Consider the following 56,569-nt stretch of genomic DNA (forward strand, 5'->3'; position numbering starts at 1 on the left):
GCGGCGGGGACGGTGGGAGGCATGAGCACTTCGCATGCTTCGAGCACGTCTCTGCCCTCTGTGCCCTCGGACACTTCTCTGCCCGGCGGCACCTGGACCCTGGGTGATCTGACCGTCACCCGCTTCGGATACGGGGCCATGCAGCTGGCCGGCCCCGGCGTGATGGGGCCGCCGGCCGATCACGACGGCGCACTCGCGGTGCTGCGCGAGGCCGTGCGCCTCGGCATCACGCACATCGACACGGCCGACGCGTACGGGCCGCACGTCACCAACCGGCTGATCCGCGAGGCGCTGCACCCGTACCCCGACGCGCTGCACATCGTGACCAAAGTGGGCGCGGTCCGCGACGACCAGGGCGGCTGGCCCCCGGCCCGGGAGCCGGACGAGCTGCGCCGGGCCGTCCACGACAACCTCGAGAACCTCGGGGTGGACGCGCTGGACCTGGTCAACCTGCGGCTCGGCAACGCCGAGGGGCCGCAGCCGGGGTCGTTGGCCAAGGCCTACGAGACCCTCGTCGAACTGCAGCAGGAGGGCCTGATCCGGCACCTCGGACTGAGCAACGCCACCGCCGAGCAGGTCGCCGAGGCGCAGAGCATCGCCCCGTTCGTCTGCGTGCAGAACCTCTACAACCTCGCCAACCGCTGGGACGACGAGCTCATCGACCGGCTCGCCGAGCAGGGCATCGCCTACGTGCCCTTCTTCCCGCTGGGCGGTTTCACCCCGCTGCAGTCCTCGGCGCTCTCCGCCGTGGCCGACCGGCTCGGGACCCGTCCGATGTCGGTCGCCCTCGCCTGGCTGCTGCGGCGGTCGCCCAACATCCTGCTGATTCCCGGTACGTCGTCGGTGGCGCACCTGCGGGAGAACGTCGCGGGCGCGGGGATCACGCTGTCCGAGCAGGATCTTGCCGAGCTCGACGCGATCGGGCGCTGAGCTGTGGGGTGAGGGGTGAGGGGTGAGGGGTTAGGGGTTAGGGGTGAGGCGCCTCCTCCGTCGTGCCGGAGGAGGAGGCGTCGTCCCCGAGGCGTATCCGCAAGGTGGGCCCTCTGACCGATGTCCGCGCGGGGGGTGGAGCGCAACCATGGAGACATGAGCGCAGCAACCATCAACCACACCACACCGCCGGTGCGGCCGGCCGGTGCGACGGCTCTTCGGGGCAGTCATGCGCACCGGATCGGTGATGCCCTGCGGGCCGTGAAGGTGTTCCTTGCCGCCGCCTTCGATGTGATCGTTCTCGGGGAGTACGACGCGGAGGCGCGGGTCCGTCGAGTGTGACTTCCCGGCACAGCCCTGCTCTGCCGCTGCCCGCCGGGCGGTGGAGCGGGGCTGTGCCTTTGCTGGGCCGGGGGTGGTGCGCGGCCCGGCGCTTCTGGGGGTACCTCCCCCCCATGAGCGGGAGGTGCCCCCATCGCCCACCCGTGCCGCCCTGGGGGCACCTCCCAGGCCCTTCAGGCACTGGGGGAGACACGACCGCCCGCAGCCTGCGGGGTACGACCCCGCAGGCTGCGCGGCGCGGTTGTCCGGAGGCAGCCCGCGGGCGTGGGTGCCCGCGGGCTGCGTCAGTCTCGGGCGGCTGTGTAGGCCGTGGGGGGTTCTTGGGGGTTTTGGAGCAGGGCGGTGGGGAGTTCCGCCCGGCGGCGTATGCGTAGTTTGCGGTAGGTGCTGGTCAGGTGGGTTTCGACGGTGCGCCGGGCCAGGTGGAGGAGGGCCGCGATCTCCGAGTTGGTCCGGCCGGCGGCCGCCAGTTCGGCGATGCGGCGCTCGCTCGCGGTGAGGGCGTCGGAACCGGTGAGGGCGGAGCCGGAGCGGCGGGCGCCGCCCTCGCGCAACGCCTGCCCGGCCAGGTCCCGCAGCCGGAGCGAGCCCGTGCGCTCGGCGCGTTCCGCCGCCTCCCGGAGCAGGTCGCGGGCCTGGGACCGCTCCCCCGAGGCCAGCAGCTGGCGGCCCTGCGCGAGCAGCGCCGGGATCAGCTCCGTGTCGGTGTCGACGGGGGCCTCCCGAAGGATCCGTACCGCCTCTTCGGCCAGTTCAAGGCCGCGTCGTCCGCCCGTCGCGGTGGCCAGTACCCGCAGGGAGCGGCCCACCGTGCGCGGGGTGTCCCACACCTTGGCCAGCCGCAGTTCCTCCGCCGCCAGGTCCAGCGCCTCCTGGTGGTGGCCGAGCGCCAGCCGGCACTCCGCGACCGCCGTGCGCCACGGGGTGACGACCGGACTGACCATGTCCCGGGCGCTCTGCCGGCGCCCGCACTCCAGGAAGTCGTGGAGCGCGCCCGCCTGATCGCCGGCCGCTGAGCGCAGGACGCCCCGCGCGTACAAGAAACGGTTCAGCGCCCAGGAGTCCGGTGCCCGGCCCAGGTCGAACCCGTCCGCGAACCGTTGCGCCTCCCCGAGGCGGCCGGTGTGGACGAGCGCCATCAGCACATGGCCGTCCCGGATGGAGGGGCGGGTGCGGGCAGCCGGACCGGGGGTGCCGGCGTGGTGCCGGCCGGGGCCCGCGCCCGTGTGGTCGCCGCCCGAGTAGTACTCGGTGAGGAGGCCCGCGTGGTCGCCGCGGGCCGCGGAGATGTCGGCCCGGGTGTTGAGCAGCGCGCTGCGCACCGGGTGCAGCAGCGCGGGGTGCTGCCCGGCCAGACCGCGTTCGACGAGACGGTCCGCCTCATCGAGCTCGTCGGCCCACTCGGCGACCGCCGCGGCCGTGCTCAGCAGGAAGGGCTCGGACAGCGGGTCGGTGGGCTCGGTGAGCAGGCGGCGCACGCGGGTCATCGCCTCGTCGGCGGACATCAGTCCGGCCGTCGCCGAGTACCGCAGGAGCAGGGCCTGCGCGGCCGTGTCCACCAGCTCCGGGGAGTCCTTGTCGCGCTCACGCAGCCACCGGTACACCTCCTGCCGGGTCGTCAGATCATGGTCGGACAGGAGCACGTAGGCGGCCCGTACGACATGGGCCAGGCCCGGATGGTCCGCGAGCCGCATCTCCGTACGGCGCAGCACCTCCATCGCCGTGCGCATCTCGTCGAGGCCGGCCAGCGCGGTGCCCAGGGCGACGGCCGTGCGCACCCGGTCACGGGGCTCGGCCGCCAGGTCCTGCGCCTCGGCGAGGCGGGCGACGGCCGAGGGGGCGTCGTCCGTGGCGTACTCCAGGGAACCCAGGGTGGTCAGCAGCCGTTGCCGCAGATCGTCGGTGAGGGGTTCGGCCAGCGCCCGGCGCAGATAGCGCACGGCGTCGTCGACCCGGCAGCCGTCCACGGCGACCGTCACCGCGTCCCGCAGCACACGCAGCGCCCAGGCCTCCCCCACGGGCGGGGCGTGCAGCAGGTGCCGGGCGACCACCTCGACCCGGCCGCCCCGGTGCAGCAGCACTTCCGCCGCCGCCCGGTGCGCCGCCTCCCGGCGGGGCGTGGGCCAGCCGGTGAGCACGGCGTCCCGCAGCAGCGGGTGCGCGTAGCGGGGGCGGCCAACGTTGTCGGGGCGCAGCAGGCCGAGCCGGGTCATCGCGGCGAGCCAGCCGGTGACCCGGGCGGGGTCGGCGCCGGACGCGGCGGCGAGGAGGTCCACCGGGTCGCCGCCGACGGCCTCGGGGAGGGCGGCACCGGTGTCCGCGCCGGGCCACGCCTGTTCCAGTGTCGCGAGGCACCGGGCGACGTCGGCCGTCGCGGTCCCGGCGCTGTTGAGCCACCAGGAGACGGCCGCGGGGTAGGTGCCGGGGTACAGGGCGGCGCACGTCTCCGGCAGCGGCGGGGCACCGTCCGGCGCGGGGCCGTCGTGCCACGCGGTGCCGCCCAGATCGTCCAGCAGGGCGTGCAGCAGCAGCGGGCTGCCGGCGCCGGCCCGTACGCACTCGGCGGTCCACCGCGGCCCGGCCGAGGGAAAGGCGGCCCGCACGATCGCGGCCGCCGCCGGGTCGGTGAGCGGGGCGAGGGTGTGGGCGTGGACCAGGGAGGGGGAGAGGGCGTGGGCGAGTCCGGGTGGCCGGGTGTCGATGTCGTACTGGCTGCGCTCGGTGGCCACCACCAGCACCGGCAGACGGTCGACGCGGCGGGCCGTCTCCGCGAGCCAGCGCCGTGAGTGGTCGTCGAGCAGATGGGCGTCGTCCACGGCGAGAAGTAACGGGTACTCGGCCGCGTAGGAGAGCAGCAGCCGCCACAGCCGTTCGGCGGCGCCGCGGGTGCCGTCGGGGTTCGGGCCGGCGTCCTCGGGTGCGTCCAGGAGGTGGAGGAGGGTGCCGAACGGCACGCTGCTGTACTCGGGGGAGCAGCGGGCGTGCAGCACGCGCAGGCCGAGCCCCTCGGCGTGCCGCGCGGCACGTTCCAGCACGGCGGTGCGTCCCGTGCCGGTGGCGCCGCGCAGCAGGACGAGGCCGCCCGTGCCGGCACGGGCGCGCTCGGCGGCGGACGCGAGCAGCGCGAGGGCGCCGTCGCGTTCGCGGAGCGGTGCGGTCATCGCTGTCTCCTGTGGTGGGGGGAACTCCTGAGGGCCGTAACCCCTACGGGGCAACGTGTGACCCCTAAGGGGTATGACGCACGGATACGTGCCGTGGTGGCATTGGGTGTGACACGGGTCATGCACGAGAAGCGGGGCATCCCGGGTCCGGACGGCACCGTGACGAGGGTCACGATGCCGCCGCCGCACCCGGTCCACGAGCCCGTACACCGTTGTGCAAACCGCTGCTGACCTGCTGTTCTTCGTGCGGTGCCCGGGGTCTCGTGGTGGCCCGCCGTCGTGGTCTCGTGGTGCACCTCGTGGTGCTCCACGATTGCCTGGGCCACCGGGACCACCGCAGCGTGGAACGTGCCCATCCGCCACCGGCCCACCCCGAGCGGCGGGTTATTGAACAAGGGGGCACAGTTGCTCAGCTCACCCCGGACCACCATCAGCACCAACGGCACCACGCGTACGGTCGGCCTCCCCGGCACCGGCGCCCCGGGTGCCGGAAGACAGCGGGTTCCCGTGTCGGTGACCGCCGCGGACCCCATCAGCCGCGAGGGCGTGATCAGCCAGCTGCGCCGGCACCCGGAGATCGACCTGCGCGACGACACCGGGCCCGGCGCGGTGGCCCTGCTCGTGGCGGACGTACTCGACGAGGCGGTGCTCACCCGGCTGCGGCGCATCGTACGCAGCGACGGCGCGCGCGCCGTGCTGGTGATCGGTGTGATCCGGGAGAGCGAGCTGCTGGACGTCGTCGAATGCGGTGTCGGCGCCATCGTCTGGCGGCACGAGGCCACCGCCCACCGGCTGGTGCAGGCCGTACTCACCGCGTCACGCGGCGACGGCGATCTGCCCGCCGACCTGCTCGGGCGGCTCATCAGCCAAGTGGGCACGCTGCATCGCGGCGCGGGGGGCCGGTCGGGAGTCCACTCCATGGGGCTCGCACCCCGCGAAGTGGACGTCCTGCGGCTGGTCGCCGAGGGGCTCGACACCGGAGAGATCGCCGGCAAGCTGTCCTACTCCGAACGCACGGTCAAAAACGTCATACACGGCATCACCACACGACTTCACTTGCGGAACCGAGCGCACGCCGTGGCTTACGCCTTGAGGGAAGGCTACATCTGACCGAAAGGGCAATCCATGGCGGCCCATTGAGGCCGGGAGGGCAAGGCGGTCTGCCCGTCCGCCGTCCCCGGCGCGCCTGCGGCCCGAGGTCCCCCCGGTGCACGATCGGGGACGGGTGGATACGACGAGGTGAGCGGGCCGGTGGCACGGCGGTACGGACACGGCGGGGCGGAGGCGAACGGGTGATCCACGTAGTGGACGACACCGTCAAGGAGCTCATCAAGGGCGGGGCGCTCTCCGGCTCCGACATCGACGTCTCCTTCGAGGCCCCGACCCGTGACTGGGCGGCGCGGCGCAACGCTCCCGTGATCAACGTCTACCTGTACGACATCCGGGAGGACGTGAAGCGGCGGCAGCGCGGCTTGGCGCCTGTCCTCGGCGAGGAGAACTACGAGGTGAGCCGGCGTCGGCCGCCGCGGTGGTTCCGGCTGTCGTACCTGGTCACGGCGTGGACGAAGACCCCGCAGGACGAACACCGGCTGCTGGCCGCCGTGCTGACGACGCTGCTGCCCCGCGAGCTCCTCCCGCCGTCCCAACTTCCGCCCGCGCTCGGTGAACTGGGTCTGTCGATGCCGGTCACGGTGGCGGGCATCCAGACGGAGTCCCGCTCCCTCGCCGAGATCTGGACGGCGCTGGGCGGCGAGCTGAAACCGTCCCTGGACCTTGTGGTGACCGCGCCCTTCCCGGTCCTGCCGGATGTGGAGTCCGGGCCGCTGGTCACCGAGGGCGCGACGGTCCGGCTCCACGACACCAAGGGGGAGCAGCCCGTTCCCGCCGGCCGCTCCCACCGGCCCCATCAGGTCGCGAAAGCCCGCGCCGCCCGGGAGAGGACGGCGTCCAACCGGCCGGACGCGCGATGACGAACCCGCACGACGAAGCGGCCACCCCGCACGCCGACGCCCCCGACCTGCGCGCCACGCCGTCGGCGCCCGGCCGCGCCGGCGCCCGTGGCGCCGGGCCGGACGGCGGCTCTCCCGCCGAACCGGTCGCCGCGCCGCCGGAGGAAGGGGCCGCAGCCCTGGGCGCTGCCCCGGACCTGCGCGTTGCGCCGTCGGCACCCGGCCGTTCCGGTGCGCGGGGCGTGGGGGCGGACGGGGCTTCTCCTGCTGAACGGGTTGCCGGGTCGGGTGCCGGTGCGTCCGCCGCGCCGTCGAAGGAAGCGCCTGTGGCCTCGGGCGGTGGCGGGCCCGCGGGTCTGCGTGACGCGCCGCTTGCGCCCGGCCGCTCCGGTGCGCGGGGCGCGGGGCGGGATGGCGGTTCTCTCGCCGGACCGGCTGTCGCGCCGGGTGTCGGTCCGTCTGCTGCGCCGTTGAGGGAGGCGCCCGCGGCTTTGAGCGGTGCTCCGGATCTGCGTGACGCGCCGTCGGCGCTCGGCCGCTCCGGTGCGCGGGTGGCTTCTCCTGCTGAACCGGTCGCCGGGTCGGGGGCCGGTTCGTCTGTCTCGGCGTCGGAGGAAGCGGCCGCGGCTGCGGGCGGAGTCCGGGGTGCGGGGCCGGACGGCGCCTATGACTTCGTGTCGGCTGACGGTGCGTCCGCCGGACCGCCCGCCGCTCGTGCGCGGGGTCCGGTGTCGGCCGTGCCGGGGGAATCCTCGTTCGACGGCGCGTGGAAGGGAGTGGGTGACGGCATGGGCGTCCGGGGTAGGGGCGGGGCCGAGGGCGCTGATCCCGCGGGGATGCTGGCCGGCCGGCTCGCCGTGTTGCGCGAGCGGGGCGCCGCGTTGGTCGACGCGCGTTCCGCCGGGGACCCCTCGGCCGGGGATCCGCTGCGCGGCCTGTACCTCTCCGAGGACGCGGTACGTCACCTGCTGCGCCCCCGGCCCACCGCCGACCCGCCCGCGCCCGGGGAGACCCTGGCCCCCAGGGGCACCGGTGACCGGCTGGCGGAGCTCGCCGCGCGCGGGGAGCTGACCGAGCTCGACGCCGCCGTGCTGCTCATCGCCCTCGCCCCCGACATCGACCGCTCCTTCGAGGCGCTCTACGGCTACCTCAACGACGACGTCAGCCGCCGCCGTGCCACCACGGCCCTCGCCCTGGACCTCTGCGGAATACCGGCGCACAGCCCCGAGGCCCGCGCCCGCTTCTCCGCCGCGGCACCCCTGCGCGCCCTCGGACTGCTGGAGGTCGAGGAGCCCGAACGCCCCTTCCTCAGCCGCTCGCTGCGCGTCCCCGACCGGCTGATCGCCCATCTGCTCGGCGACGACACCCCGGACGCCGCCCTCCTCGGCCGGCTGCACCCGGTGCCGGAGCCGCTGCCCGGCGTCGGCCCCGACGAGTTCACGCACCGCCTCGCGACCCTGCTGAAGACCGGCCCGCTCACCGTCTACCTGCGGGAGCACCGCGAGGGCGACGGCCTGACCGTCTTCTCCGCTGCCCTGCGCGCCGCGGGCGTCGACGCGCTGTGGACCTCGGACGTCGCGGACCGCGTCCCCGAACTGCTGCGGGAGGCACGCCTGACCGGCCGGGCCGCCGTCGTGACCGGCCTGGGCGAGCAGCCGGGCCCCCTGGTGCGGGCGCTGACCGAGGCGCCGGACGTGACCGTGCTGGTCACGGACCCCCGCCCGTACGACCCCCAGTGGTCGCCCCACGACCCGCTGGTGCTGGAGGCCCCGCAGCAGGGGGCCGGGACGGCCGCCGCGGCGGCCTGGCGGGCGGCGCTGGGCCCCGACGCGGACGCCGCCGGGTTCGACCTGGCCGCCACCGTCGCCCCCTACCGCCTCGGCGGGGACCGCGTGCGGCGCGCCGCGCAGGCGGCCCGCGCCCTCGCCGCCTTCGAAGGCGGCCCGCTCACCGCCGGCCACGTCCGGCTCGCCGCCCGCCGCCAGTCGGCCTCGGGCCTGGAACGCCACGCCCGCCGCATCCGCCCCGCCGTGGACTGGCGGGATCTCGTCCTGCCCGACGGCCCCCTCGCCCAGCTGCGGGAACTCGCCCTGCGCGCCCGGCACCGCGAACGGGTCCTCGGCGAGTGGCGGCTCAACGCGGGCGGCGGACGCGGCCGGGGCGTACTCGGCCTGTTCGCGGGCGAGTCCGGCACCGGCAAGACCCTCTCCGCGGAGGTGGTCGCCGCCGACCTGGGCCTCGACCTGTACGTCATCCAGCTGTCGTCGGTCGTGGACAAGTACGTCGGCGAGACCGAGAAGAACCTCGAACGCATCTTCACGGAGGCCGACCGCACGGACGCCGTGCTCCTCTTCGACGAGGCCGACGCGGTCTTCGGCAAGCGCTCCGAGGTCAAGGACTCCCACGACCGCTACGCCAACATGGAGAGTGCCTACCTGCTCCAGCGGCTGGAGTCCTTCGGCGGCATCGCGCTGCTCACCACCAACCTGCGCGCCAACATCGACGAGGCGTTCACCCGGCGCCTGGACCTGGTGGTCGACTTCCCCTTCCCCGACCCCGACCAGCGCCTGGCCCTGTGGCGGCACGGGCTGTCGCACGTGCCGTGCCAGGACGGCATCGACCCGGCGCCCCTGGCGCGGGAGTTCGAGCTGGCCGGCGGATCCATCCGCAGCGCGGTGGTGACCGCCGCCTACCTCGCCGCCGGACGGGACGAAGCGGTCGGCGCGGCCGACCTGCTGGAGGGCGCCCGCCGCGAGTACCGCAAGGCGGGCCGGCTGGTGCCGGGCGAAGGCGGCTGGTGAACGAACGGGCCGCCGGGACACCCGCGGTCCCGGCGGCCCGTCGTACGGACAGCGCGCTCACACGGTGATGCGGACGGCCTCCAGCTGCTTGCGGTTGTCGAAGGGGCTGCCGTAGGTGTCCCACTTGTCGGCCGGAGAGCACTTGTTCTCCAGCCACTCGAATTCCTGCACATACGTCTCGACGCAGACGGAGCCCGCCTTCGTCCCGAGGGTGAACCCGTAGAGCGGGGACACGGCCTCCTTGGTGCTGCCGATGACCATGTCGACCTCGTTCTCGGCCCTCGACCACTCCTCGCCGGTGAGCCAGCCCTCGACGACGTGGGCCCCGTTGCCCTCGACGCCGTTGGTCTCCGACACCGCGATGTTGAGGGCCTTGATGGGCAGGTTCTGGCCGACCGTGCCGGCCTCCGCCCCGTCGCACACCGGATCCTGCCAGCCCTGGTCGGCGACATAGGCGCGGTAGCAGACGTGCCGGCCCTCGCTGCGCGCGGCGACCTCCTTCACCGCCGTGGCCGCGGTGCGCTCCTTCTCTTCCTTCTCCTCCTCCTCGTCATTCCCGCCGCCGCCCCCGCCGTCGTCCTTGGTCTCGGGCGGCGGCTCGGGCGCCGTGGGGGACGCCGGGGCGGGAGGCTGGGACGGCGCCTTCAGCGTGGGTTCGTCGCTGGCCTCGGGGGCGAGCGCGTTGCCGGCCTCCGCCTGGGCCGTCGCCTGGGTGCGGACCTGGGGCTTGTAGGCGATCCAGATCAGGACGAAGGCGATGGCCAGGGCCAGGGTGGTGGCGAGGGCGGTGGCGAGCCAGCGGGGGAGGAAGCCGCGCTGGACGTACGTGCCCTCGACCTCCGTGGGCTCGGCTCCGGAACGGCGCACGGCCAGGGTGTAGGGGCGTTCCACCTTCGACCCGAACCAGATGGTCTCCCGCGGCTTGAGCGTGGTGTCGACGAAGACCGCGCGGCCGGGCTCGATCTGGACGTTGGACGGGCGCAGTTCGTAGGAGAGCTGGTCGCCGTTGTCGCTGCCGCTGAGTGAGGCGGTGACCTTGGTGTTGCCGAGGTTGTCCACGGCGAGCCGGGGCCGGCCCCGGAAACGGCCCTTCACCGTCGGCGGCACCAGTTCGGCCCGTACCTCGGTGAACGGCGTGATGGTGAGATTGCCCTCGGGGACAGTCACCGCGTCCGGGTGTTCGGTCGGGGTGATCCGTACCGCGTAGGGGTTCGGACCGGCCGTCGCGTCCGGTGTGCGCGGTGGGGCGAAGGTCAGCTCCACGCTCCCGGTCGTCCCCGGATAGAGCCGGAGCGTCTGCGGTTCGACGGTCGTCCAGGGCGCCAGACCCCCGACGGGTTCGAACCGGTACTCGTCCACCACGTCACCGGTGTTGCGCACCCGCAGCCGTACGCGCGTACTGCTGCCGGGATCCACGGTCGCGGACGCGGGCTCTAGGGAGGTCCAAAGGCTCACAGCGCGACGCTACGCGCCGTCCGACGCGGCGTCAGGAGACGCGGGGGCAGAGACGGCTGCCCCCGAGGGCAGTCGCGGGTGCCCGGACGCCGGCTGCCCCAAGGGGCAGTACAGGGGGCAGGAGTGCTGCCCCCTGCGGGGGACCGAAGGACGTTTCGGCGGGACGGTCGCGCGCGCGAAGGTCACTGATGTCCTGTCTCGTACCCCGAGGAGAGCAGAGCATGCCGTCCTACCTGTCGCCAGGCGTCTACGTCGAGGAGGTGGCCAGCGGCACGCGCCCGATCGAGGGTGTGGGTACCTCGGTGGCGGCCTTCGTCGGACTCGCGCCGAGCGGACCGCTGAACGAACCCACACTGGTGACCAACTGGTCGCAGTACGTCGCGGCCTTCGGCGACTTCACCGAGGGGTACTACCTCGCCCACTCCGTCTACGGGTTCTTCAACAACGGCGGCTCGGCCGCGTACATCGTCCGGGTCGGCGGTTCCGCCGGCGACGCCGCCGGGGCCGGCGAGCGGACCGCGTCCGGCCCGGCCGCGGTGACGGGGCGGAACGCCCAGGCCGCGCTGCCCGCCGCCGAGCCCCGTCAGCTCGGCACCTTCTCCGTGACGGCCACCGCCCCCGGGCGCAACGGTCCGCTGTCCGTCGAGGTCGCCGACCCCGAGGGCGAGGGTCCCGCCGAGCGGTTCAAGCTCATCGTCAAGGACGGCGACCAGCCGGTCGAGACGTTCGACGTGAGCGCCAAGAAGGGCAACCGGGCCTACGTCGTCACGCAGGTCAAGGAGCGCTCCCAGTTCATCACGGTGACGGAGGCCGCGCCGACCGCGCAACTGGCCCGCCCGGAGAACCAGACGGTGGCGCTGTCCGCGCCGCCGGCCCCCGGGCAGGCCGCGCCCGCCGAGAGCGCGCACCCGGGACCGTCCCAGTACCTCGGCGACTCCGCCGACCGCACGGGCTTCGGCGGTCTGGAGGCCGTCGACGAGATCTCCATGGTCGCCGTGCCCGACCTGATGGCCGCCTACCAGCGCGGCGCGATCGACCTGGAGGCCGTCAAGGCGGTCCAGCTCGGTCTCATCGCCCACTGCGAGCTGATGGGCGACCGCGTCGCGATCATCGACCCGCCTCCGAGCCTGAACGCCCGCGAGGTCCGCGTCTGGCGCCAGGAGACCGCCGGTTACGACTCCAAGTACGCGGCCCTGTACTACCCGTGGATCAAGTCCTTCGACCCGGCCTCCGGCAAGTCCCAGCTGGTCCCGCCCAGCGGACACATCGCCGGCATCTGGGCCCGCAACGACGCCGAGCGCGGCATCCACAAGGCCCCCGCCAACGAGGTCGTGCGCGGCGCCATCGACCTCGAGCTGCAGATCACCCGCGGTGAGCAGGACCTGCTCAACCCCATCGGGGTCAACTGCATCCGGGCCTTCCCCGGCCGCGGCATCCGCGTCTGGGGCGCCCGCACCCTCTCCTCCGACCCGGCGTGGCGGTACCTGAACATCCGCAGGTACTTCAACTACCTGGAGGAGTCGATCCTGATCGGCACCCAGTGGGTGGTGTTCGAGCCGAACGACCAGAGGCTGTGGGCCCGTATCCGGCGCAACGTCTCCGCGTTCCTGGTCAACGAGTGGCGCAGCGGCGCCCTGTTCGGCCAGACCGCCGAGCAGGCCTACTACGTCAAGTGCGACGAGGAGACCAACCCGCCCGAGTCGGTCGATCTGGGCCGGGTCATCTGCGAGATCGGTATCGCGCCGGTCAAGCCCGCCGAGTTCGTGGTCTTCCGGCTGGCGCAATTTTCCTCTGGGAGCAGCGAACTGGAGGAGTAGCCGGGCGCGGGCCCCGAGCCCGCGTCATCTCCTTCCCACCGCGGCCCCCAACTCCTAGAAGGACAGTGAGTACATGGATTTCGGCAAGGGTGACTCCCTTACTTCACATAATTTCGGTCTCCAGATCGACGGAGTGATGATCGCTTACCTCAGCAAGGTGAGCGGTATCACCATCCAGCAGGACACCATCGTCCACAATTCGAACACCGCGGACGGACAACCCACGGTGGCTGTGCTGCCGGGCATCCAGAAGAACGGTCAGTGCACCGTCGAGCGCGGTATGACCGTCTCCGACGAGTTCACCAAGTGGCAGAACGCGTCGATCAACGGCCAGATGGGCGAAGCGCGGAAGAACGCGTCCATCATCATGATGGACACCGAGGGGATGCCGGTGAAGCGGTGGAACCTGCGCAACGCCTGGTGCAGTGAGGTCCAGGTCAGCGATCTGCAGGCCGGTGAAGCGGGGACCGCGACCGAGACCGTCACCATCGTCTTCGAAGAAATGAAAGTCGAGTAATGCGACGCACGGCCGCACGGGCTGCCGGCGCACCCGCCGCCGCGGCGCCGGCCCAGGAACCGGGACTCCAGGCCGGCCGGGAACCGGTGCACACGGGGGCGGAGCCGGCAGTGGAACACCAGGTCCGCACGGAGTTCCCCTTCGAACTGCCGCGCGGGTACGTCGACGACTCGGGCCGGGTGCACAAGGAGGGCGCGATGCGCCTTTCGACGGCCCGGGACGAACTGGTTCCCCTGCGCGACCTGCGCGTGCAGGAGAACCCGGCGTACCTCTCGGTGGTACTGCTCGGCCGGGTCATCACCCGGCTGGGCGACCTGCCGACGGTGCACGACGGGATCGTGGAGAACATGTTCGCCTCGGACCTGGCGTTCCTCCAGGACTTCTACCGTCAGATCAACGCGGAGGGGCACACCCGTGCGGCCGTGCAGTGCCCGCACTGTTCGGAGCCCTTCGAAGTGGAACTCGGCGGGAGCCGCCTGGGGGAATCGTGACGTACGCGACCGACCGGCTGTACGAGGAGATCGCGTACGTCGCCTACCACTTCCACTGGAGCCTGGAGTCGATCCTGGACCTGGAGCACCGGGACCGGCACCTGTACACGGAGCAGATCGCGTCCCTCGTGACGCGCGGCGCGGAGGGCTGAACGGGTGGGATTCCTGGACCGGTTGCGGGGTCGGCGGGGTGACGGCGAGATGCGTCCCGCCGGCCAGGAGGGCAACGGCTCGGTCGCGGACGAGGGTACGACCCCGGCCGCGTCCGCGCCCACCCCTGCCGCGGGATCCGGTCCGGCGGCCGTCGCCGCCTGGTCCGGCCTGCCGCGGATCCAGCGGGCGACGGACGGGGGCACGCGGAGCGTCGCGGACGCCGGATTCGGCGGACGGCTGCCGACATGGCAGAACCCGTCGTTCACGGCGGCGCCGTCCCCGGTCCTCGACCCGGACGCGGGCCGGGGGATGCTCGCGGGGCCCACACAGCCCCTGCGTCCGCTGCCTTCCTCGCCGTCGGTCGGCGGACCCGCGCCGCGGCAGCTGCCGGTCGCGCCCCTGCGGGCGACACCGGCGGCGGCAGAGTCCCCGGAACCCGCGGTGCCTGTGACGTCACCGGTGCGCGTGACGTCCACGGCTCCGGCGGCTCCGAAGGGTCCGGCGCCTCGAGCGGCGGGGACGCCGGCCCCGTCGGCCGGCCCGCCGAGGCCGACGCCGACGACTGCGCCGTCGTCCTCGGCGTCGTCCTCACCCGCCCCGGTCCAGCGGTCGTCCGCCGCCTCGGCCGGGTCCACCCCGGCCACCCCGTCCCCCGGACCGTCGGCCCGGGGTATCCGTGCGACACCGGTGCCGACCGGCGGCCCGGCGCCGTCGCGGCGTCCTCTGCTCCAGGCCCCGCGCGGGACGGCGGCCGTGCAGCGACGGGCCCTGCCCGTGAGCCGCCGGACCCGGGGCACCGCACCGGCCGCCCCCTCGGCGCCCGCTCCGTCGACGGCGGACGGCGACAAGGGGGAGCCGGGCCCGCCGGCTCCGGCCGCCTCCGCCGGCACCGCGGCGGTGACCGACACTTCGGGCCGGGCAGCCGCACGTCCGTCCGGCACCCCGTCGGGCACATCCGCAGCCGCATCCGCACCCGAGCGGCCGGCCGACTCCGCCGGTTCCGCTGCGCGGGGCGCCGGGCCGGCCGGCCTCCCGGTGCAGCGGGCAGCCGCCCCGAACCCGCCGACGCGGGGAACGGCTCCGCAATCCGGCGCGACCAGCGCACCCTCGTCCTCACCGGGTGCGTCCGGCAGCCGGAGAACGCCCGCGCCCAGTACCGGGCCGGGCACTCGGGTGCAGCGGACGGCGGCGGGTGACGCGCCGTCTGCTTCTGCTTCCGCCTCTGTTCCTTCGTCACGTTCGGGTGAGGTGTCCGGTCCGAACACGGGTCCCGTGCGGGGGGCCGGGGGACGGGGCGGCTCCGAGGCGGGCGGTTCTGCCCCTGTTGCGGCTTCGGCTTCGTCTTCGACGCCGGTGCCGCAGCCGGGTTCTCCTTCCGCTCCGGTGCAGCGTGCGCTGTCGCGTGACGCGTCCGGTCCGGCCACCGGATCCGAGGCGGACGGCGGTGCCGTTCGCGGCGGTTCCGCTTCGGCTTCGGCCGGTGAGGGGCCGTCGGCTCCCGCTGCTGCTTCCTCGTCGCGTGCGGGGGCGGGTACGCCGGTGCAGCGTGCGGTCTCGGGTGAGGTGTCCGGTCCGGCCACGGGTCCCGTGCGGGGGGCCGCAGGACGGAGCGGCTCCGATGCGGGGGGGACGGCAGCGAGCGGCGCGGCCCGACGGGCGCCTGCCGACAACGGCCCCCGGCCCGGCCCGGCATCCGGTACTCCCCGGCAGGTCCAGCGCGCCGCGTCCCCGGGCAGCCGTACGCCGGGCGCCCGAAGTGACGCGGCGGAACCCGGCGCTCCGCCGCTGACAGGCGTCGACCGCTCCGCCTCGGATCCCCCTGCTCCTCCCTCCCCATCGCCCGCCCGCCCCGACCGTCCCGTCGGGGCCATCGGTGCGGGTGGGACCGCGTCAGAGCAGTCGGCCTCCCGGCCTCCCGTGCGCCCTGCGCCGGGTACCGGCGACGCGACCCCCGGTACGGCGGCACCCGCGGTGCAGCGCTCCGCGAGCTCCGCGGCGGGCGCACCGGCGAGGAAGGCGTCCACGCCGACCCAACCGTCGAGCCGTGCGGCCGAGACGGGTTCCCGGCCCGGTCTGGGCGCCCCCCTCTCGTCGTCGCCGGACGCGGGACCGCCCGCGCGGGCCGCCGCCCCCGGTCCCGCGCCAAGCACTCGGGCCGGCTCGGGCCTGGGGTACACGTCGGTGCCGATTCAGCGCGCTGGGGCGTCCCGCGCGGGTACGCCGTCCGCTTCTTCGTTGCCGGTGGCGTCTTCGTCGTCTTCGTCGTCCCAGTCGTCCCCGGCGTCGTCCTCGTCGCCTCAGTCGTCCCCGGCGTCGTCCTCGCCGTCCCGGGGGTCCTCGTCGGAGACGGCCGCCCCCGCCACCCCCACCGCTCCTGCTGCTCCCGCTGTCCGGCGCACCGCGCTGGGCGCTCCTGTGGCCCGGCATGCCGACGGTCCCGGTGCCGGGCCGTCGATGCCGGTGCAGCGCGCTGCGGCGTCTCGCGCGGGTGCGCGGTCCGCTTCTTCGTTGCCGGTGGCGTCTTCGTCGTCTTCGTCGTCCCAGTCGTCCCCGGCGTCGTCCTCGTCGCCTCAGTCGTCCCCGGCGTCGTCCTCGCCGTCCCGGGGGTCCTCGTCGGAGACGGCCGCCCCCGCCACCCCCGCTGCTCCTGCCGCGCCTGCTGCTCCCGTCGTCCAGCGCAGGGCGCGCAGTGCGCTGGGGGCTCCCGTGACCGCGAGGGCCGCCGCCCCCGCCCCCGCCCCCGGTCCCGCGCCGTCGGTGCCGGTGCAGCGTGCCGCCGTGACTCCTCCGGTTCCGCCGGCCCTTCCCCCGTTGCCGATGACGCCCCCGGCGCCCGCGCCGTCCCCGTCCCCGGCCTCCCCGGTGTCCCCGTCCGGCACCGCGGCTCCGGCCACCCCCGCCGCTCCCGCGGCCCCGGCCGTCCAGCGGAAGTCCGCCTCCCGCCCCGCGCCCGTCGGCACGGTCCCCCTGCGCCGCTCCGGCACGCTCGGCGCCGGGGCCACCGCGACCCCCCTCCCGGTGGCCCCCCTGACCCCGCCGTCGGTGTCACCGCCCCCGCCTCTGCCGAAGCCCGCCGCACCGGCGGCCCCCGCGCCCCCCGCAGGCGCCGGACCGACCGCGCCCGCCGTGCAGCGCCGCACCGCGGGCACGAGCGGCGTCGCCACGTCGTCCGGCGGTCCACAGAGCGGCCCCCGGACCACGCAGGGCCCCGCCTCCTCCGGACCACGCCCGGCCAACCGGACGTCCGTCCAGCGGAGGCAGTCGTCCGGCAACCCGCCCCCCGAGCCACCTCCGTACGCGGCGGCCTCCTCCGACGACCCGCCGCCTTCGTACCAAGCGGTTCCCGCCGGTGCGTTCGACCCGGAGAAGCTCACCCCCTTCCAGATCGACGAGCTGGTGAACCGGGTGATCGACCCCATCACTCGCCACATCCGCACCGAGTTGCGTCTGGACCGAGAACGGATCGGCAGGCTCCGAGACCCGCGCACCTGAGGGGCCCACCGGTCCACCGCCCGCCTCACGAACGGACGGGCCACCCGGCCACGCCGGACCCACACGACACGAAGAAAGGCACCTCCCCGATGACCCGCAAGGATCCGGCCTCGACAATTTTCTTCAAGCTCAGCATCGACGACGACGACCTGGGCTTCTTCAACGAGTGCGAAGGCCTGGGTTCCCAGGTGGAGATCGAGCAGCGGGTGGACGGCGGGAACAACGGGTTCGTCTGGCAGCTGCCGACCCGCATCACCTTCTCGAACATCCGGCTGACCCGGCCCGTCACCCCCAAGAGCGGCAAGGTCGCCAAGTGGATCTCGTCCATCCAGACGGGCATCGACCGGCCCACCGCCCAGATCGTGGCCATGCGCGCGGACGGCTCGGAGGTCGCCCGGTGGGGGCTGCTCGACGTCCTGCCGGTCAGCTGGCAGGGCCCCAGCCTCAACCCCAACAATCCGGCCGTGGCGATGGAGGTCCTGGAGATCGCCCACCACGGCTTCACGGACACGGAATCCGACGAGGACGACTGACCGGCCGCAGGACACGGACAGGGAGAAGGACGGCCCCCTCATGGCCCTCATCAGCAGCAAAACCGCCGGCAAACTCGCCGAGCTCATGGGCAGCCTCGTGCACGCCACCCTGGCGATCCACGAGCCGCCGGCGTCCAAGACCAGCACCAAGCCCGGTCCCCTCGTCAAGACGTTCGATCTTGAGTTCAACCCCGACCAGCTGTCGATCAACCGGCGCGCGGACTGGAAGTTCACCCCGGCACCGAACGTGCGGAAGACCACGCGGCCGGAGTTCCTGGGCACCCAGCCACGCGCGATGAGCGTGGAGGTCTTCCTGGACCGCTCCGACGATCCCGACAGCAACGACGTGATGAAGGGGGTGGAGGCACTGCTGGCCTGCTGCCAGGTCACCACCCTGAGCTACGCCGCCGACCGGCCGTCACCGCCGTGGGTGGTCTTCCAGTGGGGGTCGTTCTCCACGGCCCGGTTCACCGCGTACGTGGAGTCCGTCAACGCGTCCTACACGCTGTTCGGCACCTCGGGCATGCCCATCCGTGCCACCTGCCAGCTGGAGCTGCGCGAGATCCCCAGCACGTCGCCGGGACAGAACCCGACCTCGGGCGCGCTCAACGCCCAGCGTGTGCACCAGGTCATCGCGGGTGACTCGCTCCAGTCGCTCGCGTTCCAGGAGTACGGCGACTCGAACGCCTGGCGGGCCATCGCCGAGGCCAACGGCATCGACGACCCGTCCAGGCTGCGGACCGGCGACGAACTCGTGCTGCCCGCCGCGGAGCAGGTGCGTCGCTGATGGTGCAGGCCGCGTTCTCCAGCATCATCAAGGCGACCATCAACGGCGCCGAACTGCCCACCGAGCTCGCTCCGATGCTCGTCGACAGCTGGGTCGACCAGGGCGTCGGGGTTCCGGCCGCGTTCCGGCTCACCTTCCGCGACCCCTACCGGGTGATCCTCGGCAAGCTCAACGTGCGCTTCGGCAGCGAGGTGGTCCTCACCCCCGTGTCCGGCGGCGAGGGCGGCTCCGACCCGCTGCTGACCGGCGAGGTCACCGGCATGGAGGCCGACTACGACGGCACCGGAACCTACACCGTCATACGCGGCTACGACCTTGGCCACCGCCTGATGCGGCAGCGCCGCGTCGCCGCGTACCGCAACCAGACCGCCTCCGACATCGTCAGGAAGCTCGCCGCCCTGGACGGTGTGCCCATTGGCCGGATCCAGCAGACGAAGACGGTCTACGAGTTCATCAGCCAGGCCAACGTCACCGACTGGGACTTCCTGTCCCGGCTCGCCGGCGAGAACGAGATGGTCATGTCGGTCGACGCCGACGGGAAGTTCCAGTTCGTCAAGCCGAAGCCGTCCTCCGGCGCGCCCCCGCCCTCGCTGGACGGCGACAAGAGCGCCTTCGTCCTGGAGGGCGGCCGCGACATCCTGCGGCTGCGGGCCGCCGTCACCGCAGCCGACCAGGTCGGCAGGGTCGAGTCACGCGGCTGGGACGTCACCCTCAAGGAAAAGATCAGCCTTCCCTCCCCCGCCGTCTCCCACCCGGGTTTCGACATCGGTTTCACCCCGGGCGATGCCGCGGGGGCGTTCAAGTCCGCCAAGCTCGTCGAGACCGGCACGCCGTACGACAAGCCGGCCGAGGTCCGGTACGCCGCCGAGGCCCTCGCTGACGACGTCACCTCCTCCTTCGCCGAGTTGGAGGTCTCCGTGCACGGTAACCCGGAACTTCGGCCCGGGGTGCCCGTGGCCCTCGCCAATGTCGGGCACCCCTTCGAGGGCAAGTACACCGTCACCTCCGTCCGCCATGTCTTCGCCGCAGGGAAGCACTACGAGTCCTGGGTGACCGTCAGCGGACGGCAGTGGCGCTCCCTGTACGGGCTGGCGTCGGGCGGCAGCGCGGACGCCGGCGCTCCCCGGCTGCCCAGCGTGGCCAACGCGATCGTCACCGACGTCCAGGTCCAGGACCGCCTCAAGCGGGGGTGGGTCAAGCTCCAGTTCCCGTGGCTGGACGACGACTACGTCAGTGACTGGGTGCGGACCGTGCAGCTCGGCGGGAAGAACGGCGGCAGCATCTTCCCCTACGACGTCGGAGACGAGGTGCTGGTCGGCTTCGACCGGGGTGCACTGGACCATCCGTTCGTGATCGGCGGGCTCTACAACGGCCGGGACATTCCCACCGACACCAAGAAGGAGCCCCTGCACGACGGCCTGCGCAAGCGGGCGGTCCGGCACACCCTGTCCGACCGCCAGGGCAACCGCGTCGACCTGCTGAGCCAGCAGACCGGCGGGCGCACGCAGGGCGTACGGATCGCCAGCGGGGACGACAAGCTGACCATCCACCTCGACCGGACCAAGACCGAGATCACCGTCGACAGCAAGGGGACGGTCAGCATCAAGGGCAGCCGCTCGGTGGACATCGAGGCGGGCACCGATCTGACCCTGAGCGCGCGGCGCAACCTCACCATCAAGAGCGGCGGTCTCCTCAACATCGAGGGCCGCAGCCTCGTCAACGTCAAGTCGCCGACCGGCGCCGTCACGCTCGACGCGATGGGAGCGCTCAACTTCAAGGCGCTGGGCGCCACCTCGATCAGTTCCGGCGGCACCCTCCAGATCAACTCCATCGCCAACGTGGGCATCCGCGCCGCCACGCTCATGCTCCAGGGCATGGTCATGGTCAACAACAAGCCCTACCCGATCCCGTGACGGCGACAGCGAGGACGACAGCGACCGTGACGCACACGAGGCGTACGACTCCCGGAAGGAACAGGTGATCGCCTGATGGCCGAACAATTCGTCGGCTCCGGCTGGGCCTTCCCCCTGCGCATCGGACCCACCGGAGGCATCGCCCTGGTCAGCGGCGAGCGGGAGATCGAGGAGGCCATCCGGCTGGTCCTCGCCACCGCGCCGGGGGAGCGGCCGATGCGCCCGGAGTTCGGCTGCGCCATCCACGACCTCGTCTTCGCCCCGGTCAACGACCAGACCGCCGGCCGCATCCAGTACGAGGTCCACGCCAGCCTGGACCGCTGGGAGCCGCGCATCGAGGTGCAGGACGTCTCGGTCACCGCCGGCGCCGACCAGAGCGTCCTCTACATCGACGTGCGCTACTCCATCCGCGGGACCAACAACCCCCGCAGCCTCGTGTTCCCGTTCTACGTCATCCCGTCCCACGACGAGCCGGGCGCGTCAGGCGCCTCCGACGGCTCCGCCGGCCCAGGCCTCCTCCCGGACCGCCCGGGCCTCCCCGGCTCTCCCGAAAGCGACCGCTGATGTCCCTGCCCTCCCCGAACCTCGACGACCGGCGCTTCCAGCAGTTCGTCGACGATGCCAAGCGCTACATCCAGCAGCGCGCCCCGGAGTGGACCGACCACAACGTCTCCGACCCCGGCATCACCCTGATCGAGACGGTCGCCCACATGGCCGACCAGATCGTCTACCGGCTCAACCGGGTTCCCGAGAAGAACCATCTGGCCTTCCTCGATCTGGTGGGCATCTCCCTGTTCCCGCCCTCCGCCGCGCGCACCGACGTCACGTTCTGGCTGTCCGCGCCGCAGGAGGAGCCGATCCACGTCCCGGTCGGCACGGAGGTCGCGACCCTGCGCACCGAACGGGAGGAGGCGGTGATCTTCGCGACCGAACGCGACCTGACCGTCGTCCCGAGCGCGCTGCGCCGCCTGGCGGTGCAGCGCCAGGGCGAGGCCGTCACCGACCAGACCACCGACCTCACCGAGGGCAAGGACCTCATGTGCTTCGCCGAGGCCCCCTCGCCCGGCGACTGCATGCTCGTCGGCCTCAGCGCCGCCGTCCCGCACTGCGCCCTCGCCCTGGAACTCGACAGCCGCGTCGACGGTGTCGGTGTCGACCCGCGCCAGCCCCCGCTGGTCTGGGAGGCGTGGACGGCGGACGGCTGGCAGCCCTGCGAGGTCGACCGCGACGGCACCGGCGGTCTCAACCGGCCCGGCGACATCGTCCTGCACGTTCCGGGCGGCCACATCCTGTCCCGCAACGGCGGCCACGAGGCCGGCTGGCTGCGCTGCCGCGTCACCGACCCGCTGCCCGGCCAGCCCTTCTACACCACCTCGCCCACCGTCCGCCGGGCCGAGGCCTACACCATCGGCGGCACCACGCGGGCGGTGCACGCCGAGACCGTGTACGACGAGACACTCGGCGAGTCCACCGGCCTGCCCGGCCAGCGGCTCCGCCTCACCCACACCCCGGTCGTGGGCGACGACCCGCCGGTCCTGCTGCAGACCGCCGGCTTCGACGGCTGGGAGGACTGGACGGTCGTCACCGACTTCGCCGCCTCCGCCCCGGACGACCGGCACATCGTCCTGGACGCCACCACCGGCGAGATCAGCTTCGGCCCCTCCGTGCGTGAACCCGACGGGAGTCTGCGCCAGTACGGTGCCGTGCCCCCCAAGGGCGCCGTCATCCGCGCAAGCCGCTACCGCACCGGCGGGGGCAGGGCCGGCAACGTGGCCCGCGGTGCGATCCAGGTGATGCGCAGCTCCATCCCGTTCGTGGCCGAGGTCGTCAACCGCGAGGCCGCCCGCGGCGGGGTCGACGGCGAGACCGTCGAGGAGGCCAAGGTCCGGGCGCCCGTCTCCCTGCGCGCGCAGGAACGCGCCGTGACCCTGCGCGACTACGAGGAACTCGCCCGCCGGGCCGCGCCGGAGACCGCCCGCATCACCTGCCTGGAAGGGGAGGAGGGTGAGCACGGCGCCTACGCGGTGCGTGTCCTGGTCGTCCCCCAGGCCGTCCCCGACCCCGGTGGCCGGCTCCGCTTCGAGCAACTCGTCCCCGGCGACGACCTGCTGGCGCGCATCACCCGGTACCTCGACGAGCGCCGCCTCATCGGCACCCGGCTCGCCGTCGGCCCGCCCTACTACCAGGGCGTCACCGTCGTCGCCACCCTGCACGCCTTCCGCGGCGTCGAGACCGACCGGGTCCGGCGCCAGGCCCATGACGCGCTCTACGAGTATCTCGACCCGCTGACCGGCGGCGCGGACGGCAAGGGCTGGCCCTTCGGCCGCCCGGTCCAGTCCGGCGAGATGTTCGCGGTGCTGCAACGCGTCCCGGGCGTGGAACTCGTCGACGAGGTGATCCTGCACGCGGCCGACCCGCTGACCGGCAAGCGCGGTGAGGCGACCGACCGGATCGACCTCGCGGCGCCGTCGCTGATCTTCTCCTTCGACCACCGGGTCCGCGTGATCGGGGACGCGACATGACCGGCGCGCGCGGTTCCGTCGACGGCCTCGGCTCCTCCGCCCCCATCGGAGCGATGCTCCCGTCCGTCTTCGCCGAGGACGAGCTCGCCCAGCGCTTCGTCGCCGGACTCGACGACGTCTTCGCGCCCATCCTCAACGTGCTCGACTGCGTCCACGTCTACTTCGACCCGGCGCTCACGCCCCTGGACTTCGCCCAGTGGCTCGGCACCTGGGTCGGCGCCGAGACCGACGGCAGCGAGCCGGAGGCCCGGCTGCGGGCCGCGGTGGCCGCGGCCGCCCGGCTGCACCGTGTGCGGGGCACCCGGCGCGGGCTGTCCGAGGCGGTACGGCTGGCGTTCGGCGTCGAACCGGAGATCACCGAGAGCGGCGGTGCCGACTGGGACGCCCGCCCCCTCGGCCGGTTCCCGGGTAAGCCCCGCCCGCGGCTCCACGTCACCCTGCGGCTGCCCAACCCCACCAAGGCCGACGAGTTCCGCCTGGACTCCCTCGTCGCCGCGGCCCGCCCCGCCCACATGCCCTACACGGTCGAAGTGACCACCGCTGAGAGGACCTCGGAGAGATGACCACGCAAAACTGCGCCGAGTGCGGTACCCCCGCGGAACCGGGGCAGTCGTTCTGCGATGCGTGCGGTGCCGTGCTCGGCTGGGACCGGGCCGGTCGCCGGGCGGCCACCCGTCCCGCGGCGTCCTCGGCCGCGGCCGCCTCGTCCGACGTGTCCGCCTCCTCCGCCCCCGCGGCCACGGCAGGCACCGCGGAGGACGTCTCCGACGACGTCCCGCATCTGCCGCAGCAGCGCCGGCCCCACGACGCGGAACCGCCCTCGGACGCGGCGCCCGCGTCCTCGGACGCGCGGGAGTCGGAGGAGGACGACACCGACGAGATCCCCCGGGTCACCGACGCGGACGAGTCCGCTCCGTCCGGGGCCGGCGACACGGTGTCCGCGTCCGACCGCGCCCGTTCCCTCCTGGTGCCGGTCGCCGAACCCGACGCGCCCGTCGCCGCCCCGTCGCCCGAGGCCGCGCCCGTGCTGCCCGGCCGGCCCGTCGCCGACCGGCCGCAGGTGCGGACCCCGGGCCCGAACCCGGACACGGGGTTCGGCCCGCCCTGTCCGTGGTGCTCGACGCCCAACCGCCCCGACCGCCACTACTGCGCCCGCTGCGCGATGCCGCTGAGCGAGGACGGCTCCGACGCGCCCGAGTACCGCCCCTGGTGGCGCCGTCTGTTCGGCCGGCGCCGCAACGAGACGCCGTGGGCCGGTGAACGTCCCCGGCTCCGCCGTGTCTTCGACAGCATCGGCACGTGGATCGGCGCGGCGGTCGCACTGACGCTGGTGATCCTGGCCGTCCTGTACGTCCCCGACGGCATCCAGGCCACCCGCGACCACTTCGCCAAGCGGTCCCCGGTCTCGCCGGACGAGATCTCGGCCTCGCGTTCCTGGGACAAGCACCCGCCGGAACTGCTCATCGACAAGCTCAACAACACCTGGTGGGGTCCGGGGGTCGAGCTGTCCGGCCAGGGCGAGTGGGTCGAGGTCGGCTTCAACCAGCCGACCCGCCTGCTGGACCTGGTCATCACCCCGGGTGTCTCCACGAAGGCCAACCAGCTGAAGGAGTCGGCCCTGCCGCACCGCCTCAAGGCGGTGGTCACCCTTCGCGACGGCAAGACAGTGACCAAGGAGATCGTCCTGGACCAGGGCGCGGGCCCCCAGCGCCGCGCCTTCCGCGTCGGCGAGGCCGTCAAGGTCCGCTTCACCATCGAGTCGGCCCACGCCGCCGCGAAGGACAAGCAGGTGGCCATCGCGGAAATCGAGTTCTTCGGCCCCTCCAGCGCAAACACCTGACCACACCGCCCGCCCGCAACACGCCGCCCACCTGCCCGCACGCCACCGGCGCGGCGGGCGGCCCGGGGGCGGGAGCGTGCGGCCGTGAGCGGGCTCGCCCGGAACGCCACCGGCGCGGTGGACGGATGGGCGGGTGGCGTCTGCCCCGGCCCCCGGGGCGGGCGAAGCCCCGCCGGGGCCGTCCGGCCCGGGCGGAGCGGGGGCGAGGTCTGTCGTCGGGGCGGCGCGTTGACACATGGGGCCGGTGTCCCGGGCGCGGGGCGGGGGCAGTCCCGCGGGGGCGGAAGCGTGCAGGGGGGAGCGGGCTCGCCCGGAACGCCACCGGCGCGGCGGGCGCCCGGCCTCCCCCGGGGCGGGGCAGCCCCGCCGGGGCCGTCGTCCGTCCTGCCGCGGGACGCCTTCCGCGTCGGGACGCATGGGGCCGGTGTCCCGGGCCGGGGCTGTGGGGAGGTGTGCTTGCCCGCGGGCCTCGCCCTTGCCCTCACCGGCGGGTGAGTACGCGGACGCACCCGGGTGAGTACGCGCGCCGGTGCGGCGGGGGGCCCGGGGGCGGTTCGCTGGGGCCATGAGCCAGCATCATGGTGTGTCGTCGGGGCGGCGGTACCGGGACGAGCGGGATCCGCGGGCCTGGGTCGCGCCCGCCGTCGCGACCGGGCTCGGGGCGATGCTCGCGCCGCTGGCCGTGCTGTTCGGCGGGCTGTCGGTCATGGCGACCGACAGCTGCGGCCCCGACAACTGCTCGGCCGCGCTGACCAACACCCTGAGCGTCATCTTCGGAACGCTGTTCTACGGCGGCATCCTCGCGGGCGGCGCCTGGTTCGCCGCCTGGCTGCTGCCGTGGACCCGCCGCTGGTCGGTGCCGCGCCTGTGGCTGGCGGGCCTGTCGCTGCTGCCCTGGCTGGTCGTCCTCGCGCTGGTGTTCAACCTGCCCGAGGGATGACGCGCCCGCTCAGCTCTCCGTCAGGAGCTCGTCCGCGTCCATGATCCGGTAGGCGTACCCCTGCTCCGCCAGGAACCGCTGCCGGTGCGCCGCGAAGTCCTGGTCGATGGTGTCCCGGGCGACCACGGAGTAGAAGTGGGCCTGGTGCCCGTCCGCCTTGGGCCGCAGCACCCGCCCGAGCCGCTGCGCCTCCTCCTGCCGGGAGCCGAACGTGCCCGACACCTGGATGGCGACCGTCGCCTCCGGCAGGTCGACGGAGAAGTTCGCGACCTTGGACACCACCAGGACACTGATCTCGCCCTGCCGGAATGCCTCGAACAGCTTCTCCCGCTGGGCGTTGGACGTCTCGCCCTTGATGACGGGCGCGTCCAGGTGTTCGCCCAGCTCGTCGAGCTGGTCGATGTACTGCCCGATGACCAGGGTCTGCTGCCCCGCGAACCGCCGGACGATCGCCTCGGTCACCTTCTGCTTGGTCGCCGTCGTCGAGCAGAACCGGTACTTCTCCTCCTGCTCGGCCGTCGCGTACGCCAGCCGCTCGGAGTCGGTGAGATTCACCCGGACCTCCACGCAGTCGGCGGGCGCGATGTACCCCTGCGCCTCGATCTCCTTCCACGGCGCGTCGAACCGCTTCGGACCGATCAGCGAGAACACGTCCGACTCGCGGCCGTCCTCACGCACCAGGGTCGCCGTCAGCCCGAGTCGCCGCCGGGCCTGGAGGTCGGCGGTGAACTTGAAGACCGGCGCCGGCAGCAGATGCACCTCGTCGTAGAGGATCAGCCCCCAGTCACGGGAGTCGAACAGCTCCAGATGCGGGTAGATGCCCTTCCGCTTCGTCGTCAGCACCTGGTACGTGGCGATGGTGACGGGCCGGATCTCCTTCTTCGTCCCGCTGTACTCGCCGATCTCGTCCTCGGTCAGCGAGGTCCGCCGCACCAGCTCGTGCTTCCACTGCCGCGCCGAGACCGTGTTGGTGACCAGGATCAGCGTCGTCGACTTCGCCTGCGCCATCGACCCGGCGCCGACCAGCGTCTTGCCCGCCCCGCAGGGCAGGACCACCACACCGGAACCGCCGTGCCAGAAGTTCTCCACGGCCTGCTTCTGGTACGGGCGCAGCGCCCACCCGTCCTCGACCAGCTCGATGGGGTGCGCCTCGCCGTCCACGTACCCGGCGAGGTCCTCGGCCGGCCAGCCCAGCTTCAGCAGCGTCTGCTTGATCTGCCCGCGCTCCGAGGGATGCACGACGACCGTGTCCGGGTCGATCCGGGCGCCGACGAGCGGCGCGATCCGCTTCGAGCGCAGCACCTCCTCCAGCACCGGCCGGTCGGTGCTGGTGAGCACCAGTCCGTGCGCCGGGTGCTTGACCAGGCTGAGCCGGCCGTAGCGGTCCATGGTGTCGGCGATGTCGACGAGCAGCGCGTGCGGCACCGGGTAGCGGCTGTACTGCACCAGCGCGTCCACGACCTGCTCGGCGTCGTGCCCGGCCGCCCGCGCGTTCCACAGGCCGAGCGGGGTCACCCGGTAGGTGTGGATGTGCTCGGGCGCCCGCTCCAGCTCCGCGAAGGGTGCGATGGCCCGGCGGCACTCGTCGGCCTGCTCGTGGTCGACCTCGAGGAGCAGGGTCTTGTCGGACTGGACGATGAGCGGACCATTCACGCGCGGCTGCCTTTCTGCGGCTCGGCGACGGACGCGGCCGGACACTGCACGGCCAAACGTCCAGTTTGCCTGATCGCACGCTCCCGCGGCCCCGAGCGGGCCACGCTCCTTCGCCGCGGCCGGCGTGAGCTTGTTCACCCCATGGGCGAAGGGCCGGCCCCGGGGACGAGGGACCGGCCCGCCGCTCACGAGAAACGAGAAACGGATCGGAACGCGAAACGGATCAGAACCCGCAGACTTCCCTTCTGTCGCCGTTCAGGGACACCCGGTGGCTGCCCCACGGCCGCCCGCACCATGCGGAAGCGGCCCCGGCCTCGCTCGTCAGGTGGACATGCCGGGCGTGGCGCGCATGAAACCCGCCGTACACCCGAACGGGTCAGCTGTCGCCCTCCGCCAGCTCCGCGACCCCCGTGATCCTGTGGAGCGGATACGTACGGACCTCGTCGGCTGTGTGGTCGTACGCCGTGACGAAGCCGCCCTCGACGCGCACCGGGGCGATCACGCGCTGGCTCCCCGCGCCCTCGGCGTTGACGTAGCCGATCCACAGCGCCTCGCCGGTGAGGACGGCCGCCTGCATGGTGGCGAGGGTCTCGGCGGCGGTCGTCCGGGGCAGCTCGCCGCCCCGGACGGAACGGTCACCGGCGGCCGCTTTGCGCGGGGTGGTGGAGGCGCGGTCACCGGCGCGGATGGCGCGGATCGCCGCCGTCAGCAGGGTGTTGTCGGGAACGGGCGGGCCGTCCGGGACCGGCTCCGGGGGCGTGCGCGGCGGGGTGCGGCGGGCGTCGGCACGGGCGATCAGGACATCGCCCTCGGCGGACTCGGCGGCCGGGGCGAAACCCATCGCACGCAGCCCCTCCAGCAGGCCCGCCGGGTCCACCCGGGCGGCCAGCACGGTCGGCGCGAGCCGGCGCAGCCCCAGCCCCGCGGCCCGCTTGTCGGCGAGGATCTCGCTGAGCACCGCGTCGTCGTCGCAGCGGACGTACGCCGAGGCGGCGCCCACCCGCAGATGCCCGTGCCGGCGGGCCACGTCGTCGATCAGGTACGCCAGCGGCTGCGGCACCGGCGTACGGGAGTGCGCGGCCAGGAAGGCGTGCAGGTCGGCGGCGGTCCGCCCGGCGTCGAGCGCGCGCCGGACCGACCCGGGCGTGAACCGGTAGACCGTCGCGCCACCCTTCGATTCCACGTCCGCCAGCACGTCCAGCATGTCGGCGAGCGGCCGCTGGAGCGGGCCGGGCGCCACCGCCGTCAGATCGGCCTGGAGCAGGACGTGGTCCAGCGGCTCCGGCAGCAGCGGTGCGAGCAGACGGGCGGCGGCCGCGGCGGCGGTGGCCCGTTCGCCGGGGGAGAGCGGGGCGGGCGGCGGGGCGGGCCGGTGGTGCACGGGCAGTTTGTCGCCGGGCCCCGTCGGCTCCGCCTCCGCCCGCCGGGGCGCGGGCGCGCCGATCAGCGCCCGCCCGTGTGTGGAGAGGGCGCCCCGCCCGGTCACGCCCAGCATCTCCGCCTCGCTCAGCACCCACCGGGCCAGCCGCGCCCGCGGATCGTCGCCACCGTCCCCCGGCTCGCGGCCATCCGGGGCACCGGGATACCCGGCCGTGGAGCCGCGCCCGCCCGCGCCGGGATACCCGGCAGCAGCGCCGTTCCCGCTCCCACCGGACCGGCCGGCCGACCCGTACCCGTACCCGTCCGCGCCGGGCCGGCCGGGCGCCGGCTCACGTCCGCCCGTGCCACCGAGGTACCCGGCCGCCTCACGCCGGCCCGCGCCCGCGGATTCCCCCGCCCCGCGCCCGCCGCCCCCGGGTGCGCCGCCCCGCCCCGCGCGCGGTGGACGTTCCCAGGCCAGCCGGGCCAGGACCGACTCGACGGACGGCGCGGCCCCCTCCGGGAGGGCGGCCAGCAGGGTCAGCACCCGGTGCCGTACCTCCGGGGCCGCCGAGCGGTCCAGGCCCGGGCCCAGCGCCGCCAGCGTGTGGTCCTTCGCGTCCCGCCCGCCGACCAGCCCCGCGGTCCGCGTCGCCGCCAGCCACGCCGTCGCCAGCCGCGCCCACCGCTCCGCCGGGGGCTGCTCACGCCACTCGTCGTACGCGGGTGTCGCCGCGTACCGCTCGTCGTCCCCCACTGCCTTGAGGGCGTGGGAGGTACCCCCACCCCCGTCGGAGGCGACAAGACCGGCCGCGTAGGCCAGTTCCACCCAGAACGCCGCCACCGGCTCGGTCACGTCGAGGGCCACGGCCGTCCGCTTCAGGTCCCGCACGCTCAGCCCGCCGGCCCGCAGCACCGCCGGGCCGCCCTCGTGCCACTCCTTCAGCAGCTCCTCGATCGTCGCCAGCGCCGTGTACGCCTGCCCGGCCGCCGTCGCGTCCACAACCTGTGGACGGTGCGTGGCGACGGCCTCGACCGGCGGCGGCACCGGCTCCGGCGTCCGGTGCGCGCGCCCCGCCCGCAGCCGCAGCGCCACCTCGCGCGGCAGGACGACCGTCCCGGGCGCTGTCGGCAGCAGCAGCCCCCGGTCCAGCAGCCAGCGCAGCCGCGCCGCGGGATCGGCGGTGACCTGCCCGTACGGCGGACCCCAGACCAGCCGCTCCAGCACCTCCACGGACTCGGCGGGCGCCTCGTCGAGCAGCGCGGACATCCGCTCGGGGTCGTTGAACAGGGCGGTCAGCGCGGCCACGGCGGACACCGAGTCGTGCGTGGACGGCAGCCCCGCCGTCATCACGATCTCCTGGATCCGCCCCGGCGACATCCCCGCCGTCGCCTCCCGCACCGTCGGACCGAGCCCGGTCGGCGACGGGTGCTGCGGCGACGGTGCCAGCAGCTCACGGGCGGTGCGGACCAGCCGCAGCCGGTCGTCACCGCCCCACACCAGGGCCTGCCCGCGCAGCAGGGCGAGCGCGTGCGGCAGCGCGGCGGAGACCGCCGGGTCGCCGTCGTCGCCCGCGAGCAGCCCGAGCAGTTCGTCGTACGTCGCCGGGTCCTCGGCCACCGCCAGCGCCTGGGCGGTCTGCAGCGTGAACCGGTCCAGCCGCTCCAGCGCCCGTACGACCGAGGCCCGGGTACCGGCGCGGGTGGCGAGCTGGGTGAGATCCGTGGGCACGGGCGTGATGAGATCCGGCCGGCCGCGCAGCAGCGCGGCCAGGGAGACGTCGTCCCGCCCCCGCAGGGCCTCGGCGAGGGAGCGGGGGGCCGCCGCGGGGTTCTCCTCGGTGCTCATCCGCCTCACGTTAGCGGGTGGGTACGTCCGTGGCGTGGCGGGAGTTGAGTGGGCGGGGGCGAATCGCGGTACCGTCGGGCGACGGTGTCCCAACGCATCCGTCCCGGAGGGGACTTCGTGGGTATCGAGAGTGACCAGGTCGTCTACGAGTATCTGAGCCGCGTCGGCGATGTCGCGCAGCAGCGGCAGCTGTCGTCGGCGGCCCGCATGCGGCTGGTCGCCGAACTGCGCGACGAGATCGACCGGCGGCGGGCCAAGGCCGTGGTCGATTCCCCCGCCGCCGTGCGCCGCATCATCTCCCGCATCGGCACACCGACGGACGTGGTCAGGGCGGCGGAGGGCACGCCGGAGAAGGACGGCCCGGAGGCCCCCGGGACGCCGCCGGCCGCCGTGCCGGTGCAACGGCAGGACGACGGCGCACGCAACAAGGCGCGCGAGGGACGGCCGAAGGGCGTACTGCGCCGGGTCGTCCCCCGGCCGCGCCCGGCCGAACCGGCGCCCGCCCCGGCCGACGTGCCCTCCCCGCCCCACCGGGCCGGGACCGACGAACTCGGGGACAGCGCCGGGCAGCCCGACTGGTGGCGGGTGGACAGCAGTCCCTTCGGCGCCGGTGACGAGGTGCCGGGCTTCGTGGGCGGTGTGGAGATCCCGGAGCTGCTGCGGGCCCCGGCGACGAAGGAGGAGCCCGAGCCGGCCGCGGAGGAAGAGGCGGAGCCGGAGGAGGCGGAGGAGTCCGCCGCGCCGCGCCGGCGCCTGCTGCGGCTGCCGTCCCGGCGCTGGAGCAACCCCTTGCTGCTGCTCGCGGCGGCGTCGCTGGTCGCGGGGGCCGTGCTCGGCAACTGGTTCGCGCTGATCCTCGGCTGGCTCATCGCGTACGCCTCGCGCCGGCTGACTCCGGCGGAGTCGAAAGGGGCGGTCATCGTCATCCCCGGCCTCGCCCTCACGGGCGGGCTGCTGTGGCTCTGGGGAAGAGCGTCGGGACGGTGGGGCACGGAAATCACCGAGGGCCAGACGAACGCGGCCATCGCGGAAACCTGGCCATGGGTGGTCCGCGCGGCGGCAGTGTCCTCGGCCCTGTTCCTCATCTGGCGCAGCCAACGCAACCGCTGAGGCACAAGCTGCGGGCAGTCGTGCCTCCCCCAGTGCCTGAAGGGCCTGGGAGGTGCCCCCAGGGCGGCACGGGTGGGCGATGGGGGAGGCACCGGCAAAGCGCCGCAAGCGAAAACCCAGGTACCCGCACCTCAACCCACGGCGCCCAGCTCCCCAGCCGGCCACCCGCCCCCGAAGCCATGCGGCAGGCCCCCGCACAATGGACCCCATGCCCCGAACGACCTCCCGCCCGCTCACCGTCGGCTTCGACCTGGACATGACGCTCATCGACTCCCGCCCCGGCATCCGCGCCTGCTACCAGGCCCTGGCCGAGCGAACGGCGACCTACATCGACGCCGACCTCGCCGTGAGCCGCCTCGGCCCACCCCTGGCGGAAGAGCTGATCAACTGGTTCCCCGCCGACCGCGTCGACGAGGTCGCGGACCTGTACCGACAGATGTACCCGGAGTACGCCATCACCCCCACGCCCGCCATGCCCGGCGCCCGCGAGGCGATATCGGCCATACGGGAGGCCGACGGACGGACGATCGTCGTCACGGCGAAGTACGCGCCCAACGCCAAGCTGCACCTGGCCCACCTCGGCATCGAACCGGACGCCGTGATCGGCGGGCTGTGGGCCGAGCAGAAGGCGCTGGCGCTGCGCGAGCACGAGGCCGCCGTGTACGTCGGCGACCACGTGGGCGACGTACGCGGCGCGCGGGCCGCCGACGCGCTGTCCGTCGCGGTGGCCGCAGGACCGTGCGACGCCACGGAGCTGCGCGCGGCCGGAGCGGACGTCGTCCTCGCCGACCTGACGGAATTCCCCCGATGGTTTTCGGACTACCGCACAGCCAACTGACGGACTCCGACGGACTACCGCTCGGACGGCAACGCGGCCCGAGCCTGACGCCGCCCCGCCGCGGCCGAACGCAGTACACCCGCTCCGGCGATCAGGAATCCGACGCCCATGAGCATGCTCAATCCGAACATGTACGTCGGAAAGGGCGACGTCCCGAGGAACAGCGGGGCCACCGTGACCAGAGTGGCTACGGCACCGACGAAGAAGACGATGGCGCCGGCACGGACCAGACCGTCTCCGGGCGCGAAGGAATTCACTTGGGTTTTGTCACGCACCGGACCAGGGTAGTTCCCAGCGCGAGAGGAACAACCGGGTGACGTCTTGTCACCGGCCTGAAGACCATTAGCCTTGGTACCGGCGGGTCATCAGGCCCGCCCGAGTGCTATGTAGAGCCGTTTTCAGAAGCAGTTTTCCCGACGAGTACGAGGACGAGGACAGACGTGCCCACCGGCAAGGTCAAGTGGTTCAACAGTGAGAAGGGCTTCGGCTTTCTCTCCCGTGACGACGGCGGCGACGTCTTCGTGCATTCCTCGGTCCTCCCCGCCGGAGTCGAGGCCCTCAAGCCGGGCCAGCGCGTGGAGTTCGGCGTGGTCGCCGGGCAGCGCGGCGACCAGGCCCTCTCCCTGACCATCCTCGACCCGACCCCGTCGGTCGCGGCGGCCCAGCGCAAGAAGCCCGACGAGCTGGCGTCCATCGTCCAGGACCTGACGACCCTGCTGGAGAGCATCACGCCGTCCCTGGAGCGGGGCCGCTACCCCGACCGCGCGGCCGGCAAGAAGATCGCCGGCCTCCTCCGCGCGGTCGCCGACCAGCTCGACGTCTAGGGGAACCGCAGCGCGTCCGGGCCGAGGGGCGGTACCAGCCCCTCGGCCGCCGCGCGGGTGAGCAGACCCCGTACGGCCGCGTAGCCGTCCTCGCCGAGGCCGGCGGTGAACTCGTTGACGTACAGCCCGATGTGCTGGTCGGCGACGGCCGGGTCCATCTCCTGGGCGTGCTCCATGACGTACGGCCGCGACGCCTCGGGGTCGTCCCACGCCGCCCGTACGGACGTACGAATCGCGTCGGCGAGCCGGGTCAGCGTCTCCTCGCCCAGCGACCGCCGGGCGATGATCGCGCCCAGCGGGATCGGCAGCCCGGTGCCGTTCTCCCAGTGCTCGCCCATGTCGGCCAGCTTGTGCAGCCCGTAGTTCCGGTAGGTGAAGCGCGCCTCGTGGATCACGAGCCCCGCGTCGACCTTCCCGTCCCGTACGGCGGGCATGATCTCGTGGAACGGCATCACCACGATCTTCCCGACCCCGCCGGGGACCATATCCGCCGCCCACAGCCGGAACAGCAGATACGCCGTCGACCGCTCGCTGGGCACCGCGACCGTGCGCCCGGTCAGGTCCGTCCCCGGCTCCCGGGTCAGCACCAGCGGCCCGCAGCCGCGCCCCAGGGCGCCCCCGCAGGGCAGCAGCGCGTAGTCGTCGAGCACGTACGGCAGCACCGCGTACGACACCTTCAGCACGTCCAGCTCGCCGCGCTCGGCCATGCCGTTGGTGATGTCGATGTCGGCGAAGGTCACGTCGACGGCGGGCGCGCCGGGGACGCGGCCGTGGGCGAGGGCGTCGAAGACGAAGGTGTCGTTCGGGCAGGGGGAGTAGGCGATCCGCAGCCGCTGCTGCTCGCCGGTGTGCTCACGGGTGGTGGTCATGCTGGATCCAACTCTCCAGGACGGGCGCGAGCTTCCCGAAGCCCTCGGTGAGGGCGCTCAGGGCGTCGCAGATGCGCCAGGCGGCGCGGTCGCGCGGGCCGACGGGGTTCGACACCGCCCGCACCTCCAGCACGGGCCGCCCCTGGGCGACGGCGGCCTCGGCCACGCCGAAGCCCTCCATGCCCTCGGCGAGGGCGTCCGGGTGCCGGGCGCGCAGCGCGGCGGCACGGCCGGCGGTGCCGGTGACGGTGGAGACGGTGAGGACGGTGCCGGAGCGGGCGCCCGTCACCCGGACGGCCTCACTCACGAGGGGTTCCGGCGGGCGGTGCGTGATGTGCCCGAAGCCCAGATCGGTGACGGGCAGGAAGCCGTCCGCCGTCTCGGCGCCGAGATCCGCCGCGGTGATCGCGGCGGAGACGACAAGCGAGCCGAGCGGCGCCCCGGGCGCGAACCCCCCGCCGATCCCGGCGCACACGACGAGACCGTACGGAGCGCCCTCCAGCGCGGCGGCGGTGAGCGCGGTCGCCGTCGACGCGGCGGCCGCGGCGGGACCGACACCGGTGGCCAGCAGGTCGAACCCGCCGGCCATGCGGACCAGGCTCACCCCGGGCAGCCGCACCCGCCCGGTGTCCCCGGCGAACGCCTCGGCCACCGCGTCCCGCTCGGCGGGGACCGCGGTGGCCACGAGAACGCGTGAGGACGACGTGATCAGTCTTCCTGCTTCTTCAGCCGGAAGGACCACAGGCCCGTGGCCTCCTCCTCGCCCTCCTTGATCGACACCAGGGTCGAGTCGCCCTGGGCGCCGTACTGGGCGTTGAAGAACACGCTGCCCGGGATGGCCTGGTAGGTCTTCTTGCTGGACTCCACCAGCGGCTGGCCGTTCATCAGAATGGTCCAGCCGTGGTCGGCGATCTCCGGGTCGACACCGAAGCGCACGGTCTCGGTCGGGTCGACGTCGATCTCGTCGACGCCCTTGTCCTTCAGGCACGCGTTGAGAGCTTCGGAGTTCAGGGCGTCGCCCTCCCCGCCGCAGGTGGCCTCGGAGCTCACCGAGTCGCTGCCCACCGTGATGGTGGCCAGCGGCGTCGGCTTGTCGCAGGCGGCCAGGACGAGCAGTCCGGCCGATACGGCGCCGGCGGCGGCGACGGCACGGCGGCGTCGCACAGCGCGGTGTGTCAGAGCGGCTGCGCCGCGGGGCAACGTGGTCATGGCCGAAGGCTATCGGGCAGGTGTGCCACGCTCCCCACGTGGGGTACGGCGTGGCCGGAGCGTTACGCCACTCGCGCCCGCCCCGGGTGCCCCTGCCGGGCCGAGCGGAGCAGCCCGCGTACGGTGCTCAGCCAGCCCGTCGCGACGATCGCCGCGCCCGCGCCCAGCCCCAGGGGCCCGATCAGCGGCATCGCGATACCGATCGCCCCGCCCAGCACCCACGACATCTGGAGCAGCGTCTCCGAACGGGCGAACGCCGACGTGCGCACCAGCTCCGGCACGTCCCGCTGGATCAGCGCGTCCAGGGACAGCTTCGCCAGCGCCTGCGCGAACCCGGCGATGGCGGCGAGACACGCCACCACCACCGCGCCGAAGAACGCAGCGGCCAGGACCGCCGCGCTCATCACGCACGCCACCACCGTCACGATGATGATCTCCGGCGCGCGGGAGCGCAGCCCCGCCCCCACCGCCGTACCGAGCGCGTTGCCCGCACCGGCCGCCACGCCCACGATGCCGAGCGACACCGCGGCGCTCTGCCCGGACATCGGGTGCTCGCGCAGCAGGAACGCCAGGAAGAAGATCAGGAACCCGGTGAGGCAGCGGATGGAGGCGTTGGCGGCCAGCGCGTGGGTGACGGCCGGACCGACCGTGCGCAGCCCGGGACGCTTCTCGCTCTTGCGGTGCGGGCCGTGCAGGTGCTGCTCGTCGGCGGCGAGCAGCGCCACGGCCTCCCCCTTGGCGGAGTCGACCTTCGGCGGCAGCCGGAAGGAGAGCAGCATGCCCGTCACGAACAGCGCGAACGCCCCGTACAGCGGCCAGCGCGGCCCGATCTGCTGCAGACCCACCCCGACCGGCGCGGCGATCCCCGTGGCAAGCAGCCCGCCGAGGGTGACCCGCGAGTTCGCCTTGACCAGGGAGAAGGCGGGCGGCAGCAGCCGGGGCACGACCGCGCTTCTGACCACCCCGTACGCCTTCGAGGCGACCAGGACACCGAGCGCGGCCGGGTACAGCTCGAGTCCGCCGGTGACGACCGCGCCGGACAGGACGAGCGCGAGCAGGGCCCGCGCGAGCATCGCGCCGGCCATCGCGGCGCGGCGGCCGTGCGGCAGCCGGTCCAGGAGCGGGCCGACCACCGGGGCGAGGAGGGTGAACGGTGCCATCGTGATGGCGAGGTAGAGGGCGACACGCCCGCGTGCCTCGTCGGTCGGCACGGAGAAGAAGACGGTGGACGCGAGCGCGACGGTGATCATGACATCGCCGGCGCCGTTCACGCCGTGCAGCTCGATCAGCTTGCCGAGCCCGGACTCCCCGGCGCCGTGCGCGTGGGTCGCGCGGCGGATCCCGCGGGCGGTCTTGGTCACCGGGTAGCGCAGGACGCGTCCGCACGCGCGAAGAGGGCCGCTCGCCCGGCCCGTGCCGGTGCGTCGGCCCTTGCCCTTCGCCCCTGGCGACCCACCGGGGGTCCCGGTGGTGCCGTGGGGCGTCCTCGCCGTTGCCACGACGTCATAGTGCCCCGAGAAGGCGGTGCATAGTGCAGTATCCGCCAGGGAGCCCCCCGACCCACCGCAGACGGCCCAACCCCCACGGGCCGCCGGGGCCACTCCGAAACCGGCGCGCGGAAGCCCGGGAAGCACCGTCGGTGTAGGCCCAGGGCACGCGAACAGGTAGCGTGCGTATCTCAGCCATCCCGCAGAATGGATGGAGGCGCGCCCGCGAGCACGTTGTGGCGCGGACGTCGACGCGGTCCCGCTGTCCGCTCCGTCCGCCCCCCGCGCTGGGAGTGGCGTACCCGTGAGACGGCGTAGGAGAGAAGCGATACCTGTGAGCGCAGCGACAACGCGAAGCCGCACCCCCGACCGTCTGTGCGCCGAGGCCGTCGACCTCGCCCGCGCCGCAGCCGAGGAGGCCGCCGCGCCCGGGGTCGTGGGGGAGCACGAGGGGCTGGTCTCCGAGGGCGACCGCGTCGTCACGCACTTCTTCGGGTGCCGGGAGCCCGGCTACCGCGGCTGGCGCTGGGCCGTCACCGTCGCCCGCGCCTCCCGCGCCAAGATCGTCACGGTCGACGAGACGGTCCTGCTGCCCGGCCCCGACGCCGTCCTCGCGCCGGAGTGGGTGCCGTGGAGCGAGCGGCTGCGCCCCGGCGACCTGGGCCCCGGCGACCTCCTGCCCACCGACGCCGAGGACCTCCGTCTGGAGCCCGGCTACACCGGTGCGGATGAGCCGCCGCCGAACTCCGCGGTGTCCGAGGAGATGGCCGACCTGGTGGAGGCGGAGGACGCCGAGGTCACCGAGGGCAGCCCGGCCCACCTCGCGGTGGCGTCCCGCGGTTCGATCGCGGCGGTCGCCGAAGAACTCGGCATGCGCCGCGCCCGGGTGCTGTCCCGCTACGGGCTGCACGCCGCCGCCGACCGCTGGGAGGAGGCGTACGGCCCCAAGACCCCCATGGCGCAGGCGGCACCGGCCTCCTGCATGTCGTGCGGTTTCCTCGCCCCGATCGGCGGTTCTCTCGGGCAGGCCTTCGGCGTGTGCGCCAACGAGTTCTCCCCGGCCGACGGCCACGTGGTCTCCCTCGGCTACGGCTGCGGCGGCCACTCCGAGGCCGCGGTCATGCCGAAGCCCCCGCAGCCGGCCCCGCCGGTCATCGACGAGACCCGCGTCGACCCCTTCCCGCTGCGCCCGTCCGCCGACTCCGGCTCGGTCCCGGCGACGGAGGACGCGTCGGCGGCGGAACTGGGGCACTCGTAGCGCGGCCGGGAGCGGCCGCCGCCGGCCGCCGGAGGGTCAGTGCTCGTGCTCGCTGTGGTCGTGTCCGGTCACGGACGAGATCAGGCGCTGGACGCCCGGCGTCGGCGCGGTGGCGTTCTCCATGGCGGCGGCCTGCCGCTCCTCCGGCGAATTGGGGTCCGAGATGCGGAGCCCGTTGCCGTGGTCGTTGCCCGACACGGGCCCTGCCATCTGCTGGATGGTGTGCGCGACCTCGTGCATCACTTCCTCCCGTTTCGGGGCGCTCTTGAAGACCATGTGATTGCCCGAGGTCCACGCCTCCGCGCCCATCTCCTCGGAGGACGCCTTGGCCTGCGGGCCCGTGTGCACGCGCACGTGGCTCAGGTCCATTCCGTACACACCCTCGGCCTCGTCGCGCAGCGGCCCCGAGAAGGGCTGCCCCGGGGTGCTCAGGACGTCGTGGGCCGATACCCGACGCTGCACCGGGGTGTCGGCGGCACGACGCTGCACCGAGGGTCCGTGCCCGCACCCCGGAGCGCACCCCGAGCCGTGCTGGTCCCCGCTCCCGGCGAGCCGCTGGACGACGGCCGCGTTGCCGGCGGTGCCCTGGAGCGCCGCCACCTGCCCGGGGGTCAGCGCCCCGGACGCCGCCGCGGCCCGTTGCACCGCCTGCGGGACGCCGGTGGCCGCGGGTCGCCGGGCGGGCCCATCGGGAAGATGGCCCTGGTCCGATTCGCGCTGTGTGCGCATGCGTGTGCTCCGTCGAGGTAGGTGATGGCACGAGGGGGCTGGGTCCTCCCCTCCCTCTTAGCAAGGCGAGCCGCACCACCGGAAGGGGTACCCGGGCACACCTCGCCGCCCTTACGGGCATGCGGTCGCCGCGAGGCGCAGTTCGGCCCAGATGGTCTTGCGCGGGAAGCGGTCCTCGGACACACCCCAGCGGTCCGAGAGTGCCTCCACGAGGCACAGCCCGCGGCCCGATTCGGCATCGGCGGAGGCCGGTTGCTGCCGGGGGAGTTCGTCGCTCCGGGTGTCGGTGACCTCGATACGGAGCGTGTGGTCCACCACGGAGAACGCGAGACGGAAGTCCCGTCCCGGCACGCGGCCGTGGGTGACGGCGTTGCTCGCCAGTTCGGCCACGACGTGGCGTGCGGCCTCGGAGTCGTAGCCCCAGTCGCGCAGGTGAGCGTCCGTGAGGAGCCGGGCGAGGTGGGCGCTGCGTGGCGTGGGGGAGAGCTGCACGCTGAAGTTGCGGACGGGGGCGGTGGGTTCGGCGGTTTGCTGATTCACGTCACCCAGCGTGGCCGGATCTGCGTACCGTAAGAAGTCACTCACTGCATGCGTACGGTCACTGTCCGGTGGTTGTCCGGTGCTGTCGTGGCTGTGCTGACGGTTGGTACGGGCAGGGCGCGGTGTGCGTCACGGACGGTTCCGAGGGAGAGGTGCGGCATGACGGCGGTCGAGGCGGAGACGGGTCGGCTCAAGGAAGAGGCGGACGAGCCGGGTTGGGAGGTGGACCCGGACGACGAGTGGGGCGTCGCGGTCATCACCACGGTGGGGCGGCAACTGAAGCTGCGGCGCGAGGCGGCGGGGCTGCGGGCCGCGGAGTTCGGCCGGATCGTCGGCTACGGCGAGGACATGGTGTACAAGATCGAGGGCGGCAAGCGCATCCCTCGCCAGGAGTTCCTGGACAAGGCGGACGAGATCCTGAACGCGGGCGGGCTGATCGCGGCGGCCTGGGAGGACGTGAAGAAGGTCCGGTATCCGAGGAAGGTCCGGGCGCTGGGGAAGTTGGAGGGCAAGGCGGTTGAGATCGGGCTGTACGAGTGCAACAGCATCCACGGCCTGTTGCAGACGCGGGACCATGCGCGAGCACTGTTCGAGGCCTGTCAGCCGCCGTACTCGCCTGACGACGTGGAACGCATGGTGGCCGCTCGCATGGACCGGCAGTCCGTGTTCGAGCGAGATCCCGCCCCTGCGATTCACTTCGTGCTGGAAGAGGCGCCTCTGCGACGCGAGATCGGGGGCACAATGGTGTGGCACCGACAGCTCGAACGTCTGCTGGAGATGGGGCGGTTGTGGAACGTCACGCTTCAGGTGATGCCCACCAAGAGCGACGCCCACCCGGGACTGGATGGCAGGATCGAACTGCTGAAGTTCGCGGACGGTACAGCCGTAGGACGTGGCGACGGAGCGTTCAACGGTCGTACCGTCTCCGAACCCCGGCAGCTCCGCATTCTCGAGCTGCAGTTCAGCGCCGTCCGGGCACAGGCTCTCACCCCCCGGGAGTCACTGGCCTTCCTCGAACAGCTGCTTGGAGAAACATGATGCGCAAGGAATTCACCGGGGACGCCTCCGACCTGGCGTGGTTTAAGAGCAGCTACAGCAGCGGTACCAACGGCGAATCCTGCGTCGAACTCGCCCTCACCCCCGGCACCGTCCACGTCCGCGACTCCAAGAACACCGACGGCCCCCGCATCACGTTCACCCCGGACACGTGGACGGCGTTCGTGCCGTACGTGTCCGGGGCTTGATCAGGTGACCTGGTCCGGGCTCAGCACGTACGGCCGGTGTACCACGCGCCGTCGACATCGCCGGCGGAACCGATCCAGGTCACGCCCGGTCCCACGCACTGCTCGCTGTTCGGACCCCAGTCGTCGATCTCGATGACGATGTGTGAGCCGTCCGAGGTGCAGTGGTTGTAGTAGGCGTCGGAGCTGGTCTTGTAGAAGCCGCAGGGGGCAGCTGCGGCCGGACCGGCGCTCATGGTGACGGCGCCGGCGGAGGCGAGAAGGAGAGCGAAAGAACCAAGGGCACCGGCAGTGGTACGGCGAAGACGCAAGGGAAGCTCCAAACGGTTGAGGGTGTCCGGGCCCGAGAGTCGCAGAACCCGGAGCAGCCGTTCGCGTCGCAGCGGCACCGTTCACCCGGCGAATCGTTCCCTTCTGCCCCGATCGGTTGGTCTTCGCCGGTTCCCCGCACGGACGGCGACCCGAGGACGGGCGCGGGGCCGTCCTCGGGTCGCCGGGGTGCTGCGGTGTGACCTGGGTCAGAGGTTGACGCCGTTGGCGCGCAGGAACGTGGCCGGGTCGACGGCGGAGCCGTAGTTCGGGGTGGTGCGGATCTCGAAGTGCAGGTGGGGGCCGCTGGAGTTGCCGGTGCTGCCGGACTGGGCGATCTTCTGGCCGGTCTTGACGATCTGGCCGACCTTCACGTTGACCGAGGACAGGTGGGCGTACTGGGAGTACGTCTTGTTGCCGTGCTTGATGACGACGGCGTTGCCGTAGGCGGGGCCGTCGCCGGCGCCGTTGCCGCCGGCCTTGACGACGGTGCCGCCGTGGGTGGCGACGACCGGGGTGCCGGTCGGGACGGCGTAGTCCTGGCCGGAGTGCTTGGAGGCCCACATGCCGCCGTTCTGGGCGAAGCTCGCGGACAGCTTGTAGCTCTTCACCGGCGAGACCCAGGACGCCTGCTTCTTCGCGGCGGCCTTGGCGGTCTTCGCGGCCTTCTCGGCCGTGACGGCCTGCGTCTTCGCGGCCTCGGCCTGCGCGGCGGCCTGCGCCTGGACGGCGGTGGCGGTACCGGACGCGGGCGCGCTCTCGGCGGCGGCGACCGCGACCCCGGCTCCCAGGACGGCCGTGGAGCCCAGTCCGGCGGCCACGATGGCCGCACGGGTGCGGGTGGCGGTCGTACGGGGGAAACGGGACGTGACGCGCTCGAACATCGAAACCTCATGGGGGAGGGGACGGGGGATGCCATCCGGCGGAACGGGTCCGTGCCGCGATGGCTGTTCCTTGGTAGCCCGGCCCCCTCAAAAGCCGCAAAGGTGTGACCTACGACGAAAGGCCGTAGGTCAGGCGTGAGACGCACATCTCTTGACGGAGGGGTCGCCACGGGGCGAAACCCCGCATTTCAAGCTGATCGATCAGAGCTATGCGTTAAATGTCCGATTTCATGAAGGGTGCTTCACGACTATTCCGGGTAGTACCGGACTTTCCGCCTGTGGAGCATGTCACCGGGCGGCCCGCTCGAATGTGGCGTGGCTCTCCGAGCGGTCCGCCTGCCGGCCGCCGCCGGGTCCGGGCCTGCACCTGATGGTGTGAACCTGGGGAAGTCCGGCCTTGGGGCGGGCGACGGGCCGGTTGTGTGGATGCCGTACGCCTCGTCCACCCAGCCGCCCTCCGAACGGAATGGTCATGCCGGCACCACCTGAACCGGACCTCTACGTCGTCGAAGTCGAACCGGAAGTCCGGGCGTGGCTGGAAACTCTCCCGCTACCCGAGTACCGAGCCGCCGAACGGTTCGCGGACCGGTTGGCCACCGACGGTCCCGCACTGCCGTTCCCACTGGCCAGTCACTCGGCGACGGGCTCCGAGAGCTGCGGATCGGCCCGGTGCGTGTCACCTACTGGTTCGCTCCCGGGCGACGAGCCGTCCTCCTCACTGTCTTCCGCAAGACCAGAATGCGAGAGAGGGAGACGGTAGGTACGAGGAGGCCCGATGAGCAGCGGATACCACACGAGCTGGGCAGTGCCGTCGGAACACCGTGAGGATCCGGCGTACCGTGCCGCGGGCCGGCGTATGGACTTCGCCCAGGCCGTCTACGACCGGCGCTCCGCGCTCGGCTGGTCCACCGCCGAGCTCGCCCGGCGTGCCGAGCTCTCCGAGGAGGATGTCGAGGCCATCGAGGGGAGCAGCGTCGATCCCACGCTGGAGCTGATCGAGCGGCTGGCCACGGCCCTGGAAGCCGGAGCCCGCATCGACCCCCGCACCAGCCCCGAGTTCCGCTTCGAGGGCTACGCGGCCTGATCCACCGCCTCGACATGCGCCTGAGCGGGACGCCGGCCCGGCGATCCAGCCGGGCTTCCGGTCGATGGCTCCCGGGCCGCCGACCGGCCGTGCGCGTCCCCGGGTCGGGGAGCGGTACCTTCTCCTCACGCCGATCAGGGGCCGATGAGGAGAGTCAACGTGAGCAAGTTCGTGCGGCCCGCCGCCGAGGGTGCCGATCCGTTCGGTACGGCGCGTCTGCGGCGCGGGGTCCTGGACGCCTGGGCGACCAGCCCCGCCCGCTTCCGTGAGGACGCCAACGCCGAGGAGGACCTCGTCCTCGGCGGGTACCGGGACCGTCTCGTCGTCGAGCTCGCCCAGAACGCCGCCGACGCCGCCGCCCGGGCCGGCGTGCCGGGACGGCTCCGGCTCACCCTGCGCGACGGCGTCCTGGTCGCCGCCAACACCGGCGCCCCGCTGGACGCGGCCGGCGTCGAGTCGCTGTCCACGCTGCGCGCCTCCGCCAAGCGGGACGAGTCCGAGCGGGCGGTGGGACGGTTCGGGGTCGGGTTCGCCGCCGTCCTCGCCGTCACCGACGAGCCCGCCGTCGTCGGCCTGCACGGCGGCGTGCGGTGGTCGCTGGCCGAGGCGCGGGAGCTCGCCGGGGAGACCGCGCGGCACAGCCCCGGCCTGGGGGACGAGATCCGCCGCCGGGACGGACACGTACCGCTGCTCCGGCTGCCCTTCGCCGCCGAGGGCACCGCGCCCGCCCCGTACGACACGGCCGTCATCCTCCCGCTGCGCGACCCGGCCGCCGCCGACCTCGCCGAGCGGCTGCTCGAAGCGGTCGACGACGCCCTGCTGCTCGCCCTCCCGGGCCTTCAGGACGTCGTCGTCGAGATCGGCGACGCGGCGCCCCGCACCCTGGCCCGGCGCGAGGAGGACGGGCTCACCGTCGTCGAGGACTCCCGGGACGGCGTCACCCGGTGGCGTACCGCCGACGCGCACGGGCCGCTCACCCCCGACCTGCTCGCCGACCGGCCGGTCGAGGAGCGGCTGCGCCCGCACTGGTCGGTCACCTGGGCCGTCCCCGTGGACCCCGACGGCGCTCCCGCACGGCCCCGGACCAGCCCCGTCGTGCACGCGCCGACCCCGAGCGACGAGCCCCTCGGCGTGCCCGCCCTGCTCATCGCCTCCCTCCCGCTGGACTCCACCCGCCGGCACGCCGCCCCCGGCCCCCTCACCGACTTCCTCGTGCAGCGCGCCGCCGACGCCTACGCCGGGCTGCTCGCCGACTGGCGTCCGGTGACCCCCGGGATCATCGGCCTCGTGCCCGGCCCGCTCGGCAAGGGCGAACTGGACGGTGCGCTGCGCCGGGCGATCCTCGAACGGCTGCCGCGCACCTCCTTCCTGCCGCCGGCCGTCCCGCCGTCCGAGCAGGACGCCGACTCCGAACTGCCCGAGTCGCTGCGGCCCCGGGACGGCGAGGTCGTGGAGGGCGCGGGGGCCGACACCGTGCGCGTGCTCGCCGAGGTCCTCCCCACGCTGCTGCCCGCGGGCCTGGAACGCCGGGCCGAGCTGCGCACGCTCGGTGTCGCCCGGGTGCCGCTCACCGAGGCGATCGACCGGCTGGCCGGACTGGAGAAGTCCCCCGAGTGGTGGCGGCGGCTGTACGACACTCTCGCCGGGGTCGATCCGGACCGGCTCTCCGGGCTGCCGGTGCCGCTGGCGGGGGAGAGCGCCGAGGGCTTCGGCTCCGGGGGAGGGCGCACGACCATCGGGCCCCGGCAGGTGCTGCTGCCCGGAGCGGAGGCCGCCCGGATCGACCCCGAGGTGCTCGCCCGGCTCGGCCTCAAGGTCGCCCACCCGGACGCCGCGCACCCCCTGCTGGAGAAGCTCGGCGCCCTCCCCGCCACCCCGCGCGCCGTCCTCACCACCCCGCAGGTGCGGGCCGCCGTCGCCGCGTCCCTGGACGACGGGGGCGGCGTGAACTGGGAGGAGGACACCCTCGACGCCGAGGAACTCGCCGACACCGTGCTCGGGCTGGTGCGCGACGCCGGACTCGAACCCGGGGACGAGCCGTGGCTCGGCGCGCTCGCCCTCCCCGACGAGGACGGCGAACTGTCCCCGGCCTGCGAACTCGTCTTCCCCGGCGGTCCCTTCGCCCAGGTCATGCGGGAGGACGAGCTGGCATCCGTGGACGTCGAACTGGCCGGGAAGTGGGGCGAGAAGCCGCTCGCCGCGTGCGGGGTGCTGGTGAACTTCGCGCTGATCCGCGCCACGGACGTGGTCCTCGACCCGGACGAGCTCGAACCCCGCGAGGGCGACTTCGCCGAGCCCGACGACGCGGGGCTGCTGGACGCCGTGGACGTGTGGAGCGAGGACATCCTCGACCGCTTCCCGGACAGCCCGGTCCCGCCCGTCGCCACCGAGATCGTCGCCGTGCGCGATCTGGACCTCGTGGACGACGACCGGTGGCCGCAGGCCCTCGCGCTGCTGTCCCGGCCCCCGCTGCGCGACGCGCTCGTCCAGCCCGTCCGGGCCCTGCTGCACGACGGCACCCACGAGCTCGTACGGCCGTACACCGCGTGGTGGCTGCGGGGGCACCCCGTGCTCGGCGGGCGCCGCCCGGCCGGACTGCGGGCGGCCGGCAGCGACCCGCTGCTGCGGGGCCTGTACGACGAGGCCGACGCGACCGGGTTCGAGGACGAGCAGGTGCTGCGGGCGCTGGGCGTCCGCACCTCCGTGGCCGCGCTCCTCGACGAGCCGGGCGGCGCGGCGGAACTGCTCGACCGCCTCGCCGATCCCGACCGCCCGGTCACGGCCGCCCAGCTGCACGGGCTGTACGGGGCGCTGGCGGAGCTGGACCCCGAGCAGGTGACCCTGCCGGACGACCTGCGGGCCGTGGTCGACGGGCGGGTCGAGGTGGTGGACGCCGCGGACGCGGTGGTCGTCGACTCGCCCGACCTGCTGCCGTTCACCTCCGGTGTGCCGCTGCTGCCGGTCCGGCCGGCGCGGGCCGCCGAGCTGGCGGAGCTGTTCCAGGTGCGGCGGCTGAGCGAGTCCGTCACCGGGGAGGTGCACTCCGAGGGCACGGAGCACGAGGTGCCGGAGGCGGTGCGGGTGCTGCTGGGGGCGGGGACGCCGGATTCGTACGTGGAGCACGAGGAGCTGGTCGTCGACGGGGTGCCGATCGACTGGCGGCTCACGGACGACGGTGTGCTGCACGCGGCGACGCTGGAGGGGGTGGCGGCGGGGCTGGCGTGGGCGGCGGGGCAGTGGCCGCGGCGGTTCGAGGTGGCGGCGCTGTTGGAGGATCCGTCGCGGACGGAGGAACTGGCGAGGGACCGCTGGTTCGACTGACCGACGGCCGCCGGGAGGGGCCCGGCCCCTCCCGCCCCGGCGTCCACGGCTCCTTGTCCCTTCCCCCGAGCGGACTACGTCGTTGACGCTTCCCTGACGTCGCCCGTGGCCGGACCCGAGGCACGGAAGGTGCGCCGGTACGCCGACGGGGCCACTCCCGCCTCCGCCGCCAGGTGTCGCCGGAGCGAGGTCGCGGTGGCGAAGCCGACCTCGTGAGCGACCCGGTCCACCGGCAGGTCGGTGGACTCCAGCAGGTGCCGCGCGCGTCGCAACCGCTGCTGGGTCAGCCAGCGGCCGGGGCTCAGCCCGGTCTCCTCCCGGAAGCGCCGGGCGAAGGTGCGGGTGCTCATCGCCGCGTGCGCGGCCAGCTCGTTCAGCGACAGAGGCAGTTCCAGCCGCTGTAGCGCCCAGTCGCGGGTCGGCCCGGTGCCGGTTCCGCTCGCCGGCGGCAGCGGCCGCTCGATGTACTGCGCCTGACCGCCGTCCCGATAGGGCGGCACGACACAGCGACGGGCGACCTGGTTGGCCACCTCGCTGCCGTGGTCCTGGCGCACGAGGTGCAGGCAGACATCGACACCGCTCGCCGCTCCCGCGGAGGTCAGCACGTCACCGTGGTCCACGAAGAGCACCCCGGCGTCGAGCTCGACCCGGGGGAACAGCTCCCGGAAGTAACCGGCGAGCGCCCAGTGGGTGGTGGCCCGGCGCCCGTCCAGGAGACCGGCGGCGGCCAGCAGGAAGGCGCCGGTGCAGATGGACACCAGGCGGGTCCCGGGGCGGATGTGGGACAGGGCGGCGAGTGCCCGCGGGTCCGGGGCCGTGGCCGAGGACGGCGAGATCGCGTACGGAGGGATGACCACGGTGTCCGCCCCGGCCAGCACCTCGGGACCGTGCCCGGGGGTGACGGTCAGGTCCGCGTCGGTCCGCACGGGCCGCCCGTCCGCACTCGCGGACAGCACCTCGTAGCGGCCGTCGGCGGAACCCAGGACCCGGTGCGGGATGCCGAGCTCGAAGGGATAGACGCCGTCGAGGGCGAGGACGACGACCTTGTGGGCGCCGGGTCGCGGGTCCGGGCGCATCCGGCGATTCAGCTCGGCCGCGCGCTCGGCGAGGTCACGGGCCCGCGCGGGCGCGGCGGAGGGGCGGACGGCGGGAGTGCCGGAGGCCCCGGGAACGCGGGGGGCGGCAGGACTGACAGCCATGGCACGAATGTATCGGTGGATGACCTCCTTGCCATCGGCGGCGGCCGAACCGAACGGCCAGAATCGCGGCATGGCTTCGACAGACCCCTCTGAGAACCTCGACGGCCCGGACCCTGCGGCCGCCGCGGACTCCTCGCAATCCGCCGCCCCGGACGGCGCCCCCGTGATGCTCGCCCTGCACCAGACGGCTCTCGGCGGCCCCGAGGTCCTGCGGCTGACCGAGCTTCCGCGGCCCGCGCCCGGCCCCGGGGAGATCCTCGTCGCCGTGCACGCGGCCGGGCTCAACCCCACGGACTTCAAGCACCGCGCTCTGAGTATCTTCCTGCCGCCCCCGCCGCTGACCCTCGGCTGGGACGTCTCCGGAACCGTGGTGCGGACCGGCGGCGGCGTCACCGTCTTCCAGCCCGGCGACGAGGTGTTCGGCATGCTGCCCTACCCCTACGGGGCCGGCTCCCACGCCGAGTACGTGACCGGCCCCGCCCGCGCCTTCGTCGCCAAGCCCGCCGGGATCGACCATGTCCAGGCGGCCGCGCTTCCTCTGGCCGCGCTCACCGCCTGGCAGGCGCTCGTCGACACCGCGGGTCTGCGCGCCGGGCAGCGGGTGCTCATCCACGCCGCGGCCGGCGGGGTCGGTCATCTCGCCGTGCAGATCGCCAAGGAGCGCGGCGCGCACGTCACCGGGACGGCGAGCGCCCCCAAGCACGAATTCCTGCGTGAGCTCGGCGCGGATGCCTGCGTCGACTACCGCTCCGAGGACTTCACCGACACCGAGGAGCGCTACGACGTCGTCCTCGACCCCCTCGGCGGGGAGACCGCCACCCGTTCCGTGGGCGTGCTCCGCCCCGGCGGCGTCCTCGTCTCCCTGGTGCCCAGCGCCGAGGACACTCCGGCCGCGGCGGAGAAGGCACAGGTCCGCGCGGTCATGCTGCTCGTCGAGCACGACCAGGCAGGGATGCGCGCCATCGCCGAACTCGTCGACCGGGGCAGGCTCCGCGCCCACGTCTCCGGCACCTTCCCGCTGGCCGAAGGCGCCCGGGCGCACGCCCTGGGGGAGACGGGCCGTACCACGGGAAAGCTGGTCATCACCGTGCGCTGAGGTGGGACGGCGCGGACCCGCAAGCCGAAAACGGCGGGTCGGACCCCTCAGGGGCGCGGGGCCGGATGGGATACGGCCCCGCGCCCCCGCGTGGTCACTCCGTGGGCAGGCGGGTGGCTCCTGACGGTTCTTCCGCGTACGCCTCCAGTTCGCGGGCCAGGGATTCCGCGTCGTAGGGGCCCGTGTGCCGGCGGTTGCCGATGAAGAAGGTGGGGGCGCCGCGGACGCCGCTCGCCTCGCCGCTGGCCGCGTCCGCGCGGACCCGCTCGGCCGTCTCCTCGGTGTCGAGGTCGCGGAGGAACTTCTCGACGTCGAGGCCCAGCTCGGCGGCGTACCCCGCCGTGTCCTCGTACTCGAGTTCGTCCTGGTGGGCGTAGAGCAGGTCGTGCATCTCCCAGAAGCGTCCCTGGTTGTCCGCGGCGACGGCCGCCCGCGCCGCGAGCTCGGAGTGCGGGTGCACATCGGGCAGCGGCAGGTGCCGGAACACGTACCGGAAGCGGTCCCCGAAACGCTGCCGGAGTTCCTTGGTGACGCCGGTGGCGCGGGCGCAGAAGGGGCACTCGAAGTCGCCGTACTCGACCAGGGTCAGCGGCGCGTCCACGGGACCGAGGATGTGGTCCCGCTCCGGGTCGACCGGCCGGTCGAGGTAGCGGGGCAGATCCGCGTCCGTCTGGCCCTTGAGCACGGCGGCCAGGCGGAAGACCAGCCAGCCGACGAGGGTGGCGACGACGGCCGCGAGCAGCACACCGACCGTCGCCTGCGCGCGGGCGACCGGATCCTCGAAGGCGAGGCCGACGATCAGCAGGGAGACGGTGAACCCGAGTCCGGACAGCGCGCCGCCGCCCAGGACGTGGCCCGGTGCCACCCCGGTCGGGAGCCTGCCGAGGCCGAACCGGGTACCGAGGGCGGCGCCGCCCCAGATGCCGATGAGCTTTCCGGCGACGAGACCCACGACCACGGCCCAGGTGAGGGCGGAGCCCAGGGCGTTGGTCAGCACCCCGTCGCGCAGGTCGACACCGGCGTTGGCCAGCGCGAACACGGGCACGATCACATAGCTGGACCAGGGGTGCAGGACCGTCTGCAACCGCTCGTTGACGGAGACGGCCCGCTGGAGTCCCTTGCGCGCGGTCTTGCCGACGTCCGCGCGGGGCGACTGGCGGAAGGCCCGGAAGAGCCGCGCCGCCTGCTCCACCCCCTCGCGGGAGGGCTTGCGGGCGGGGATGAGCAGACCGCCGAGCATGCCGGCGATGGAGGCGTGGAGGCCGGCGTTGAGGGTGGCGAGCCACATCACGAGCACGATCAGCACGTACGGCGCGGCCCGCCAGACCCCGAAGCGGGTCAGCGCGGACAGCACCACGCCGAGGAGAAGCGCGGCGATCAGTTCCGGCACGTTGATGCTGCCGGAGTAGACCACGCCGATCACGGTGACGGCCACGATGTCGTCGATGACGGTGATGGCGAGCAGGAAGACACGCAGCTGTGTGACGAAGCGCGGACCCACCACGGCGAGGGCGCCCAGCATGAACGCCGTGTCCGTGCCGATCACGACACCCCAGGCCTTCGCGGCCTCGCCCCCCGGCGCGATCGCCAGGTAGAGCACGATGGGCACGAGCATGCCGCCGATCCCGGCGAGGCCCGGGATCACCACCCGGCGGCGGTCCTCCAGCGAGCCCACGGAGAGCTCGTGGCGCACTTCGAGACCGATGACGAAGAAGAAGAGGGCCATCAGGCCGTCGTTGACCCAGTGACCCAGGTCCATCGCCAGCCGCGCGTCGCCGAGTGTGACGGACGCCTCCGTGTGCCAGAGGGAGGTGTACGCCTCCGACCAGGGAGAATTCGCCCAGAACAGGGCAATTGCCACGGCGATCAGCAGGAGACCGGCGCTGCCCGCCTCGGTCGCCATGAAGGCGCGCACCGGCGCGGACAATTGGGCCGCAAGTTCGCTTCTCCGTGACTGGGACTGCGAGTTGTCGGTCTTCTTTCCGCGCGGCTTCATCAGCTTCGTCGTCTCCGATCACGGGGGTCGGGGACTCCATGGTCGCCGATGCCCCGGGGAAACCGGGACTCGCGGGGGGCAGCCGCTACACGGGGAACCGCCGGTCCACCCACCGCCACAGCAGCTCCAGGACCCCCGCCGCGACGACCGCGATCCCCGTCGCCACCCACGGCATGGTCATGCCGACCAGCTTCAGCGCGAAGAACTCCTGCAGCCACGGCACCACCAGCACCAGCAGGAACGCCCCGCCCATCGCCGCCACCAGCCCGATCCGCCACCACGTGTAGGGCCGGGCGATGATCGCCAGCACCCAGATCGAGATCAGGAACAGCGTCAGCGTCGCCGCGCTCGTCTCCGCGTCCAGCGCGTCCGCGCCCGTGTAGTGCTGCCGGGCGATCAGATACGTGAGGAACGTCGCCGCCGCGGCCAGCACCCCGCCCGGGACGGCGTACCGCATGACCCGGCGGACGAAGTGCGGACGGGCGCGTTCCCCGTTGGGGGCCAGGGCCAGGAAGAACGCCGGGACGCCGATGGTGAGCGTGGACAGCAGGGTGAGGTGGCGCGGCAGGAACGGGTACTCCACCTGCGAGAGCACCACCAGCACCGCCAGCAGCACCGAGTACACCGTCTTCACCAGGAACAGCGTCGCGACCCGGGTGATGTTGCCGATCACCCGGCGCCCCTCCGCCACCACCGACGGCAGCGTGGCGAAGCTGTTGTTCAGCAGCACGATCTGGGCGACCGCCCGTGTGGCCTCGGAGCCGGAGCCCATCGCCACGCCGATGTCCGCGTCCTTGAGCGCCAGCACGTCGTTCACGCCGTCCCCGGTCATCGCGACGGTGTGGCCGTTGGCCTGGAGCGCGCCCACCATGTTCCGCTTCTGCTGTGGGGTGACCCGTCCGAACACCGTGCCCCGGTCCAGCTCCTCGGCCATCGCGTCCCGGTCGGCGGGCAGCCGGCGCGCGTCCACCGTCGTACCGGACAGGCCCAGCTTGGAGGCGACCGCGCCGACCGACACCGCGTTGTCGCCGGAGATGACCTTGGCGCGGACGTCCTGTTCGGCGAAGTAGCGCAGGGTGTCGGCCGCGTCGGGGCGCAGCCGCTGCTCCAGCACCACCAGCGCGGCCGGCCGTACGCCCTCGGCCGCAGCGGGGTCGTCGACGTCCACCCCGGGCCGGGCGCGGGCGAGCAGCAGGACCCGCAGCCCCTGCCGGTTCATCCGCTCCGTCTCGGCCAGCGCCGGGTCGGCGGGGTCCAGCAGGACGTCGGGGGCGCCGAGCAGCCAGGTGACGGGCTCCTTCCCGGCCGCCTCCTCGAACGTCGCGCCGCTGTACTTGCGGGCGGAGGAGAAGGGCAGCGTGTCCGTGAGGCGCCAGTCCCCGGCCTCCGGATACGCCTCGATGATCGCTTCCAGGGAGGCGTTCGGCCGGGGGTCCGCCGCGCCGAGCGCGCCCAGCACCTTGCGTACGTACCCGTCGTCGCCGTTGCCGAGCACCCGCAGCTCGGTGACGTCCATGCCGCCCTCGGTGAGCGTGCCGGTCTTGTCCAGGCAGACCGTGTCGACCCGGGCCAGCCCCTCGATCGCGGGCAGCTCCTGCACCAGGCACTGCTTGCGGCCCAGCCGGATCACGCCGATCGCGAAGGCGATGGAGGTGAGCAGCACCAGGCCCTCGGGGACCATCGGCACGATCCCGCCGACCGTGCGGGCGACGGAGTCCTTCAGCTCGTTGTCCTTGACCACGAGCTGGCTGATGATCAGGCCAATCGCGGTCGGGACCATCATCCACGTCACGTACTTGAGGATCGTGGAGATGCCGCTGCGCAGCTCGGAGTGGACGAGGGTGAAGCGGGTCGCCTCCTCGGCGAGCTGCGCCGCGTAGGCCTCGCGCCCCACCCGGGTCGCCTGGAAGGAGCCGCCGCCCGCGACGACGAAGCTGCCGGACATCACCTGGTCCCCGGGCTGTTTCAGCACGGGGTCGGCCTCGCCGGTGAGCAGCGACTCGTCGATCTCCAGGTTGTCCGCCTCGACGACCACCCCGTCGACGACGACCTTGTCCCCCGGCCCGATCTCGATCAGGTCGTCCAGCACGATCTCGGAGGTGCCGACCTCCGCCGCCGTCCCGTCCCTGCGCACGGTGGGCCGTACCTCGCCGATCAGGGCGAGGGAGTCGAGGGTCTTCTTGGCCCGCCACTCCTGGACGATGCCGATGCCGGTGTTGGCGAGGATCACGAAGCCGAAGAGGCTGTCCTGGATGGGCGCGACGAACAGCATGATCACCCAGAGCACGCCGATGATCGCGTTGAACCGGGTGAAGACGTTGGCGCGGACGATGTCGGTCAGGGAGCGGCTGCTGCGCACCGGCACGTCGTTGACCTGGCCGCGCGCCACGCGCTCCGAGACTTGCGCACTGGTCAGCCCGGTCACCGGAGACGTGACCGTGGCGGGGGGTGCGGCATCGGTCCGGGCACCCGCGTCGAGATGCGTCATGCAATCGACAGTACGTGCGGATTTGGTGCTTCACCCACCTGAAGAGACCAATATCCGACCTGGGGAGGACGGGGTGGGAGGGGCCTAGTGCCGTGGTCGTACGGCCGTCGTACGCACGGGAGTTGAGGGTCGGGTTCCGGCCGTCTCAGTCGGCCGACGCGGCGGGGGAGCGGTCCGGGGACCGGTCCTGCTCCCGCTGCTCGCGCTCGGCCCGCTCGAGCGCGGCGTCGCGCCTGCGGACGTACCAGATGCCGATGAAGCCGAGCCCGCCGCCGGCCAGGCAGGTCCACAGCCACCAGGTGTGGCCGTGCTCGTCGAACCAGCCGTAGAACGGCAGCTGCACCAGGAACAGGACGAACCAGACGATCGTGCCGCCGACGATGGTGGCGACCACGGGGCCCTCCAGGGGCTCCGGCGCCTCGTGCTTGGGGGATCCCGCAAAAAACCCGGCCATGCGGACAAGCTTACGAGGGTGGTGGGGCCTCGGTGCGCCCTGCGTGGTCCACGTGTGGTCCTCGCGCTGCCCACGCGCTGCCCACGCGTTGTCTACGCGCGGAGATAGCATCGGCGGCTCTATATGTTCATACTGAATCCGTTTGTCTTTGGCCGCTTTCATTCGTAGAAAACACCAAAGGACCTTGGGGGAGGTCCGCCGGTGATGAGGTCCCCGCATGTCCACGTCGGCCCCCGCCAAGGCCCCCACCCCCGAGCAGCCGGGGTCCGGTGCCGCGTCCGGCGCCCTCGACCGCTACTTCCGGATCACCGAGCGCGGCAGCACCCTGCCCCGTGAGATCCGCGGCGGTTTCGCCACCTTCTTCGCGATGGCCTACATCATCGTGCTGAACCCGATCATCCTGGGCAGCGCGAAGGACATGTACGGCAACCAGCTCGACAACGGTCAGCTGGTCACCGCGACCGCCCTGACCGCCGCGTTCACCACGCTCCTCATGGGCGTCATCGGCAACGTACCGATCGCGCTGGCCGCTGGCCTGGGCGTGAACTCGGTCGTCGCGCTCCAGCTCGCGCCGCGCATGTCGTGGCCGGACGCCATGGGCATGGTGGTGCTGGCCGGCTTCGTCGTGATGCTGCTGGTCGCCACCGGTCTGCGCGAGCGCGTGATGAACGCCGTGCCCTACGGGCTGCGCAAGGCCATCGCCATCGGCATCGGCCTGTTCATCATGCTGATCGGGCTGGTCGACTCCGGCTTCGTCTCCCGCATCCCGGACGCCGCCCAGACCACCGTCCCGCTCCAGCTCGGCACCGGCGGCCACCTCAACGGCTGGCCCGTGCTCGTCTTCGTCCTCGGCGCCCTGCTCACGCTGGCGCTGATCGTGCGCCGGGTGCCCGGCGCGATCCTGGTCTCCATCGTGGCGATGACGGCCGTGGCGATCGTCGTCAACGCCGTCGCCGACGTCCCGTCCTGGGGTCTGACCACGCCCACCTGGCCCGGCAACCCGGTCGCCACCCCCGACTTCGGTCTGATCGGCGAGGTCAGCCTGTTCGGCGGCTTCGGCAAGGTCGGGGTGCTGACCGGCGTGCTGTTCGTCTTCACCGTGCTGCTGTCGTGCTTCTTCGACGCGATGGGCACGATCATGGGCGTCTCGGACGAGGCCAGGCTGACCGACGCGCAGGGGCAGATGCCCGGCATCAACAAGGTGCTGTTCATCGACGGCGTCGCGGTCGCGGCCGGCGGCGCCAGCTCCTCCTCGGCCACCACCGCGTTCGTGGAGTCCACGGCCGGTGTCGGCGAGGGCGCGCGGACCGGATTCGCCAACGTGGTCACCGGCACCCTGTTCGCGGCGGCGCTGTTCCTCACGCCCGTCGCCACGATGGTCCCGTCCCAGGCGGCGACCCCCGCGCTGCTCGCGGTGGGCTTCCTGATCATGGCCGGCTCGGTCAAGGAGATCGACTGGGCCGACCACACGATCGCCGTCCCCGCCTTCGTGACGATGGTGATGATGCCGTTCACCTACTCGATCACCAACGGCATCGGCATGGGCTTCATCACCTTCGCGGTGCTGCGCCTGGCGGCCGGCCGCGGCCGGGAGGTCCCGCCGGCGATGTACGCGGTGGCGGCGGTCTTCGCCTTCTACTACCTGATGCCGGCCCTCGGCCTGACCTGACGCGGGGCCCGTGGCCGCCGGCGGCCACGGGCCTTCAGGTGACCCTGTCGACCTCGTTGACCCCGTAGAACTTCTCCGTCTCCTCGACGGCGGTCCGGAACCGCTGGTCGAAGTCATCGCGCATGAGCGTCCGGACGACATAGTCCTGGACGCTCATGCCGCGTTTCGCGGCATGCTCCCGGAGCCGTTCGAGCAGTTCGCGGTCGATGCGCAGGCTGAGCACGTCGGTCCCCATGGGCATGAGCGTTGCCGCACTCCACGGTGTGGTGGGGCACGTTTCGCCGACGGATCACTCATATGGGTGATCTCGCGTGACGGCAGTGGCCGGTCTCACGGTGATCGGGGTGCGTTCCGAGTGGTATTTAGCGAGAGTAATGACTTACTCTAAAGAACATGCCGGACTTCAGCCAGGGCGACGACGCAGCCGCCGTGAACGCCCTCCGATCCGCCGTGATGCGGCTGTCCCGTCGGCTCAAGCACCAGCGGGTCGACGAGTCGCTCACCCCCACCGAGATGTCGGTGCTCGGCACCCTCTCCCGCTGCGGCAGCGCCACCCCCGGTGAGCTGGCCCGCAAGGAGCATGTCCAGCCGCCGTCCATGACCCGCATCGTGGCCCTGCTGGAGGCCAAGGGGCTGGTCCGCCTCGATCCCCATCCCGACGACCGGCGCCAGAAGGTCGTCACACAGACCGAGCAGGCCGAGGCGATGCTCGAGGAGAGCCGCCGCAAGCGCAACGCGTTCCTCGCGTCCCTGGTCGCGGAGCTCGACGAGGACGAGTGGGCCGCACTGCGCGCCGCCGCCCCCGTGCTGGAGAAGCTCGCACACCTCTGAACCGACGCGCACGCATCCAAGGAGATGACTCCCTTTGAGTACGGGAACCGGAGCAGCTTCCGCCCCCGCACCTGAACCCCACGACACCAAGGCCGCCCTCGACGCCCCCGCCCGCAGAAACTCGATGTTCTCCTCGCTGAGGGTCAGGAACTACCGCCTGTTCTTCCTCGGCCAGGTCGTCTCCAACATCGGCACCTGGATGCAGCGCATCGCCCAGGACTGGCTGGTGCTCAGCCTCACCGGCTCCTCGGCCGCCGTCGGCATCACCACCGCCCTGCAGTTCCTGCCGATGCTGCTGTTCGGCCTGTACGGCGGTGTCCTCGCCGACCGTCTGCGCAAGCGGCCCACGCTCTTCGTCACCCAGTCCGCGATGGCGTTCACCGCGCTCGCGCTCGCCGTCCTCACCCTCACCGGCCGGGTCGAGGTCTGGCACATCTACGTCGCCGCCTTCGCCCTCGGCCTCGCCACGGTCGTCGACAACCCGGCCCGGCAGGCCTTCGTGTCCGAGCTGGTCGGCACCCGCCAGCTGCAGAACGCGGTCAGCCTGAACTCCGCGAACTTCCAGTCCGCCCGCCTGGTCGGCCCCGCCGTCGCGGGTCTGCTCATCACCGGGGTCGGCACCGGCTGGG

The 56,569-nt window shown here is 73.2% G+C and carries 50 protein-coding genes (1 of these 50 cut by a window edge); 31 read left to right on the plus strand and 19 right to left on the minus strand.

Annotated features, from left to right (window positions below; all coding sequences use genetic code 11):
• Positions 1-21: 21 nt before the first annotated feature.
• Positions 22-930, plus strand: coding sequence for an aldo/keto reductase family oxidoreductase (locus AC5L3C_RS20610; RefSeq protein WP_125505666.1), 909 nt, complete (start codon positions 22-24; stop codon positions 928-930).
• 156 nt (positions 931-1,086) lie between these two features.
• Entirely contained in the window at positions 1,087-1,272 is a 186-nt protein-coding gene (locus tag AC5L3C_RS20615; RefSeq protein WP_125505667.1) for a hypothetical protein, read from the plus strand.
• Between the two features lie 284 nt (positions 1,273-1,556).
• Here AC5L3C_RS20615 and AC5L3C_RS20620 read toward each other — a convergent pair whose 3' ends face one another.
• Positions 1,557-4,433, minus strand: a complete 2,877-nt coding sequence (locus AC5L3C_RS20620; RefSeq protein ID WP_493650245.1) for a helix-turn-helix transcriptional regulator — start codon at positions 4,431-4,433, stop codon at positions 1,557-1,559.
• 405 nt (positions 4,434-4,838) lie between these two features.
• On the opposite strand from AC5L3C_RS20620, the gene AC5L3C_RS20625 reads away from it, so the two are divergent.
• The 3 genes from AC5L3C_RS20625 (at position 4,839) to AC5L3C_RS20635 (ending at position 9,183) form a co-directional block, all read left to right on the plus strand.
• Positions 4,839-5,543, plus strand: a complete 705-nt coding sequence (locus tag AC5L3C_RS20625) for a helix-turn-helix transcriptional regulator (protein ID WP_493650246.1) — start codon at positions 4,839-4,841, stop codon at positions 5,541-5,543.
• 182 nt (positions 5,544-5,725) lie between these two features.
• On the plus strand, positions 5,726-6,403 hold the full coding sequence (locus tag AC5L3C_RS20630) for a Pvc16 family protein (RefSeq protein WP_493650247.1): 678 nt from the start codon (positions 5,726-5,728) through the stop codon (positions 6,401-6,403).
• Between the two features lie 767 nt (positions 6,404-7,170).
• A complete protein-coding gene (locus tag AC5L3C_RS20635; protein WP_493650248.1) occupies positions 7,171-9,183 on the plus strand; it encodes an ATP-binding protein in 2,013 nt (670 codons plus the stop codon).
• Between the two features lie 57 nt (positions 9,184-9,240).
• Here the strand turns inward: AC5L3C_RS20635 and AC5L3C_RS20640 are convergent, their stop codons facing one another.
• Positions 9,241-10,638, minus strand: coding sequence for a hydrolase (locus tag AC5L3C_RS20640; protein ID WP_125505670.1), 1,398 nt, complete (start codon positions 10,636-10,638; stop codon positions 9,241-9,243).
• Positions 10,639-10,859: 221 nt separating this feature from the next.
• Between AC5L3C_RS20640 and AC5L3C_RS20645 the strand changes: the two genes are divergently transcribed.
• From AC5L3C_RS20645 to AC5L3C_RS20660, 4 genes are all read left to right on the plus strand, one after another.
• Positions 10,860-12,455, plus strand: a complete 1,596-nt coding sequence (locus AC5L3C_RS20645; RefSeq protein WP_493650249.1) for a phage tail sheath subtilisin-like domain-containing protein — start codon at positions 10,860-10,862, stop codon at positions 12,453-12,455.
• Positions 12,456-12,528: 73 nt separating this feature from the next.
• The gene (locus AC5L3C_RS20650; RefSeq protein WP_125505672.1) at positions 12,529-12,972 is read left to right on the plus strand and encodes a phage tail protein; all 444 of its coding nucleotides are present in this window, start codon (positions 12,529-12,531) and stop codon (positions 12,970-12,972) included.
• Complete coding sequence (locus AC5L3C_RS20655) at positions 12,972-13,463, plus strand: hypothetical protein (protein ID WP_125505673.1); 492 nt, start codon at positions 12,972-12,974, stop codon at positions 13,461-13,463. Before AC5L3C_RS20650 ends, AC5L3C_RS20655 begins: the two co-directional genes overlap by 1 nt.
• The gene (locus AC5L3C_RS20660; protein ID WP_164555689.1) at positions 13,460-13,615 is read left to right on the plus strand and encodes a DUF6760 family protein; all 156 of its coding nucleotides are present in this window, start codon (positions 13,460-13,462) and stop codon (positions 13,613-13,615) included. The genes AC5L3C_RS20655 and AC5L3C_RS20660 overlap by 4 nt, the downstream gene beginning before the upstream one ends.
• 2,571 nt (positions 13,616-16,186) lie before the next feature.
• Here the strand turns inward: AC5L3C_RS20660 and AC5L3C_RS20665 are convergent.
• Positions 16,187-16,618, minus strand: coding sequence for a hypothetical protein (locus tag AC5L3C_RS20665; RefSeq protein ID WP_493650250.1), 432 nt, complete (start codon positions 16,616-16,618; stop codon positions 16,187-16,189).
• Positions 16,619-16,742: 124 nt separating this feature from the next.
• Between AC5L3C_RS20665 and AC5L3C_RS20670 the strand changes: the two genes are divergently transcribed.
• From AC5L3C_RS20670 to AC5L3C_RS20710, 9 genes are all read left to right on the plus strand, one after another.
• On the plus strand, positions 16,743-17,108 hold the full coding sequence (locus AC5L3C_RS20670) for a hypothetical protein (RefSeq protein ID WP_125505675.1): 366 nt from the start codon (positions 16,743-16,745) through the stop codon (positions 17,106-17,108).
• An 89-nt stretch (positions 17,109-17,197) separates the two neighbouring features.
• Positions 17,198-17,641, plus strand: a complete 444-nt coding sequence (locus AC5L3C_RS20675) for a phage tail protein (RefSeq protein ID WP_125505676.1) — start codon at positions 17,198-17,200, stop codon at positions 17,639-17,641.
• A gap of 40 nt (positions 17,642-17,681) precedes the next feature.
• Positions 17,682-18,428, plus strand: coding sequence for a CIS tube protein (locus AC5L3C_RS20680; protein WP_125505677.1), 747 nt, complete (start codon positions 17,682-17,684; stop codon positions 18,426-18,428).
• Complete coding sequence (locus AC5L3C_RS20685; protein ID WP_125505678.1) at positions 18,428-20,341, plus strand: VgrG-related protein; 1,914 nt, start codon at positions 18,428-18,430, stop codon at positions 20,339-20,341. The genes AC5L3C_RS20680 and AC5L3C_RS20685 overlap by 1 nt, the downstream gene beginning before the upstream one ends.
• A 75-nt stretch (positions 20,342-20,416) precedes the next feature.
• Positions 20,417-20,905, plus strand: coding sequence for a GPW/gp25 family protein (locus tag AC5L3C_RS20690; RefSeq protein WP_125505679.1), 489 nt, complete (start codon positions 20,417-20,419; stop codon positions 20,903-20,905).
• Positions 20,905-22,863: a putative baseplate assembly protein gene (locus tag AC5L3C_RS20695; RefSeq protein ID WP_125505680.1), complete on the plus strand. Its 1,959-nt coding sequence runs from the start codon at positions 20,905-20,907 to the stop codon at positions 22,861-22,863. Before AC5L3C_RS20690 ends, AC5L3C_RS20695 begins: the two co-directional genes overlap by 1 nt.
• Positions 22,860-23,426, plus strand: coding sequence for a phage tail protein (locus tag AC5L3C_RS20700; protein ID WP_125505681.1), 567 nt, complete (start codon positions 22,860-22,862; stop codon positions 23,424-23,426). Before AC5L3C_RS20695 ends, AC5L3C_RS20700 begins: the two co-directional genes overlap by 4 nt.
• Positions 23,423-24,703, plus strand: a complete 1,281-nt coding sequence (locus tag AC5L3C_RS20705) for an NADase-type glycan-binding domain-containing protein (RefSeq protein WP_493650251.1) — start codon at positions 23,423-23,425, stop codon at positions 24,701-24,703. Before AC5L3C_RS20700 ends, AC5L3C_RS20705 begins: the two co-directional genes overlap by 4 nt.
• A 565-nt stretch (positions 24,704-25,268) precedes the next feature.
• Positions 25,269-25,643, plus strand: a complete 375-nt coding sequence (locus AC5L3C_RS20710) for a hypothetical protein (RefSeq protein ID WP_125505683.1) — start codon at positions 25,269-25,271, stop codon at positions 25,641-25,643.
• A gap of 9 nt (positions 25,644-25,652) precedes the next feature.
• On the opposite strand, the gene AC5L3C_RS20715 is transcribed toward AC5L3C_RS20710, so the two are convergent.
• Positions 25,653-27,296, minus strand: a complete 1,644-nt coding sequence (locus AC5L3C_RS20715; RefSeq protein WP_493650252.1) for a DNA repair helicase XPB — start codon at positions 27,294-27,296, stop codon at positions 25,653-25,655.
• Between the two features lie 376 nt (positions 27,297-27,672).
• Positions 27,673-30,504 carry a helicase-associated domain-containing protein gene (locus tag AC5L3C_RS20720; protein ID WP_493650253.1) on the minus strand — a complete coding sequence of 944 codons (2,832 nt, stop codon included), beginning with the start codon at positions 30,502-30,504 and terminating at the stop codon, positions 27,673-27,675.
• Positions 30,505-30,621: 117 nt separating this feature from the next.
• On the opposite strand from AC5L3C_RS20720, the gene AC5L3C_RS20725 reads away from it, so the two are divergent.
• Positions 30,622-31,614, plus strand: a complete 993-nt coding sequence (locus AC5L3C_RS20725; protein WP_493650254.1) for a hypothetical protein — start codon at positions 30,622-30,624, stop codon at positions 31,612-31,614.
• Positions 31,615-31,813: 199 nt separating this feature from the next.
• Positions 31,814-32,452, plus strand: a complete 639-nt coding sequence (locus AC5L3C_RS20730; RefSeq protein WP_493650255.1) for an HAD family hydrolase — start codon at positions 31,814-31,816, stop codon at positions 32,450-32,452.
• Between the two features lie 14 nt (positions 32,453-32,466).
• Here the strand turns inward: AC5L3C_RS20730 and AC5L3C_RS20735 are convergent, their stop codons facing one another.
• Positions 32,467-32,727 (minus strand): hypothetical protein, encoded by a 261-nt coding sequence (locus AC5L3C_RS20735; RefSeq protein WP_493650256.1) that lies wholly within the window; start codon positions 32,725-32,727, stop codon positions 32,467-32,469.
• Between the two features lie 165 nt (positions 32,728-32,892).
• On the opposite strand from AC5L3C_RS20735, the gene AC5L3C_RS20740 reads away from it, so the two are divergent.
• Entirely contained in the window at positions 32,893-33,276 is a 384-nt protein-coding gene (locus tag AC5L3C_RS20740) for a cold-shock protein (protein ID WP_125505689.1), read from the plus strand.
• Here AC5L3C_RS20740 and AC5L3C_RS20745 read toward each other — a convergent pair.
• The 4 genes from AC5L3C_RS20745 to AC5L3C_RS20760 all read right to left on the minus strand — a co-directional run bounded on the left by AC5L3C_RS20745 (position 33,273) and on the right by AC5L3C_RS20760 (position 36,853).
• Positions 33,273-34,145 carry a 1,4-dihydroxy-6-naphtoate synthase gene (locus AC5L3C_RS20745; protein ID WP_493650257.1) on the minus strand — a complete coding sequence of 291 codons (873 nt, stop codon included), beginning with the start codon at positions 34,143-34,145 and terminating at the stop codon, positions 33,273-33,275. The two genes, AC5L3C_RS20740 and AC5L3C_RS20745, sit on opposite strands and share 4 nt — an antisense overlap.
• Positions 34,129-34,887, minus strand: a complete 759-nt coding sequence (locus AC5L3C_RS20750) for a futalosine hydrolase (RefSeq protein WP_493650258.1) — start codon at positions 34,885-34,887, stop codon at positions 34,129-34,131. Before AC5L3C_RS20750 ends, AC5L3C_RS20745 begins: the two co-directional genes overlap by 17 nt.
• On the minus strand, positions 34,854-35,354 hold the full coding sequence (locus AC5L3C_RS20755) for a DUF2771 domain-containing protein (RefSeq protein ID WP_240661254.1): 501 nt from the start codon (positions 35,352-35,354) through the stop codon (positions 34,854-34,856). Before AC5L3C_RS20755 ends, AC5L3C_RS20750 begins: the two co-directional genes overlap by 34 nt.
• 62 nt (positions 35,355-35,416) lie before the next feature.
• A complete protein-coding gene (locus tag AC5L3C_RS20760) occupies positions 35,417-36,853 on the minus strand; it encodes an MFS transporter (RefSeq protein ID WP_493650259.1) in 1,437 nt (478 codons plus the stop codon).
• A gap of 322 nt (positions 36,854-37,175) precedes the next feature.
• On the opposite strand from AC5L3C_RS20760, the gene AC5L3C_RS20765 reads away from it, so the two are divergent.
• A complete protein-coding gene (locus tag AC5L3C_RS20765) occupies positions 37,176-38,099 on the plus strand; it encodes a DUF3027 domain-containing protein (protein ID WP_493650260.1) in 924 nt (307 codons plus the stop codon).
• A gap of 36 nt (positions 38,100-38,135) precedes the next feature.
• On the opposite strand, the gene AC5L3C_RS20770 is transcribed toward AC5L3C_RS20765, so the two are convergent.
• Positions 38,136-38,828, minus strand: a complete 693-nt coding sequence (locus tag AC5L3C_RS20770) for an eCIS core domain-containing protein (RefSeq protein WP_493650261.1) — start codon at positions 38,826-38,828, stop codon at positions 38,136-38,138.
• Positions 38,829-38,939: 111 nt separating this feature from the next.
• Positions 38,940-39,368, minus strand: coding sequence for an ATP-binding protein (locus AC5L3C_RS20775; RefSeq protein WP_493650262.1), 429 nt, complete (start codon positions 39,366-39,368; stop codon positions 38,940-38,942).
• A 159-nt stretch (positions 39,369-39,527) separates the two neighbouring features.
• Here AC5L3C_RS20775 and AC5L3C_RS20780 point away from each other — a divergent pair, with 159 nt between their 5' ends.
• Together AC5L3C_RS20780 and AC5L3C_RS20785 are read left to right on the plus strand one after the other, a co-directional pair.
• Positions 39,528-40,406 carry a helix-turn-helix domain-containing protein gene (locus AC5L3C_RS20780; protein WP_493650263.1) on the plus strand — a complete coding sequence of 293 codons (879 nt, stop codon included), beginning with the start codon at positions 39,528-39,530 and terminating at the stop codon, positions 40,404-40,406.
• A complete protein-coding gene (locus tag AC5L3C_RS20785) occupies positions 40,403-40,612 on the plus strand; it encodes a DUF397 domain-containing protein (RefSeq protein WP_493650264.1) in 210 nt (69 codons plus the stop codon). The genes AC5L3C_RS20780 and AC5L3C_RS20785 overlap by 4 nt, the downstream gene beginning before the upstream one ends.
• 20 nt (positions 40,613-40,632) lie before the next feature.
• Here the strand turns inward: AC5L3C_RS20785 and AC5L3C_RS20790 are convergent, their stop codons facing one another.
• Together AC5L3C_RS20790 and AC5L3C_RS20795 are read right to left on the minus strand one after the other, a co-directional pair.
• Positions 40,633-40,920, minus strand: coding sequence for a DUF6355 family natural product biosynthesis protein (locus tag AC5L3C_RS20790; RefSeq protein ID WP_493650265.1), 288 nt, complete (start codon positions 40,918-40,920; stop codon positions 40,633-40,635).
• Positions 40,921-41,127: 207 nt separating this feature from the next.
• A complete protein-coding gene (locus AC5L3C_RS20795) occupies positions 41,128-41,802 on the minus strand; it encodes a M23 family metallopeptidase (protein ID WP_493650266.1) in 675 nt (224 codons plus the stop codon).
• Between the two features lie 669 nt (positions 41,803-42,471).
• Between AC5L3C_RS20795 and AC5L3C_RS20800 the strand changes: the two genes are divergently transcribed.
• The 3 genes from AC5L3C_RS20800 to AC5L3C_RS20810 all read left to right on the plus strand — a co-directional run bounded on the left by AC5L3C_RS20800 (position 42,472) and on the right by AC5L3C_RS20810 (position 46,207).
• Positions 42,472-42,627, plus strand: coding sequence for a hypothetical protein (locus tag AC5L3C_RS20800; protein ID WP_493650267.1), 156 nt, complete (start codon positions 42,472-42,474; stop codon positions 42,625-42,627).
• Positions 42,578-42,886, plus strand: coding sequence for a helix-turn-helix domain-containing protein (locus AC5L3C_RS20805; RefSeq protein ID WP_493650268.1), 309 nt, complete (start codon positions 42,578-42,580; stop codon positions 42,884-42,886). Before AC5L3C_RS20800 ends, AC5L3C_RS20805 begins: the two co-directional genes overlap by 50 nt.
• Before the next feature lie 159 nt (positions 42,887-43,045).
• Positions 43,046-46,207 carry a sacsin N-terminal ATP-binding-like domain-containing protein gene (locus AC5L3C_RS20810; protein ID WP_493650269.1) on the plus strand — a complete coding sequence of 1,054 codons (3,162 nt, stop codon included), beginning with the start codon at positions 43,046-43,048 and terminating at the stop codon, positions 46,205-46,207.
• A gap of 74 nt (positions 46,208-46,281) precedes the next feature.
• Here the strand turns inward: AC5L3C_RS20810 and AC5L3C_RS20815 are convergent, their stop codons facing one another.
• Complete coding sequence (locus AC5L3C_RS20815; protein ID WP_493650270.1) at positions 46,282-47,406, minus strand: GlxA family transcriptional regulator; 1,125 nt, start codon at positions 47,404-47,406, stop codon at positions 46,282-46,284.
• A gap of 70 nt (positions 47,407-47,476) precedes the next feature.
• Between AC5L3C_RS20815 and AC5L3C_RS20820 the strand changes: the two genes are divergently transcribed.
• The gene (locus tag AC5L3C_RS20820) at positions 47,477-48,502 is read left to right on the plus strand and encodes an NADP-dependent oxidoreductase (RefSeq protein WP_493650271.1); all 1,026 of its coding nucleotides are present in this window, start codon (positions 47,477-47,479) and stop codon (positions 48,500-48,502) included.
• Between the two features lie 94 nt (positions 48,503-48,596).
• Here the strand turns inward: AC5L3C_RS20820 and nhaA are convergent, their stop codons facing one another.
• From nhaA to AC5L3C_RS20835, 3 genes are all read right to left on the minus strand, one after another.
• Positions 48,597-50,498 (minus strand): Na+/H+ antiporter NhaA, encoded by a 1,902-nt coding sequence (nhaA, locus tag AC5L3C_RS20825; RefSeq protein ID WP_493650272.1) that lies wholly within the window; start codon positions 50,496-50,498, stop codon positions 48,597-48,599.
• A gap of 85 nt (positions 50,499-50,583) precedes the next feature.
• A complete protein-coding gene (locus tag AC5L3C_RS20830) occupies positions 50,584-52,986 on the minus strand; it encodes a cation-translocating P-type ATPase (RefSeq protein ID WP_493650273.1) in 2,403 nt (800 codons plus the stop codon).
• A 145-nt stretch (positions 52,987-53,131) separates the two neighbouring features.
• The gene (locus AC5L3C_RS20835; RefSeq protein ID WP_493650274.1) at positions 53,132-53,440 is read right to left on the minus strand and encodes a DUF2530 domain-containing protein; all 309 of its coding nucleotides are present in this window, start codon (positions 53,438-53,440) and stop codon (positions 53,132-53,134) included.
• 217 nt (positions 53,441-53,657) lie between these two features.
• On the opposite strand from AC5L3C_RS20835, the gene AC5L3C_RS20840 reads away from it, so the two are divergent.
• On the plus strand, positions 53,658-55,109 hold the full coding sequence (locus tag AC5L3C_RS20840) for an NCS2 family permease (RefSeq protein WP_493650275.1): 1,452 nt from the start codon (positions 53,658-53,660) through the stop codon (positions 55,107-55,109).
• Between the two features lie 34 nt (positions 55,110-55,143).
• Here the strand turns inward: AC5L3C_RS20840 and AC5L3C_RS20845 are convergent, their stop codons facing one another.
• Positions 55,144-55,344 carry a ribbon-helix-helix protein, CopG family gene (locus AC5L3C_RS20845; protein ID WP_493650276.1) on the minus strand — a complete coding sequence of 67 codons (201 nt, stop codon included), beginning with the start codon at positions 55,342-55,344 and terminating at the stop codon, positions 55,144-55,146.
• A 158-nt stretch (positions 55,345-55,502) separates the two neighbouring features.
• On the opposite strand from AC5L3C_RS20845, the gene AC5L3C_RS20850 reads away from it, so the two are divergent.
• Both AC5L3C_RS20850 and AC5L3C_RS20855 read left to right on the plus strand, forming a co-directional pair.
• Entirely contained in the window at positions 55,503-55,940 is a 438-nt protein-coding gene (locus tag AC5L3C_RS20850) for a MarR family winged helix-turn-helix transcriptional regulator (protein ID WP_493650277.1), read from the plus strand.
• 34 nt (positions 55,941-55,974) lie between these two features.
• Positions 55,975-56,569 carry the beginning of an MFS transporter gene (locus AC5L3C_RS20855; protein ID WP_493650278.1) on the plus strand. It continues 770 nt past the right edge of the window, so only the first 595 of its 1,365 coding nucleotides appear in the window; it begins with the start codon at positions 55,975-55,977; its stop codon lies beyond the right edge, outside the window.

The sequence above is a fragment of the Streptomyces speibonae genome (genome assembly GCF_984686075.1).

Excerpts from the sequence above, each read along its gene's own strand:
- AC5L3C_RS20710 (WP_125505683.1), top strand. The coding sequence starts at position 25,269 with ATGAGCCAGCATCATGGTGTGTCGTCGGGGCGGCGGTACCGGGACGAG.
- AC5L3C_RS20615 (WP_125505667.1), top strand. The coding sequence starts at position 1,087 with ATGAGCGCAGCAACCATCAACCACACCACACCGCCGGTGCGGCCGGCC.
- AC5L3C_RS20720 (WP_493650253.1), bottom strand. The coding sequence starts at position 30,504 with ATGAGCACCGAGGAGAACCCCGCGGCGGCCCCCCGCTCCCTCGCCGAG.
- AC5L3C_RS20805 (WP_493650268.1), top strand. The coding sequence starts at position 42,578 with ATGAGCAGCGGATACCACACGAGCTGGGCAGTGCCGTCGGAACACCGT.
- AC5L3C_RS20655 (WP_125505673.1), top strand. The coding sequence starts at position 12,972 with ATGCGACGCACGGCCGCACGGGCTGCCGGCGCACCCGCCGCCGCGGCG.
- AC5L3C_RS20785 (WP_493650264.1), top strand. The coding sequence starts at position 40,403 with ATGATGCGCAAGGAATTCACCGGGGACGCCTCCGACCTGGCGTGGTTT.
- AC5L3C_RS20745 (WP_493650257.1), bottom strand. The coding sequence starts at position 34,145 with ATGACCACCACCCGTGAGCACACCGGCGAGCAGCAGCGGCTGCGGATC.
- AC5L3C_RS20635 (WP_493650248.1), top strand. The coding sequence starts at position 7,171 with ATGGGCGTCCGGGGTAGGGGCGGGGCCGAGGGCGCTGATCCCGCGGGG.
- AC5L3C_RS20840 (WP_493650275.1), top strand. The coding sequence starts at position 53,658 with ATGTCCACGTCGGCCCCCGCCAAGGCCCCCACCCCCGAGCAGCCGGGG.
- AC5L3C_RS20780 (WP_493650263.1), top strand. The coding sequence starts at position 39,528 with ATGACGGCGGTCGAGGCGGAGACGGGTCGGCTCAAGGAAGAGGCGGAC.
- AC5L3C_RS20620 (WP_493650245.1), bottom strand. The coding sequence starts at position 4,433 with ATGACCGCACCGCTCCGCGAACGCGACGGCGCCCTCGCGCTGCTCGCG.
- AC5L3C_RS20770 (WP_493650261.1), bottom strand. The coding sequence starts at position 38,828 with ATGCGCACACAGCGCGAATCGGACCAGGGCCATCTTCCCGATGGGCCC.
- AC5L3C_RS20830 (WP_493650273.1), bottom strand. The coding sequence starts at position 52,986 with ATGACGCATCTCGACGCGGGTGCCCGGACCGATGCCGCACCCCCCGCC.
- AC5L3C_RS20835 (WP_493650274.1), bottom strand. The coding sequence starts at position 53,440 with ATGGCCGGGTTTTTTGCGGGATCCCCCAAGCACGAGGCGCCGGAGCCC.
- AC5L3C_RS20650 (WP_125505672.1), top strand. The coding sequence starts at position 12,529 with ATGGATTTCGGCAAGGGTGACTCCCTTACTTCACATAATTTCGGTCTC.
- AC5L3C_RS20730 (WP_493650255.1), top strand. The coding sequence starts at position 31,814 with ATGGACCCCATGCCCCGAACGACCTCCCGCCCGCTCACCGTCGGCTTC.
- AC5L3C_RS20795 (WP_493650266.1), bottom strand. The coding sequence starts at position 41,802 with ATGTTCGAGCGCGTCACGTCCCGTTTCCCCCGTACGACCGCCACCCGC.
- AC5L3C_RS20695 (WP_125505680.1), top strand. The coding sequence starts at position 20,905 with ATGTCCCTGCCCTCCCCGAACCTCGACGACCGGCGCTTCCAGCAGTTC.
- AC5L3C_RS20645 (WP_493650249.1), top strand. The coding sequence starts at position 10,860 with ATGCCGTCCTACCTGTCGCCAGGCGTCTACGTCGAGGAGGTGGCCAGC.
- AC5L3C_RS20680 (WP_125505677.1), top strand. The coding sequence starts at position 17,682 with ATGGCCCTCATCAGCAGCAAAACCGCCGGCAAACTCGCCGAGCTCATG.
- AC5L3C_RS20705 (WP_493650251.1), top strand. The coding sequence starts at position 23,423 with ATGACCACGCAAAACTGCGCCGAGTGCGGTACCCCCGCGGAACCGGGG.
- AC5L3C_RS20850 (WP_493650277.1), top strand. The coding sequence starts at position 55,503 with ATGCCGGACTTCAGCCAGGGCGACGACGCAGCCGCCGTGAACGCCCTC.
- AC5L3C_RS20820 (WP_493650271.1), top strand. The coding sequence starts at position 47,477 with ATGGCTTCGACAGACCCCTCTGAGAACCTCGACGGCCCGGACCCTGCG.
- AC5L3C_RS20690 (WP_125505679.1), top strand. The coding sequence starts at position 20,417 with ATGGCCGAACAATTCGTCGGCTCCGGCTGGGCCTTCCCCCTGCGCATC.
- AC5L3C_RS20700 (WP_125505681.1), top strand. The coding sequence starts at position 22,860 with ATGACCGGCGCGCGCGGTTCCGTCGACGGCCTCGGCTCCTCCGCCCCC.
- AC5L3C_RS20845 (WP_493650276.1), bottom strand. The coding sequence starts at position 55,344 with ATGGGGACCGACGTGCTCAGCCTGCGCATCGACCGCGAACTGCTCGAA.
- AC5L3C_RS20755 (WP_240661254.1), bottom strand. The coding sequence starts at position 35,354 with ATGACCACGTTGCCCCGCGGCGCAGCCGCTCTGACACACCGCGCTGTG.
- AC5L3C_RS20815 (WP_493650270.1), bottom strand. The coding sequence starts at position 47,406 with ATGGCTGTCAGTCCTGCCGCCCCCCGCGTTCCCGGGGCCTCCGGCACT.
- AC5L3C_RS20685 (WP_125505678.1), top strand. The coding sequence starts at position 18,428 with ATGGTGCAGGCCGCGTTCTCCAGCATCATCAAGGCGACCATCAACGGC.
- AC5L3C_RS20675 (WP_125505676.1), top strand. The coding sequence starts at position 17,198 with ATGACCCGCAAGGATCCGGCCTCGACAATTTTCTTCAAGCTCAGCATC.
- nhaA (WP_493650272.1), bottom strand. The coding sequence starts at position 50,498 with ATGAAGCCGCGCGGAAAGAAGACCGACAACTCGCAGTCCCAGTCACGG.
- AC5L3C_RS20610 (WP_125505666.1), top strand. The coding sequence starts at position 22 with ATGAGCACTTCGCATGCTTCGAGCACGTCTCTGCCCTCTGTGCCCTCG.